Source organism: Siminovitchia thermophila (genome assembly GCF_016909185.1).
Lineage (GTDB): Bacteria > Bacillota > Bacilli > Bacillales > Bacillaceae_C > Siminovitchia > Siminovitchia thermophila.
Window position 1 is genome coordinate 1 of the sequence record NZ_JAFBFH010000022.1, and the last position, 57,671, is coordinate 57,671.

53 protein-coding genes and 2 pseudogenes (1 of these 55 running past the window's edge) are annotated in these 57,671 nt (G+C 40.1%); 43 read left to right on the forward strand and 12 right to left on the reverse strand.

Annotated features, from left to right (window positions below; genetic code table 11):
* Nucleotides 1–381: 381 nt before the first annotated feature.
* The 11 genes and pseudogenes from istA (at nt 382) to JOC94_RS14660 (ending at nt 7,418) form a co-directional block, all read left to right on the forward strand.
* Entirely contained in the window at nt 382–1,677 is a 1,296-nt protein-coding gene (istA, locus tag JOC94_RS14615; protein ID WP_077109587.1) for an IS21 family transposase, read from the forward strand.
* The gene (gene istB, locus JOC94_RS14620; RefSeq protein WP_205179770.1) at nt 1,670–2,437 is read left to right on the forward strand and encodes an IS21-like element helper ATPase IstB; all 768 of its coding nucleotides are present in this window, start codon (nt 1,670–1,672) and stop codon (nt 2,435–2,437) included. Before istA ends, istB begins: the two co-directional genes overlap by 8 nt.
* 268 nt (nt 2,438–2,705) lie before the next feature.
* Nucleotides 2,706–3,143, forward strand: coding sequence for a MarR family winged helix-turn-helix transcriptional regulator (locus tag JOC94_RS14625; RefSeq protein ID WP_077109585.1), 438 nt, complete (start codon nt 2,706–2,708; stop codon nt 3,141–3,143).
* A gap of 22 nt (nt 3,144–3,165) precedes the next feature.
* Complete coding sequence (locus JOC94_RS14630) at nt 3,166–4,326, forward strand: bis-aminopropyl spermidine synthase family protein (protein WP_077109584.1); 1,161 nt, start codon at nt 3,166–3,168, stop codon at nt 4,324–4,326.
* A 58-nt stretch (nt 4,327–4,384) separates the two neighbouring features.
* A complete protein-coding gene (gene speD / locus JOC94_RS14635) occupies nt 4,385–4,801 on the forward strand; it encodes an adenosylmethionine decarboxylase (RefSeq protein ID WP_077109583.1) in 417 nt (138 codons plus the stop codon).
* A 14-nt stretch (nt 4,802–4,815) separates the two neighbouring features.
* A pseudogene (locus JOC94_RS14640) lies at nt 4,816–4,959 on the forward strand (flavin reductase); the annotation flags it as partial.
* Between the two features lie 422 nt (nt 4,960–5,381).
* Nucleotides 5,382–5,552, forward strand: a complete 171-nt coding sequence (locus JOC94_RS23565; protein ID WP_408021924.1) for a hypothetical protein — start codon at nt 5,382–5,384, stop codon at nt 5,550–5,552.
* A 95-nt stretch (nt 5,553–5,647) separates the two neighbouring features.
* Nucleotides 5,648–5,827, forward strand: coding sequence for a hypothetical protein (locus tag JOC94_RS23570; protein WP_408021925.1), 180 nt, complete (start codon nt 5,648–5,650; stop codon nt 5,825–5,827).
* A gap of 609 nt (nt 5,828–6,436) precedes the next feature.
* Complete coding sequence (locus JOC94_RS14650; protein ID WP_077109582.1) at nt 6,437–6,664, forward strand: hypothetical protein; 228 nt, start codon at nt 6,437–6,439, stop codon at nt 6,662–6,664.
* Between the two features lie 102 nt (nt 6,665–6,766).
* A complete protein-coding gene (locus JOC94_RS14655; RefSeq protein WP_077109581.1) occupies nt 6,767–7,042 on the forward strand; it encodes a hypothetical protein in 276 nt (91 codons plus the stop codon).
* Nucleotides 7,043–7,073: 31 nt separating this feature from the next.
* Nucleotides 7,074–7,418, forward strand: coding sequence for a transposase (locus tag JOC94_RS14660; protein ID WP_171973783.1), 345 nt, complete (start codon nt 7,074–7,076; stop codon nt 7,416–7,418).
* A gap of 212 nt (nt 7,419–7,630) precedes the next feature.
* Here JOC94_RS14660 and JOC94_RS14665 read toward each other — a convergent pair whose 3' ends face one another.
* Nucleotides 7,631–9,109: a formylglycine-generating enzyme family protein gene (locus JOC94_RS14665; RefSeq protein ID WP_077109579.1), complete on the reverse strand. Its 1,479-nt coding sequence runs from the start codon at nt 9,107–9,109 to the stop codon at nt 7,631–7,633.
* 620 nt (nt 9,110–9,729) lie between these two features.
* Nucleotides 9,730–10,010 (reverse strand): annotated as a pseudogene (locus JOC94_RS22980) (IS110 family transposase); the annotation flags it as partial.
* 312 nt (nt 10,011–10,322) lie between these two features.
* Between JOC94_RS22980 and JOC94_RS14670 the strand changes: the two are divergent.
* From JOC94_RS14670 to JOC94_RS14690, 5 genes are all read left to right on the forward strand, one after another.
* Nucleotides 10,323–11,078: a phytanoyl-CoA dioxygenase family protein gene (locus tag JOC94_RS14670; RefSeq protein ID WP_077109578.1), complete on the forward strand. Its 756-nt coding sequence runs from the start codon at nt 10,323–10,325 to the stop codon at nt 11,076–11,078.
* Between the two features lie 11 nt (nt 11,079–11,089).
* A complete protein-coding gene (locus tag JOC94_RS14675) occupies nt 11,090–12,391 on the forward strand; it encodes a formylglycine-generating enzyme family protein (RefSeq protein ID WP_077109577.1) in 1,302 nt (433 codons plus the stop codon).
* A 17-nt stretch (nt 12,392–12,408) separates the two neighbouring features.
* Nucleotides 12,409–13,632 carry an MFS transporter gene (locus JOC94_RS14680; RefSeq protein WP_077109576.1) on the forward strand — a complete coding sequence of 408 codons (1,224 nt, stop codon included), beginning with the start codon at nt 12,409–12,411 and terminating at the stop codon, nt 13,630–13,632.
* Nucleotides 13,633–14,447: 815 nt separating this feature from the next.
* Nucleotides 14,448–15,011, forward strand: a complete 564-nt coding sequence (locus tag JOC94_RS14685; protein ID WP_077109575.1) for a TetR/AcrR family transcriptional regulator — start codon at nt 14,448–14,450, stop codon at nt 15,009–15,011.
* 85 nt (nt 15,012–15,096) lie between these two features.
* The gene (locus JOC94_RS14690) at nt 15,097–16,323 is read left to right on the forward strand and encodes an MFS transporter (protein ID WP_077109574.1); all 1,227 of its coding nucleotides are present in this window, start codon (nt 15,097–15,099) and stop codon (nt 16,321–16,323) included.
* Between the two features lie 342 nt (nt 16,324–16,665).
* Here JOC94_RS14690 and JOC94_RS14695 read toward each other — a convergent pair whose 3' ends face one another.
* The 5 genes from JOC94_RS14695 to JOC94_RS14715 all read right to left on the reverse strand — a co-directional run bounded on the left by JOC94_RS14695 (nt 16,666) and on the right by JOC94_RS14715 (nt 19,613).
* A complete protein-coding gene (locus tag JOC94_RS14695; RefSeq protein ID WP_077111982.1) occupies nt 16,666–16,956 on the reverse strand; it encodes a hypothetical protein in 291 nt (96 codons plus the stop codon).
* Between the two features lie 14 nt (nt 16,957–16,970).
* Nucleotides 16,971–17,348 carry a hypothetical protein gene (locus JOC94_RS14700; protein WP_077111981.1) on the reverse strand — a complete coding sequence of 126 codons (378 nt, stop codon included), beginning with the start codon at nt 17,346–17,348 and terminating at the stop codon, nt 16,971–16,973.
* The gene (locus JOC94_RS14705; RefSeq protein ID WP_077111980.1) at nt 17,345–18,241 is read right to left on the reverse strand and encodes an ABC transporter ATP-binding protein; all 897 of its coding nucleotides are present in this window, start codon (nt 18,239–18,241) and stop codon (nt 17,345–17,347) included. The genes JOC94_RS14700 and JOC94_RS14705 overlap by 4 nt, the downstream gene beginning before the upstream one ends.
* A complete protein-coding gene (locus tag JOC94_RS14710) occupies nt 18,241–18,609 on the reverse strand; it encodes a GntR family transcriptional regulator (RefSeq protein ID WP_077111979.1) in 369 nt (122 codons plus the stop codon). Before JOC94_RS14710 ends, JOC94_RS14705 begins: the two co-directional genes overlap by 1 nt.
* Nucleotides 18,610–18,773: 164 nt before the next feature.
* Nucleotides 18,774–19,613: a YheC/YheD family protein gene (locus JOC94_RS14715; RefSeq protein ID WP_205179771.1), complete on the reverse strand. Its 840-nt coding sequence runs from the start codon at nt 19,611–19,613 to the stop codon at nt 18,774–18,776.
* 390 nt (nt 19,614–20,003) lie between these two features.
* Between JOC94_RS14715 and JOC94_RS14720 the strand changes: the two genes are divergently transcribed.
* The 22 genes from JOC94_RS14720 to JOC94_RS14825 all read left to right on the forward strand — a co-directional run bounded on the left by JOC94_RS14720 (nt 20,004) and on the right by JOC94_RS14825 (nt 45,896).
* Nucleotides 20,004–20,993, forward strand: a complete 990-nt coding sequence (locus tag JOC94_RS14720) for a Gfo/Idh/MocA family protein (protein ID WP_205179772.1) — start codon at nt 20,004–20,006, stop codon at nt 20,991–20,993.
* Nucleotides 20,994–21,033: 40 nt separating this feature from the next.
* Entirely contained in the window at nt 21,034–22,056 is a 1,023-nt protein-coding gene (locus tag JOC94_RS14725) for a LacI family DNA-binding transcriptional regulator (RefSeq protein WP_205179773.1), read from the forward strand.
* An 86-nt stretch (nt 22,057–22,142) separates the two neighbouring features.
* On the forward strand, nt 22,143–23,291 hold the full coding sequence (locus tag JOC94_RS14730) for a diphosphate--fructose-6-phosphate 1-phosphotransferase (protein ID WP_205179774.1): 1,149 nt from the start codon (nt 22,143–22,145) through the stop codon (nt 23,289–23,291).
* 124 nt (nt 23,292–23,415) lie between these two features.
* A complete protein-coding gene (gene iolG / locus JOC94_RS14735) occupies nt 23,416–24,420 on the forward strand; it encodes an inositol 2-dehydrogenase (protein ID WP_205179776.1) in 1,005 nt (334 codons plus the stop codon).
* Between the two features lie 19 nt (nt 24,421–24,439).
* The gene (gene iolD, locus JOC94_RS14740; protein WP_205179778.1) at nt 24,440–26,308 is read left to right on the forward strand and encodes a 3D-(3,5/4)-trihydroxycyclohexane-1,2-dione acylhydrolase (decyclizing); all 1,869 of its coding nucleotides are present in this window, start codon (nt 24,440–24,442) and stop codon (nt 26,306–26,308) included.
* A 28-nt stretch (nt 26,309–26,336) separates the two neighbouring features.
* Complete coding sequence (gene iolB / locus JOC94_RS14745) at nt 26,337–27,146, forward strand: 5-deoxy-glucuronate isomerase (protein ID WP_205179780.1); 810 nt, start codon at nt 26,337–26,339, stop codon at nt 27,144–27,146.
* 88 nt (nt 27,147–27,234) lie between these two features.
* Nucleotides 27,235–28,155, forward strand: coding sequence for a myo-inosose-2 dehydratase (gene iolE / locus JOC94_RS14750; RefSeq protein WP_205179783.1), 921 nt, complete (start codon nt 27,235–27,237; stop codon nt 28,153–28,155).
* Nucleotides 28,156–28,170: 15 nt separating this feature from the next.
* Complete coding sequence (locus JOC94_RS14755; protein WP_205179781.1) at nt 28,171–29,211, forward strand: Gfo/Idh/MocA family oxidoreductase; 1,041 nt, start codon at nt 28,171–28,173, stop codon at nt 29,209–29,211.
* The gene (locus JOC94_RS14760) at nt 29,208–30,026 is read left to right on the forward strand and encodes a sugar phosphate isomerase/epimerase family protein (protein WP_077111970.1); all 819 of its coding nucleotides are present in this window, start codon (nt 29,208–29,210) and stop codon (nt 30,024–30,026) included. Before JOC94_RS14755 ends, JOC94_RS14760 begins: the two co-directional genes overlap by 4 nt.
* A gap of 11 nt (nt 30,027–30,037) precedes the next feature.
* Nucleotides 30,038–31,123, forward strand: coding sequence for a sugar ABC transporter substrate-binding protein (locus tag JOC94_RS14765; RefSeq protein WP_077111969.1), 1,086 nt, complete (start codon nt 30,038–30,040; stop codon nt 31,121–31,123).
* 74 nt (nt 31,124–31,197) lie between these two features.
* Nucleotides 31,198–32,712, forward strand: coding sequence for a xylose ABC transporter ATP-binding protein (locus JOC94_RS14770; protein ID WP_077111968.1), 1,515 nt, complete (start codon nt 31,198–31,200; stop codon nt 32,710–32,712).
* A gap of 1 nt (nt 32,713) precedes the next feature.
* Nucleotides 32,714–33,874 carry a sugar ABC transporter permease gene (locus JOC94_RS14775; RefSeq protein ID WP_236017110.1) on the forward strand — a complete coding sequence of 387 codons (1,161 nt, stop codon included), beginning with the start codon at nt 32,714–32,716 and terminating at the stop codon, nt 33,872–33,874.
* A gap of 372 nt (nt 33,875–34,246) precedes the next feature.
* Nucleotides 34,247–35,737, forward strand: coding sequence for a sugar ABC transporter ATP-binding protein (locus tag JOC94_RS14780; protein ID WP_077111966.1), 1,491 nt, complete (start codon nt 34,247–34,249; stop codon nt 35,735–35,737).
* Nucleotides 35,738–35,773: 36 nt separating this feature from the next.
* Nucleotides 35,774–36,745: an ABC transporter permease gene (locus tag JOC94_RS14785; protein WP_077111984.1), complete on the forward strand. Its 972-nt coding sequence runs from the start codon at nt 35,774–35,776 to the stop codon at nt 36,743–36,745.
* Nucleotides 36,746–36,769: 24 nt separating this feature from the next.
* On the forward strand, nt 36,770–37,753 hold the full coding sequence (locus JOC94_RS14790; protein ID WP_077111965.1) for a sugar ABC transporter substrate-binding protein: 984 nt from the start codon (nt 36,770–36,772) through the stop codon (nt 37,751–37,753).
* 35 nt (nt 37,754–37,788) lie between these two features.
* Nucleotides 37,789–38,814, forward strand: a complete 1,026-nt coding sequence (locus tag JOC94_RS14795) for a zinc-dependent alcohol dehydrogenase (RefSeq protein WP_205179782.1) — start codon at nt 37,789–37,791, stop codon at nt 38,812–38,814.
* A gap of 5 nt (nt 38,815–38,819) precedes the next feature.
* Nucleotides 38,820–39,803 carry a sugar ABC transporter substrate-binding protein gene (locus JOC94_RS14800; protein WP_077111963.1) on the forward strand — a complete coding sequence of 328 codons (984 nt, stop codon included), beginning with the start codon at nt 38,820–38,822 and terminating at the stop codon, nt 39,801–39,803.
* A 301-nt stretch (nt 39,804–40,104) separates the two neighbouring features.
* Nucleotides 40,105–41,130, forward strand: coding sequence for an inositol 2-dehydrogenase (gene iolG, locus JOC94_RS14805; RefSeq protein ID WP_077111962.1), 1,026 nt, complete (start codon nt 40,105–40,107; stop codon nt 41,128–41,130).
* Nucleotides 41,131–41,615: 485 nt separating this feature from the next.
* Nucleotides 41,616–42,452 (forward strand): transketolase, encoded by an 837-nt coding sequence (locus JOC94_RS14810; protein ID WP_077111961.1) that lies wholly within the window; start codon nt 41,616–41,618, stop codon nt 42,450–42,452.
* A gap of 3 nt (nt 42,453–42,455) precedes the next feature.
* Nucleotides 42,456–43,424 carry a transketolase family protein gene (locus tag JOC94_RS14815; RefSeq protein ID WP_077111960.1) on the forward strand — a complete coding sequence of 323 codons (969 nt, stop codon included), beginning with the start codon at nt 42,456–42,458 and terminating at the stop codon, nt 43,422–43,424.
* Nucleotides 43,425–43,669: 245 nt separating this feature from the next.
* Entirely contained in the window at nt 43,670–44,863 is a 1,194-nt protein-coding gene (locus JOC94_RS14820; protein ID WP_083717545.1) for an MFS transporter, read from the forward strand.
* Nucleotides 44,864–45,089: 226 nt separating this feature from the next.
* On the forward strand, nt 45,090–45,896 hold the full coding sequence (locus JOC94_RS14825; RefSeq protein WP_077111958.1) for a cytochrome c oxidase assembly protein: 807 nt from the start codon (nt 45,090–45,092) through the stop codon (nt 45,894–45,896).
* 661 nt (nt 45,897–46,557) lie between these two features.
* Here the strand turns inward: JOC94_RS14825 and JOC94_RS14830 are convergent.
* The 4 genes from JOC94_RS14830 to JOC94_RS14845 all read right to left on the reverse strand — a co-directional run bounded on the left by JOC94_RS14830 (nt 46,558) and on the right by JOC94_RS14845 (nt 51,191).
* Nucleotides 46,558–48,621, reverse strand: a complete 2,064-nt coding sequence (locus tag JOC94_RS14830) for an MMPL family transporter (RefSeq protein ID WP_253191905.1) — start codon at nt 48,619–48,621, stop codon at nt 46,558–46,560.
* Nucleotides 48,622–48,661: 40 nt separating this feature from the next.
* Nucleotides 48,662–49,069: a hypothetical protein gene (locus JOC94_RS14835; RefSeq protein WP_077112952.1), complete on the reverse strand. Its 408-nt coding sequence runs from the start codon at nt 49,067–49,069 to the stop codon at nt 48,662–48,664.
* A gap of 74 nt (nt 49,070–49,143) precedes the next feature.
* The gene (locus JOC94_RS14840; RefSeq protein WP_077112951.1) at nt 49,144–50,520 is read right to left on the reverse strand and encodes a sensor histidine kinase; all 1,377 of its coding nucleotides are present in this window, start codon (nt 50,518–50,520) and stop codon (nt 49,144–49,146) included.
* A complete protein-coding gene (locus tag JOC94_RS14845; protein WP_077112950.1) occupies nt 50,517–51,191 on the reverse strand; it encodes a response regulator transcription factor in 675 nt (224 codons plus the stop codon). Before JOC94_RS14845 ends, JOC94_RS14840 begins: the two co-directional genes overlap by 4 nt.
* Nucleotides 51,192–51,502: 311 nt before the next feature.
* On the opposite strand from JOC94_RS14845, the gene JOC94_RS14850 reads away from it, so the two are divergent.
* The 5 genes from JOC94_RS14850 to JOC94_RS14870 all read left to right on the forward strand — a co-directional run bounded on the left by JOC94_RS14850 (nt 51,503) and on the right by JOC94_RS14870 (nt 57,029).
* A complete protein-coding gene (locus JOC94_RS14850; RefSeq protein ID WP_077112949.1) occupies nt 51,503–52,729 on the forward strand; it encodes an efflux RND transporter periplasmic adaptor subunit in 1,227 nt (408 codons plus the stop codon).
* Nucleotides 52,713–53,393 carry an ABC transporter ATP-binding protein gene (locus JOC94_RS14855; RefSeq protein ID WP_171973955.1) on the forward strand — a complete coding sequence of 227 codons (681 nt, stop codon included), beginning with the start codon at nt 52,713–52,715 and terminating at the stop codon, nt 53,391–53,393. The genes JOC94_RS14850 and JOC94_RS14855 overlap by 17 nt, the downstream gene beginning before the upstream one ends.
* A complete protein-coding gene (locus JOC94_RS14860) occupies nt 53,390–54,604 on the forward strand; it encodes an ABC transporter permease (RefSeq protein WP_077112948.1) in 1,215 nt (404 codons plus the stop codon). The genes JOC94_RS14855 and JOC94_RS14860 overlap by 4 nt, the downstream gene beginning before the upstream one ends.
* A gap of 510 nt (nt 54,605–55,114) precedes the next feature.
* The gene (locus JOC94_RS14865) at nt 55,115–56,416 is read left to right on the forward strand and encodes a hypothetical protein (protein WP_077112946.1); all 1,302 of its coding nucleotides are present in this window, start codon (nt 55,115–55,117) and stop codon (nt 56,414–56,416) included.
* Nucleotides 56,417–56,564: 148 nt separating this feature from the next.
* The gene (locus tag JOC94_RS14870; protein ID WP_077112945.1) at nt 56,565–57,029 is read left to right on the forward strand and encodes a DUF2628 domain-containing protein; all 465 of its coding nucleotides are present in this window, start codon (nt 56,565–56,567) and stop codon (nt 57,027–57,029) included.
* 373 nt (nt 57,030–57,402) lie between these two features.
* Here the strand turns inward: JOC94_RS14870 and JOC94_RS14875 are convergent, their stop codons facing one another.
* A protein-coding gene (locus JOC94_RS14875) for a (2Fe-2S)-binding protein (RefSeq protein ID WP_077112954.1) crosses the window boundary here: on the reverse strand, nt 57,403–57,671 show its 3' portion. The gene runs 160 nt beyond the window's last position; only the last 269 of its 429 coding nucleotides appear in the window; its start codon lies off the right edge, out of view; it ends in the stop codon at nt 57,403–57,405.

The following is a 57,671-nucleotide window of genomic DNA, read 5'->3' on the forward strand; positions in this document are numbered from 1 at the left end:
CAAAATAAAAAACTCCTACAAAGTAGGAGGGGAATCAAACAGTTGGGTCAAGAGATCCTTTGACCCATCTAACTCGGCGAATGCCGAGAGTCTATTAAGGTCTCCGGAGGAAAAGAAGTAGTTGCACTCTATATGAGTGAGTGGATTGAAATTTCCAATTGTATATGAACTGGATAAGCGGTATGAGTGTTGCACTCTATATGGAGTGAGTGGATTGAAATTTGCCGGGGAAGAAGGGGGGACTTGGACGACGTCGCACTCTATATGAGAAAAAGCACATCTTGGTCATCTATAAATGCTACTCTAAGAATGTACAAAGTTGATTGTTTAATAATGTACAGTTTCGACCAATAACCGCATAATATTCTTGAGGTGAATATTATGTACATAACATTGGACGTCAACACAAATATAGAGATTAACCATCTTACGGATTTGCCAAAATTAAATACACTAATGGAGAGCTTAAAGATGAAAATAAATAAAAGTAGATTGGCGCGAGATATGGGTGTGGATCGAAGGACGGTGGATAAATATTTCAAGGGTTATATGCCTAAAAGCTTCAGGAAGCGAACATCAAAAATAGACGAGTATTACGACGTGATCTCCCTGCTTTTATCCAAAGAATCAAAACAGGTCTTTTATTATAAAAGGGTCCTTTGGCAGTATTTAAAAGATAATCACGGCTTGGAATGCTCCCAGTCAACATTTAGGGCCTACATATCAAAAAAGCCGGAATTTCAAAGATATTTTGAATCCGGAAAGCGAAAGAGTGCGGCGAGTGAAGTGGTCCGTTTCGAAACTCCGCCGGCAGAACAGGCCCAGCTCGATTGGAAAGAGAATATCCGTTACATCACGAAGGATGGCGAAATGATCTATGTGAATGTTTGTGTGCTATTACTTTCCTATTCAAGGTTCCGGACCTACTATTTATCCATTTCAAAATCCCAAAGTGTATTGTTATCTTTCCTAACAGAGAGTTTTGAAGCCATTGGAGGGGTTCCCAAGGAGATTTTGACAGATAATATGAAAACCGTCATGGACACTCCCCGGACGGAGTATCAGAAAGGAAAGGTGAATGAACGTTTCTATCAATTCGCGAAAGATATGGGGTTTGAGGTAAGGCCTTGTATTACGGGGAAACCGAGAACGAAAGCCAAGGTGGAAGCCCCAATGAAGTTTATTGATGAGGTCCATGCTTATCAGGGGCAGTTCAGTTACGAGGAGCTCCATCAATTTATCCAAAAACTCTGTAACCGGATCAATAACAGCTATCATCAGGGGACTGGGAAAATACCAATACTCGCTTTGAAAAAAGAAAAGAACCTCCTACGCCCACTGCCAAATGAACGAATAAGAGATTCTTATAAGATTGATCATAAACCGGTGAAAGTAAACACCTCGAATATGATCACCTACAAGTCCAACCAGTATTCAGTCCCCGCTGGATACATAGGAAGAACTGTAGGTCTGCAAATATATGACAACTATATTTACGTTTATTATAACACAGAATTAATCGTCCAACACCGTATCAGCCAGCAACGGATGAATTATAAGCCGGAACATTATAACGAGATTTTAGCCAGAGGCCTGCCGTCTACCGATGATCTTGATATTGAGGAACTGGCCAGGAAGAATTTAGAGGCGATTAATGAGGTGTATAAAAATGAATAGCCATTATACAAAGCTGGTTAAAAACCTGGAGTATCTGAAGTTAAACCAGATGGCTCTGCATTTGGATGAAACCGTTGATTTTATGATGAAGAACCAGCTATCTTTTACAGAAACATTAATCAAGCTGACGGATTATGAAATTGATATAAAAGAAATCAATATGATGAAATCGATGGTCAAGGTGGCGGCGTTTCCGCATTTAAAGGAAGTGAAAGACTTTGACTTTGATTTTCAGCCATCGGTGAATAAACAGCAGATATTGGATTTTACCACTTTGCGGTTTATAGAATTGCAGGAGAATATTGTGTTCCTGGGGCCCAGCGGAGTCGGTAAAACACATTTGGCCACGGCTATCGGCATCGCAGCCGCAAAGAAAAGGACAAGCACGTATTTCATCAAGTGCAATGATCTGATCCTAAACCTGAAAAAGGCAAACGTTGAAAACAGACTGGAAACCAGGCTGAAACATTACGCCAAATATAAGCTACTTATTATTGATGAACTTGGCTATTTACCTATCGATGCGGAAGATGCCAAACTGTTTTTCCAACTGATTGACATGCGATATGAAAAGAAAAGCACTATCCTAACTACAAACGTAAGCTTCAAGTTATGGGGAGAGGTATTCCAAGATACTAAAATCGCCAATGCCATTTTGGACCGAATCCTTCATCATGCCACAGTGGTGAGCATAGCCGGGGACTCCTACCGTCTGAAAAACCACCTTGTGAAAGAGAATAAAGAAAGCAATGGCCAGTAATGGTATGTGATCATGGGTGACGAACTGTTTGATCACGTGAAGATGATCTGTATATAGTTAGGGTTCCTGTAGCCATTGTCTTTTATCAAAATCGTACATATTAAAACAGTCAAAAGTGTACATATCATCGTTGACATTTATAGTCATCTTGAAAAAATAGAACCTTCGAGCGGGCAGATGCGGAATAATGTCTTGACTTATTATGATAAAACCATATAATTAAGTATACTAAACACTTTAGGTGACTAACAGGAGATTTTTAAACGAAATGTTAAATGAATACATTCGACATGTCAAAGAACTGCATCAGGCAGAAGAAAATTGTAATTTGGCCATTGTGAATGAATATCGACCGCTCATGAAATATGATTTAACCTCGAAGCAGGAAATGCTATTGAAATTGGTGAGAAAATATAATGTTTTAACAGTGAGTGAGCTGGCCAAGCATATGAAGGTAACTTCCAGTGCAGTTAGCCAGATTATGTCAAAGCTGGAAAAAGATCATTATATTAAAAGGTCCATCAATCCTGCCAACAGGAGAGAAATCATTGTGTCCCTCGCCCAAAAAGGAAAAGAGTACTTTGCGGAGAGGGACCATATTGAAATCAAGATCATTCAAAAATACTATTCAAAGCTCAGTTTGGAAGAAATCATTACATTGAAAAACATTACTATTAAGCTCGAGAAGCTAATGAGCGGGAATTGATCAAAAAGGTGGGAAAAATCCGATGAATTATATTGATAGGGCCTGCCAAAAGGTCCAAGTGGAGGAAGGCAGGCAAGCAGTTGAACGATTGCTGATTGAGTGCTATGTAAAGCCCGGAATTTCAACAAAAGAACTTTCCCGCTCTTTACAGATTCCTGTTCCGATCACGGTTGCTATTAGGAATGAATTGGTAAAAGCGGGAGCGCTGACATGCCAACGAGGAACTCGCTGTACTTTCCATGGCAAAAGATTTGTTGAAACGGAGTTGGGATATACCAGTTTTCATAGGGAGTCATGGAACAAAATCAGCAGCAGCCCTTCATTCCCAACAGATCGCTTTGTAAAAAAATATCGACATATATATGATTCCAGACCACAGATCAACGCTGTAATTGATCAATCAAAATCTACGCCCGAAACAAGTTTTAAGCGGGCCATACATGCTATACGTTCCCACTCCGTGATCGGTAAAAAAGTACTTTGTGTCGGAGATGATGATTTAGTCAGTGTTTCACTTGCACTCATTTTGAAAAAGCTTTTACCAAACAGGAATATACACACAAACATACAGGTCATAGATATCGACAATAAGATGTTGGAACATATCGAAAATATCTCGCGGCAATACAACTTAGAGATTGACTGCCTGCAATGGGATGTAAGAAATCCACTGCCTAAAGAATGGGCGGATCAGTTTGATTGTGTTTTTACAGACCCGCCATATACATCATCTGGCCTTTCATTGTTTCTTTCCAGGGGAATTGAAGCCCTAAAAAACCAAATAGGATTGAAAATATATTTATCCTATGCGCATAAACACCCAAATTTCATGTTACGTATTCAAGAAGAGATAACCAAATTAGGTTTGTCTGCAACAGAAATCATGCCGAATTTTAATGAATATGAAGGAGCGCAAATTCTCGGTGGCAGCGGGCAACTAATGACATTGACAACAACTTGCAAAACAACTCCGCTGTACACAGACACATTTGAAAAACCTTTATATACAGGGGAAATCAAACAAACGCTTCGTCAGTACAGTTGCAAAAAATGCCGAACAACTTATCATGTTGGTTTCGATCAACATTATAAAACAATCGAACAACTGAAAAAGACAGGGTGCAGTGCCTGCTATCATAAAACTTTTGACCTCATCAAACGTGAGGTAAAAAATGTCGAGTGATTGTTTAGATATCTAAATAATAAAGGTGATTAAAATTAAGGGAGGTTTGAGTGCCTATATGAAATATACAACAGAAGGAATCCATATAACCGCCGATTTATGGTCCATTGACCCATCCATTATCAAAAACAATGTATTGTTGGCCGCTTTGGCGAAAAATGCAGCCAAGATGTCCGGAGCCACGATCGTATCCGCTCAATGTAAAGAGTTTCAACCGTATGGAATGACTGCTGTTATTCTGTTGTCGGAAAGTCATTTATCCATTCATAGCTATCCGGAAAAATCGTTCATTGCCATTGATTGTTATACGTGTGGAGAAAAAACCGATCCAGAACTTGCCATTCACCATTTCATTTCCAGCCTGAAACCGCTAAAAGCATATGTGCGAAAACTGAAAAGAGGAGCAGGTATGATTCGTGATATGCCTATCAAGATGAAATTAGACCCCGCGGGTTGTATTAAAAGCCTTACATGAAAAATCAGCAAAAAGAACATGGGCTCCCGATTGTAGCAGGAGATCATACGATTTTAATTGGAAAAGTCATTGATATACGTGTAGAGAAGCGGGACCCCATGTTATATCACCGAAGAAATTTTGGTTCAATTCCGGCTGAGTTTTATATAAATCCTTAATCCGTGACTAAATTAATCTATAATCACCCAAAAGCTAGTGAAATTAAGTATAATATGCCAAAAATGTGAATTTAGTAACTTCACCCAGCAGGTGATATGATGAAAAAATTTATTTATTGAACTACTAGCGAATGAATTACAGCTCATACCGGGTTAGCCATTATCGGCGACCTTTTGTATCACACCAATTTGCCGCAGCGATTAAATCAAGCCAAACCCGAAAAGCCGATCGGAACTCGAAAATTTCTAACGGAAATGCTGGTGCTTCTTACATTGGTTTACTTTGCCAAGGCAAGAGGTGCTTCGACCATATTGAAGCTTTCCGAGAAGACGAATTTTTCCATTATGTACTGAATCTCGACAAAGTCCCTTCCAGCCCGACTCTTAGTCAACGGTTAGACCAAGCTGCTTTGATGGAGGGCTTGAAAAAGATTCTGATTGAAGAGTCAGTCAGACTTATACGTCGTTTGGATGTACCCATTTCTCCAGTCCATGTAGGCGGCAAGCCGAACCTTCCCCTAGATATGAATGTCTCTCCTTTTGACAACTCTAACACCTTTAAAGAAGGCGTTTCGAGAACTTATTTTCTTTAGAAGACAATTGAACTGCAAAATGTATGACAGACCAAGCGCTTCTTCTTCGAATGGATTCTGCATGTGACAGTGCTGACAATATAAAAGTCTGTACGATGAACAGTGTGGACTTTGTCATCAAGCGGAATTCCCGGAAAGAAACAGCGAAGATTGGCTGGCTATCCCCCAAGCCGAGGGCACTTGCCTTGAAGAGCGCCCAGGGAAAAAGGTATATACAGGCGTCCGCCTCTCCAGCATTAAAGGGGATGGGAGTTCCCGTCCGTATTGCCTTTTAAGTCATAGAGCGGACGATCGATAAAGACGGACAGATTCTGTAGAAGTCGAATTCTAAACCTACTATACGTCACTGCCTGCGCCGGTTCCCACTATAATCGCCCTGGAACCAGCGAATAGTTTCACAGTGAATTAAAGACAGAACTGGATATGGAGCGCCTTCCTTCGGGAAAGCTTGCGACGAATGACCTCGTTCTTCACTTCGGCCTGTTCGCACATACAATCTGCTACGTATCATCGGACAGGAAAGCCTGAGAACCGATGACGCCCCATTAAGAAAAAATGTGAAAAGACGCCGTATACGAACTGTCATTCAAAATATAATTGTCTTGGCCTCGAAGCTTGTCTATCACTGCAAGCAGTGGAAATTAAAAATCCACAGGCACAATCGCTGGTTTCGGTATTTTTGAAAGGCTCTTGTACGCTTTTTATTGAACCTAATCGTTAAAACAAATAGCCTTAAAAAATAAAAAAAATCCCTAGGCTTATTTAGGGTCTACTGAATAACTAAAAAAATGATATGAACAAGGATTTTTCCCTTTTTTGTCGAATTGATATGCAAGGATAAGAGCGAAATCCATTAAAAAGCCTTGCACTTGGAGCGAGAAACCATGTACGAACGCAATACTGATCAATTAATCCTGCCGGATGAATTTTTTCTCCCGTTTAGCGGCCGCTTAAACCCAGATAACCGCTGGGTAGTTCTGGCCAACCTGATTCCTTGGTCGAAATCTGAAAAAGAATATATCAAGTCATTGGGAGATGTGACTCAAGAAAATAGGGCTTTTTCCGTCCGGCTAGCTCTTGGAGCGCTGATCATTCAGGAACGTCTGATGTAAGTGATGAAGAGACCGGAAAACCCATATCTTCAATTCTTCATTGGCTTGCCTTATTTTCGGATAAAGAGCCTTTCCATCCTTCTTCCATGACGCACTTCCGGAATGGTTGGGTCCTATGCCCATTTTGACAAAGGCTTTGCCGGGGAAGAATTTTATTCTTATTGGGAAGGAAAGCAAATTAATTATGTTGGCAAAATCAGATGGACGAGCCGGCTGGCTAAAGCCGTTTATATAGACTCAAGCCCATGTATCCGTTTCGTTGATGAAGATATCGTTCAGGCAACTTCCTGGGCCAAGCCAAGAAGCGTTTCGGTTATCCGCAAAGCCGACCTGTTTGATATGGATCAAATGCAGTTCATTGATTATCTGGGAACATGAAACTATGTTTCATACGATGGATTGGCCCCCGATGGACACTTGGCAATTCTACAACAACAGGGCCTGCATGGAAAACTACATCAAGGAAGCAAAACACGGGTTTTCCACCAACCGGATTCCAACCTACTCGTTTAAAGCCAGCGAACTTGATCTTCTACTGAAATTATTTACATACAACCTGTTTGAACTTTTTAAGATGTATCATTGCTCTGCCCCCATCAAAAGCTGTACCAACCAAAGATTTCGCGGGGAAATCGTTCAAGCTGTAGGCGTATTTGTGTCTCATATCAGGAAAATTATGTTAAATATTCAGGAAGGTTACCTTCATAAACAGGTTTTTAGATTAATGGTTCAAGGTGTACAACAACTTGAATGACCAACTGTAACTGATTAAATTGGAAATTCTTGGCCCCCTCATTTTAGGGAGGCAGTTTTCATAAATTTAGTACCCGGATTTGTATTTTCCAAAAGACCGCTAAATTAGTATTCAGCAAAACTACTAATTTGGGTTAATTCCCGGATTTGTAAATTGTTCCCAAGAGGAAACTAAATTAGTATTAAGTGAATTTACTTTTTCGTAATTTGGTTTTAGTATACTGCTTTATTGGTTAGTGGTCTTCCAATAGCTCTTCTAATTTTGTTAATGGGAATGTTCCTAACGCATCTAAAGCCCATTTCATTGTGACGACAAAAGGGGATATCTTTTCCTCTATAGGAAGGATACATCAATCCCGGCATTGAAAAGAATGAACCACCTTTAAGAACTGCAAAGGCATGTCGTTTCGAATCCTTACCCATCTTATCATTAAAAATAGGATGGAATTCCCTTCTTGTTTCGAGGTCGCTGCGTGTCCATTCCCAGTGGTTACCTATCATTCCTACAATTCCATAGGGGCTCGATGTGTTTTCAAAGGTTTGAGCTTTCTTTATAGGTTCTAAGGGGATTTTTTCGTTAAATTTTGTAATTCCTTCTCTCCAGTCTTTTAAATTTAAAGGTTCTTCTTCTAACCAACGCCCAGCCCAGTTAACTTTTTTTCCTTCAAACGAATTTCCCCATGGCCAAATTAATCCGTCCGTACCTCTTGCAGCTTTTTCCCATTGAAACTCTGTAGGTAATTCTTTTCCTTTCCAACGGGCATAGGCAAAAGCATCATACCAATCAATTCCTGTTACGGGGTGGTCGGGTTTAAATCTTTTATCCCAATATGTATTTCTTTGGTGCTCTTTTTCTTCAGGTTCATTTGGATGACAAAAGATATGGCCATCAGTTTTTATACTATATACAAATTCATCATATTCTTTATTAGTCGTTGGATATTTATCAATGAAAAATGGTGGTAGCCAAACCTTTTGGGAAGGACTTGCATCTTCCCATCCAAAAGTCTTATCGGGAATTTGATGTGGATCTAAGCCATAAATGAAAAAACCACCTGGAATCAAAACCATCCCTTCTTCTTCTTTATTGCAAAACTCTTCTAATAAATCAATAGGGATTTTTTCTTCGAAATCATATTTATTAAACAAATGTCCTTTGTTTAGATAGAATTTTTCAATAATCTCAAGTTCTTCTGGATCTTCTGTACCCAATAAATCAACGAGAGAAGTTAGAACCTTTTGGGCACCTAGCCCTACGGGCTTATTTGGTGTGTGAACTTTTATGCTAGCTTCACCAATAATGGTAGAAAGAAATTTATAGCTTTCTTCAATTCTCTCCTTTCCACATATTTCTATTGCTCTAAATGAAACTAAATCATCAGGATCATGCGTTAACCTAACTATGGTTTCTATTGCTGAAAAATAAGGAAGCCACCTTTCCACGAAATCAACTAATCTATATCTTGTATAAGTGTGGGGATGACCTAGAGCCATACCGAAAATATATTCCGCTGCGACAGGATGTTCAATAGAGTGAATAATTGGCATAATAGTAAAATCAAATTCATGCTTTAATTCATCAACACCTAGTCCATCCAAATGATCCTGTTCAAACTTATCCTCAATTTTCAGTAATTTGTTAATATCCTTTTCATATAAACTTTTATGTGAATTACTAATATATAGTTTCATTTTAAATACACTCTCCCTTTATAAAGATAGTGTTTCTCTTAAATGCTCGCACACCTGTACACCTGTCGAAGGGTTTTTGAAAGCTTAAATGCAAAACTTCTCAGTTCGGCAATATTCAAACATATCCAAACCCATTCTAACGACCAAATTGGTTATATTTGATGAAAAGCTTGGTATAACCGTGCGTGTTTTCCCAAAGTTACTTATGGTCGCTTACCTTGCCACATCCTACGGGATCTCATCCATACATTCCTTCGTCCTGCGTATCCACAAGGTTAAGGCCAGATTTGCTCCTCAGCCGGGTCTATTGCCCGTATGGAATAAATAAGCTCAGGTTCTGCACTGTTGGTGTTTGCCATAAGCACATTATAATTTATCTCCATCAAATTCACACTGTCTTTGCCCAAACAATACACGCAGCAGTTTGGCGTATATGGCAACCAGGGACTACAATTTCTTCAAGGGAATGTTTGGCCTGTGTGCATAATAATGGTGCAGGGTACCTGAAGATCGGATTTTTTCCCACCAACGTCCTAACAGCTAGAAACAGGGTTTTTCTCATCCGTTTCCGGCTGCGTTTGGTGAGTTGTCATCCAATTCCTTGCTTTATTTGACATGAGGGCAGCGCTTTTCCAAAAATTGCTGGTTGGCTTTGCACCAAACATGACATGTGTTTTTTGATGTTCTTTTTGAAGCCGCAGAACTCAGTTAATCAGCTTTAAAAGCCATGTATTTGGTTTTCAAAGACCAGTCTTTTACCAAATTCGAACTCTCGGTCATTCTGCGCTCGGGCTACATGTTTGTCTTTGGCAATATCAACGCCAACAATTAATGTAGACGGTGTAATTTGCGAGATTTTATCGTATAATTCATTTCGAGTCCTCCATTGGTATTTTTTAATTCGGGGTCAAAACATTGACACCCTGTACTATACCAATGAGGCTATTTTTTATTCAACCTTCAAATTTCCTTAAATACAGGAATGTTCCTAAATTAAGCAAGTGCAGAAAAATTTTTCTGCACTTGCTTTTTGTTACCACTTCTCATGCGTAAAAATAGGCATTGAAATAGCTAAACGATTACGCCAGTTCTTCTTCATTTTCTTCAACCTAACCAACCCCCTTTCCAATTTCATATATGTAGTGTACAATAAAAATTCAAATAATACAAATTTGCCAGTTAATTATTAATATTAAATAAAGGAGGTTTATCGATGCACAAGTTTATATTTAATGGACAAGTAACAGATATCCAAAGGGATTATTTTGAATTATGGGGTTTGATCATCTATCAGGATTTGCTAAATGAAGAAGAGAGGAATATCATTATTCAAGAATCAAAGCAACTAACAGAAGCCACATTGAATGGGGATATCCCGCAGGATGAAATTGATGATTTAACACCACCCGGAATAGATGACAATGGTAATATTTTATTGCATCGCTTGCCTTACTTCACCAAGTATTGCCCACAAACAAAAAACATCATAGACTCAAAAAATCTTCTAGCATTGGGAAGATCCTTACTAAATAGACAAGAAGCTTGGTTCCTGGAAGATACTATGCATGGTTCAATATTTCAAACAAAGACCTTCAATGATGGAAGCAAATACAAAAAAATAGACTGGCATATAGATTTTAACGACGATCACGTGTTATCCCCCGTGGTTTCTCTTGGTATCTATATGGACGATTCGGTTGTTGAAAATGGCTGTCTTCAAGTAATACCAGGAAGTCATAACCGGCCTATGACCAAATTCGTTCCACCTCCCGTAACAGTAGAAGTAAAAGCCGGAGATATGATCTGTCATATTGGTAGTATATTTCATTCATCGACCACTCCGATTGTAAACAACGGGATTAGAAGAACATTATATTTGTATTGTTGCGGAGGCGATTACCCTGGTAAAGGTCTCCCGTTTAGCTCGGAAGCTAAAAAACAAAATGTAAAAAAAATATTTCAAGCTTAGGAGGTTTTTTAATGAATCCCTCGGAAAAGGTAAGAAGCAATTTAGTTCAAAAATTTTGCTTACGTTGTGCCGATACGAATGTTAGTAAAGAGGAAATCCTTGAAATTCAAAATCTGCTTGATAGCCATTTTCCTTATTTAACTGAGGATGAGCTTGATGAAGTCCTTTCATCAGTAATAGAAAGTGACAGTGCACAATTAAAAATATGCATTCTAAATCACCTACCTAGGATAAAGGATACTATATCATGGCTACCCCAATTTTTATTAATGCTTATCCGTGATCCAGATGAATCAGTATCGATTAAATCGATGAACATAATCCAACAGTTCGATATTCAGGGATTTGAAGAAAGTCTTTTAACAGAAATCGAAAAAATTATTGGTGGTCGAAAAAATATAATAGGTGATATCCCTATTTATGATAAAAGGGGGCTAACAGCCTTACGATTATGGGAAAAACTACAAAATTTTAAAAAGCCCGTAATGTCTACAACAAGGGAAAAAGTAGATGTCGATTTATACAACATGATATTAATACCTGAGGGAAAGTTTAAAAAAGGAATAGATAAAATAGTTGAGAATCCAATAATAAATTCATTGGAGATCGCATACCCTTCACATGAGATCTTTTTAAAAGAGTACTATATAGACAAATACCCTGTTACGAACAAGGAGTATGATCAATTTTGTGAAGCTATTGAGAAAAATGGACACATTTGGTGTCATCCAGATGAAGAATGCAATAAAACTCATAGAAGAGCTTCATTTTATAGCGAAAGTGCCGCACCTGATCATCCAGTCACCGGAGTAGATTGGTATGATGCTTATGCATTTGCTGCATGGAAGGGAAAGAAATTGCCTACTGCTGATCAATGGGAGAAAGCTGCAAGAGGGGAAAATGGTTATGATTACCGAAACGAGCAAACCTTAATTAATGATTTTATTCAGGCCTTCAATATTAAAGATTTTCCATTAGATATGTGGAGGAATACTTTAATTATGCAAAGCCATATCATTAAAACTCAAACTGTTTTTAAAAAGAATTGTAATCAATCTCCTTTTGGTATTGTCGGAATGATAGGAAACATTTGGGAATGGACAAGAACAAGATATTTGGATCAGAAAGAGCAAGAACCCTCTTTTAGAGGTATGGATAAGTCTCAAGTTTGGGATGATTGGTCCGGATGGACCATTGTAAAGGGTGGATCGTTCACAAGTATAGGTGAATTATTACACCCAGCTTTTTATGAAAAAAGATTATTAATTGAAAGGAACATTGATGTTGGGTTCAGATGTGTTTATGAAGTTTAGAAACGAGGAATAAAAAAGTGAATAAATCTTTTTATTATCTTTGGGTCAGTATCTCTTTTGGAAAGCTTGCCTTATCAATATATACAATGACCATTACTTTAACTATCTACTCGTTTACTCATTCTGCCACTCTCGCCTCAGTAGTTATGCTAATTCATGTAATTGGGAAAGTCCTAAGTTCCTTTGTATTCCCTTTGACTACTGAAAATACACCATTGAAGAAAATCCTAAGTTTATCACTATTTACTCAAATGCTTATTATTGCGTTTTTACTAGGTGTATTAATCATGGAAATCAATCAGGTTTTGCAATTAACGTTTATTTACTCTTTAATCTGCCTAGCAGGATTTATGGATGGATTTGTCTCACCGTCCCGGATGTCACTAATACCTGAATTAGTGGAAGACACAAAAATAGGAAAAGCAAATAGTCTAATTAGTACCACTGATCAAACATTTGCTTTGCTCGGTTGGTCCGTCGGAACAATAGCTATTAGTTATTATGGAAGCAGTTGGGTTTTACTAGCAAGCTTCACTCTGTTGATGCTTTCTTTTTTCTCATCATTAAAATTAAAAACCACAAAAGTTAAAGAAGCAAAAAAACGGCCGAAATGGGAGACTATCAAAGCTGGATGGTTCATTCTTTTTAGCAAAAAAAACCATATGAGAACCATTACGACGATGGATATATTAGAAGGAATTGCTTCCGGAATTTGGATAGGTGGTATAAGCCTGGTATTTGTAAAGGAAGTACTGAAAAAAGGAGAGCAATGGTGGGGCTTTATTAATACGAGTTATTTTGCAGGAAGTATTATAGGCGGGATCCTTATAACTTTATTCTCCATCAAGCTTCAAAAGCATTTAATAAAAGGAATAATCACAGGGTCGTTTATGGTTAGTATACTGGTATTTTTCTATGCTGTTAACACTACAGCCTGGATAGCTCTTGCTTTAGTAATCTTAATGGGTCCGTTTTACCAATTAAGGGATATCTCTCAGCAAACCTATATCCAAAAAGTTGCGGTAGATAATACATTATCTAAATTATATGCTGCGAAGGATAACCTTTATTATTTGATATTCGCGCTTTCAGTGTTTATAACAGGCATGATTTCGGACTATATTGGTGTAGTTTACGTCTACTACTTGGCATTTATCCTTTATTTAGCCTCAACGATTTTTGCTATTTTTACATTCCAAAAAGGAAACCGAAGTGCACAAATTCTTGATATAGGTAATTAATGATAACGGGAGAGTTATGAGCTTCGTAACATTTTACTAAATTATGGTTGTAGACTTTTTTAGTACTGAAAGAGTAAAAGCCGGAACGGGTAGAAGCCTTTGCCTATGGGATGATGTTAAGCGTTATGGTTTATTGTCTTTTGGAATACTTGATTTCGCAAAAGCATGGAGGATCAAAAAGGCCTTTAGATTTAAGGGGGGACAATAGGGGAGTCCGTCTTGGAAATTCTAGTTACGGTCGATATCGTGCACTTATGTAGAAGGAAAATCATAAGGGTCCTTCCGGAAAACAGTAGAATGCGAGTGGAGCGAATTTTAGGCTTTTTGGGCTTAGATATGAGTATTTTTTAAACAGCCAAATGGGGAAAAAACTGTCGAAAAAAACAAGAGGATAGGGTACAAAGGCATTGCTTTTCCTTTTTTATGCTAAAATTAAAAAGAATTGACAAAATTAACAAGAAAATGCCACAGAGGCACAGGGAGTCTGTCTTTATGACATTTTCTATTAAGTAAAAAATTCTTACACGAAACACGGGTTATATCACGGATTCAGATAAATGTTAAATAGTGATATTTAGGGGATGTCTAAAAAGTCCAATTTAGAGTAAATGCATTAAAATTTAAAACCCGAGAATGTTGATTTTACAGCATTCTTGGGTTTTGTTTTTTAGTTTTCAAGATGCAATATTACCTTCGGGCATCCCCCTTTTTTTGTTTTTCAGCTTGTGGCTACATTTATTTGCCTGTATAATAAGAAATGTTATTAAACCATTAAAACTATTATAGTTTAAATGGTTTTTGTGGAGGGGTATAGGTTGAAAGAAAGAATCATGCAAGCCTTTGTGGATGAAATGAAGGATAAAGGGATTAAATTTACGATGAACGACTTGGCGGGCCGGTTGGGGATCAGTAAACGGACATTGTATGAACATTTCCCGGCAAAAGCGGATATTTTAGATGCCCTGATAGAGTTGACAATCAGCGAATTTGATGAAAGAACAGAGGCGATTATTCAAGATAACAGCCTAACCCTGCTGGAAAAAATAAAAGCGGCCATTAAGGTTGTTCCGAAATATGATGAATTTTATGATCTGCACATATTGGAACAGATGAAAAAGTACTATCCAAAGCAATGGGAAAGAATGCACAACTCTTTAAATGAGTGGGAGCCTTTAAAAAAGCTGCTTGAACAGGGGATTGAGGACGGGGTCATTAAAGATCAAAATATTGATCTGCTCATGCGACTCGTTATAGATGCAACGAATCTTACGTTGGACCGCCGCTTCATTTGGGAAAACAGGATCACTGTGGAAGAGGCTATGAGTGGTATTGTGAATGTTTTATTGTTTGGAATGGTTGCAGAACAGGGTGAACGTTAATCATCTCTGCAACCATTATGTTATTTTTTTTCGTGAGAAAACTTTAAAAACTAAAATGGTTTTCATATTTTTGTAGAGGTGCTATATGAGTTTTTTGAAACAAATGAGTAGAAGAAAAAAGATCGGCTTAACTTTTGTTGTGATCATTTTATTTTTGGATATGCTGTTATACAGTGTGATTATTCCTTTAACTCCTTATTATGAAGAGACATTTGCCGCTTCACCCACGATGATCGGCGTTTTATTTAGCAGCTATTCTATTACATTACTGATTACGACAACGTATTTTGGAAAGTTGACAGATCGGATCGGCAGGAAAAAGCCGATTGTTGGCGGCTTGATTGGATTAAGTCTCTCTACGATCCTTTTTTCTAACCCGATCCAGTTTGAAGTGTTAATTATTGCCAGGGCATTACAAGGCATTGCTGCTGCGGCAACTTGGACGGCGGCCCTTTCTTTGCTTGCCGATTTATTCGTCAAAAAAGAACGGGCTGTTGCCATGGGGCTGGCGATGACCAGTCTGTCTGCGGGTACATTATTGGGAGCGCCAGTAGGTGGCTTGCTTATTGAAGTTGGCAGTTATCAAACACCCTTTTATACGATATCAGCCATCCTCATCGTAGTTGTCATTCTTGCAGCCATCTATTTAAAAGAGGCGAAGCGGAGCAATGTGCAGGAACCAAAGAAAATAACGGAGCTGTTAAAACAACGTCCTGTCATCTGGATATTGACAATTATGTTCATCAGTGAAGGAACATTGACGATGTTAGAACCTATTCTGCCGATGTATTTATCCAGTACATTCAGCGGTAATTCCCTCTTTATCGGCTTAATGTTTGGGGTGTTAACATTGGCTTATGGCGTTATGGCGCCCATTTCCGGCTTGCTAATAAACAAATACACACCGAGCCGTGTCGTTTTATTTGGCTTGCTTCTTGTTGGGGTATTTTTGCCGTTCATTGTCTTTGCTAAATCCGGCTTGCAAATGGTCATTGCTTTGTTGCTTGTGGGGGCGAGCATGGGATTGGCGGTTTCACCGACTTTGACAATGCTGGGCAATACCCAAGGCGAAAGTGAACAAAATTCTTATGGGGCTCTATATGGTTTATTTAATATCTTTTTCGCCGTATCGGCCATCGTTGGTCCTTTTTTGGGCGGCGTTCTCGCGGACGCATTTACTTCAAAAATAACGATACTCATCGCAAGCGGGGCTGTTTTCATTTCCACTCTTGGGCTCGCATTATTAAGGAAAAAAAGTATGTGTGACAACGAATATGCGCCCTCGGCAAGCGCTGTTCGAAGAGTGGATTAAAAGGGAAAATATAGATGATAAAAAAGCTTGCTCTTGAATAAAAATTGGGAGCAAGCTTTTTATCCCGCATGTAAGGTGCCGTATACACTACATCAAGACCTGAGTTGATACAAAAGGAGAAAACGGCACCTAAATGCCTGATTGGTTCAACTAACATTCAGTGGAGCCCTACTGAATGAAGTTTCACTTTATCCCGCATGTAAGGTGCCGTAAGACTCCCACTTCAAGATCTAAGTTGATACAAAAGGTCTAAGTGGGAGAAAACGGCACCTAAATGCCCGATTGGTTCAACTAACATTCAGTAGGAGCCTTACTGAATGAAGTTTCACTTTATAAACGGTATTAAACGGGCGCTTTTCGAAGCAAGAAAAATGAGCTGGCCATACTGAATAAAATCAGTGGCAAAAGCCAATAGGAAACCCCGGCCGCCGTTTGGGACAAAAACCAGTGAAAGATATCGGACCACAATCGGAAATGATGGGATAAAAATACCGCGATACTACTGGCCAATAACAGGGACAACAATAACAGCAGCAATCCTTTTCCACCGAAACGCTTGGCAAAGCTCGTAATCAGAAATCCAAGAAAAAATAAAAAGGTGAACAGAATCGTGTACATCACCAATTGTTCCATAAAAATCCCTTCATTTAAATAAGGAAAATGGAAAAGTGAAATCTGTTTCCCCAGCCGTTTAACATGTTTTCAAGGGAGGCAAACATACTCATGAAAAGGGCGATGATAAAGTTTGCCGTAAGACCCATCAAAGCAGTGCCCCAGAAATAATCTTTGCGCGTGACAGACATCACGATTGCAAATGGAAAAGACTGTGCAACGACGATCATCCCCAATGTAAGCACATAGGCAAAGATGGAAATGACGCCGCCCGTGTAAAATTTTTCATCATTATTGATCAATAAGCTGACAATCAGATTGACAATAAAGCTTGAAAAGAGAATGATTAACGGGATATAGAGCCAAATCCATTTATCTTTCCGGTGAATGCTGAAAACAGCTTTCATGTTCATTTGGTCATCGCTCCTTTTTGTTCACGGCTCTTTGTTGTCAGATATATGCTTAACTGTTGCAGTGAAACAGGGGTTATTTCCAGGCCGATTGTTTCTGCTTGTTTTAGCTCATGTCCATGATGATCCCGAATAATCGTAACTGATAGCAATCCTCCGAACGGTTCTCGATGAATCACTTCTTTCCCGGAAATGAAAGCTTCAACTTCAGGCGCCCGGCCGGTGAGCGTAAAGGCCATTCCCCTGAGGTTCTCAGCATCTTGATCAAGGATCAGCTCACCGTCTGCCATCACGAATATATGCTCAAGCAAATTACTCACTTCATCAATCAAATGTGTAGAAAGAATCACTGTACGTGGATGTTCCCCATAATCATCCATCAGCCGATCGTAAAAAACATTTCGGGATACGGCATCAAGACCCAAATAGGGTTCATCAAATATCGTTATGGAAGCCCGGCTCGCCAGTCCAATGACAATTCCAACCGCTGAATGCATGCCGCGCGAGAGCTTTTTAATCCGACGCTTGGAAGGGAGGCGAAATTCATCCATTAATGAAAGGGCAAATTCTTCATCCCAATTCGGGAGAATAGATTTAGCAACGGCCATTGCATCCCGGATGGTATAATGGTCCGGGTATTTTTGACTCTCTTTTATAAAACAAATTTGGGTCAACACCTCCCTGTTTTCATACGGATCTTCACCGAATACCTTAATGTTGCCGCCAGTTGGAAAAATTTGCGCAGTAATCAGTTTCATTAATGTCGTTTTGCCGGCTCCATTTCTCCCGAGCAAGCCATATATTTTGTCTTTTTCTATGGAAAAGTTAACATCATTTACAGCTTTAAAGCTGCCAAACGCTTTTTCCAATCCACTTACTTCGATGGCATATTCCATTACTTTTCAGCTCCTTCCCGAATAAGTTCAATCAACTGTTCCGACGTAATTCCAAGCTTCTTTGCCTCTCGGATCACCGTTGCGACATGTTGTTCATAAAATAACTTTTTCCGTTTTTCTTTTAGCTTCGAACGTGCGCCTTCCGCCACAAACATTCCAATCCCCCGCTTTTTATAAAGAATTCCATCATCTACCAACAAGTTGACACCTTTAGCGGCAGTAGCAGGATTGATCTTGTAAAAGGCCGCAAATTGATTGGTTGACGGGACCTGAGATTCTTCCAACAAACTGCCTGAAATAATGTCATCCTCGATTCGCTCGGCAATTTGTATAAAAATGGGGCGTCCGTCATCTACTAAATGTTTCACCGCTTCACCACCACATTGGTTAGTTACTTATGTAATTAACCATATAACGAAAAGGTATTCAAGTCAACATTTTTTAGATTTGTAGCATCTAAAATAAAAAAAGACTTGCTTCGCCATGATGGTCAGCAAGTCTTTCTTCATGAAGGGGCACTGGGAAAGGAGGGCTATACCCGTTCATTTTTATTCTTTTTAACGTATTCCTCGAAGTACGTAAAAAGGTCTTTAACTAATTGCTCATTTACTCTTGTTAGTCTGGTCATAATATCGTTATAGTATGTCTGGTCGGGCAGTCTCTTAAACAATGCCCTGTCAGGAGCTCCTTGTGAGTCGTTTGTGTTCACTTCAATCAACCACAATTCTCCTTTGTCATCAACACCGAAATCGATTCCAGCTTCCATGAAAATATCATGTTCATCTAGCAAATGACAAATGTGCATGGCTGATTTGGCGACATTTTCCATAATTTGGGCAGCTCGCTCTTCGCTTTTAAATAAGGTAGATAATACTTTCTTTGTAGGTTCAACAGTTCCATTGCTTTCAAAGTTTGACACAATCGACTCGGGTCCTCCTACACGGACTAAATCTCCGGCATAAACCCATTTCTCATCAAGATCCCGCTGTAAATGGGCCCGAATGTCGATGGGACGATCTTTGTACATCAACAAAGGTGCCCCTTCCTGTACAATACAAAGCTCATCATTATAAACGGCGGACAGTTCAGCAAACAGTGGTTCGATTTGATCAAAGCCCTTGCCAGGATGTCCCTGCAGTTTCCAAACGAGCTGCCCGTTCTCCTTCGTAATTTTGCTGATTTTTTCACCGCCAAAAGTAAAAACGGATTTTATAAAAATGCATTCATACTCACTTATAAACTGTTCAAAAGATTGCCGAGAAAAAACATCTGTATGAGGTATGCGAAAGTACGGTGCGGGCTTTTCTTTCACAATTTTGTACATTTCCCATTTATTAAAAAAACCACGGACTGGATCCAACTTCGGCTTCACTATTTATCCCACCTTTAGATACTTTATGAGTTTTTCGACCCATTATAAAAATATGCGGAAACCACAAAAATGGTTATATTCAAAAAAACATTTGCTTTTCTTACCTGTACAAAAAATGAGTTACACCCTTAAAGTGAATCCAGCTTGAGGTGTTATGACAGTAAAAAAAATCATCAGCATTCATTTTTACACTGGCAGAGAAAAGAAGAGTGGTGATGATAGCCGTCTCGATGTGTGCATGTATCGATATTTTCCTTGCATTTACGACAAAATCTTACTAAACTTCATATTTTTTTAAAAATTATGTTGCGGACTATTCAAAAATAATATATAATTCGGTTTAAAGTAAAGCGCTTTACTTTTGAATCAAGTGAGGAGATTGAAAAGTCTATGAACAGAGTAAAATGGGGAATACTCGGAGCCGCCAATATTGCATACGATCAAGTTGTACCGGCCATTCGCCGTTCTGGTATGGGGGACGTAATTGCTGTTGCTTCTAAAAGCAAAGAAAAAGCTAAGCGCTTTCATGTCTCCAATGTATATGACTCATATGAGGAATTGCTGCGGGACGACCAAGTCGATGCCGTATACATTCCCTTGCCGAACGCACTCCATAAAGAGTGGGCCGTGAAAGCCATGTCGGCACAAAAACATGTATTAGTGGAAAAGCCTGCGACCATTTCTGAGGATGATATGCAAGAAATGTGCGAAGCGGCGCAACAGAATCATGTAATCTTTATGGAAGCCTTTATGTATCAATTCCACTCTCAGCATCAGTATGTCAAGGAGCTGATGGGTTCAGGGGTAATCGGTGATTATCGATATGTAAAAGCACACTTTTCATTTTTTCTGGAAGATCGAGAGGATATCCGGTTTAACAGAGAACTTGGCGGGGGAGCGTTATGGGATGTCGGATGTTATGGCATACATGCAGTTACCCAGATTGTGGGAATGCAGCCGACACATATTTCCATGATTGGAAAAGTGGATCCCGAGCATCAGGTGGACACGACCTCTGTTTGTTTTTTACAGGATGATTCCAATCGTTGCGCGGAAGTCAGCGCCTCTTTTGAAGGATCATTTATTGATCGCTATGAAATTTTTGGCGAAAAAGGCGCGATTATCGTTGAGTCGGCCTTTAGGCCGGATGTTTCAAAAGATGGAAGCGGTATCGTAAAATTGTTAGATCTCAATGGTCATGAAATACAGAGAAAGTCATTTGAGGATGATCAATATGTAAAACAAGTTAACCACTTTCAAGAGTGTGTCATCCACAATAAAACTCCGATTTATAATGAAAGCGATTCACTAAAAATCGTAAAATATTTAGAAAGTGCCTACAAATCAATGCGGAATGCTTCCAAAGTGATAGAAATATAATACAATATACATATACTTTGGAAAAACATGGTGATAAAAATTGAAAGTAACTATTTATGATGTAGCAAAGGCCGCCAATGTTTCAATTGCGACCGTTTCAAAAGTGATCAATAATACCGGGAACATCAGTGACAAGACGAGACAAAAAGTAAAACGAATTATGAAAGAGTTGGATTATTACCCCAATATGTTGGCTTCCGCATTAATGGGCAAGCAAACGAAAACAATAGGATTGCTCATTCCCGATTTAGTCAACCCGTTTTTTTCTGAATTAGCTAGAAGGATTGAAGATAGAGGGCATGAATTAGGTTATAACATTGTCATTTGCAACACGGATTATGATAGTGCCAAAGAAAACAAATATCTATTGTTATTGAAGCAAAAAAGGGTAGACGGTTTTATACTGGCTTCAGGTTTCGAAGATCTCAAGAAAGTGGAAGAATTAATAAAAGAAGAAATTCCCGTAGTGATCGTCGCCCGCGACTTTCCCATGTTTTCGGTGAATGCCGTAGCAATAGATGACTTTATGGGCGGCTATGTGGCGGCGAATCATCTAATAGAATTAGGGCATCAAAATATGGGAGTCGTTGCCAGAGATTTATGGAGTAACCGGGAAAGGCTAAGAGGCTTTCATTATGCCTTGGAAAGTCATGGTTTGCAGATCAATAAAAACTTTGATTTTATAAAGGACATTAACGACCATATTAAAGCTGGAAGACATATGACTGAAAAGTATCTTACAGGAGATAACCGGCCTACAGCCATATTTGCCTGCAATGATTTGTTGGCCGCCGGTGTCATTCAAATGGCAAAAGAATGGGGCTTACAAATTCCGGAAGATTTATCGGTTATTGGCTTTGACAACACATCTATTGCCACAGTCATAGACCCGCCGCTAACGACTGTTGCGCAGCCAATTGAAAGTATGGGTCGGGAAGTAATGGATTTGATGGTGTCTATTATCAATGGTGAAAAAGAAGAAAAGAGCCGAGTGACTCTTCTCCCTTCATTGGTCACCAGAAAATCAACCCAAGCTTTGAATGTAGCTTGTAAAACGAATTAAACTTTTAAATTTGAAAGCCGTGCTGCTTGAATGCGTTTTTTGTATAAGTAAAGCGCTTAATCCAATCAATAAGGAAGTGTTCAACGTTGGCAGGGAACTGTCTGATTGTCCAATCGGGCGGACCGACCGCGGTCATTAATAATTCTATGGTAGGACTGCTTGATCAAATGAAACTGACAGGCACGAAAGGGAAGGTGTATGGATCAATTGGCGGCATACATGGTTTAATCAATGAATCGTTTATTGATTTAAGTACGCTGTCAGACAATGATTGCCATCGGTTGCGCTGGACACCGGGAGCTGCTCTTGGCACTTGTCGGCATAAATTGACCGGTGATGAAGTAGATCAGATCGTTAATTTATTGAAGAGAAAGGAAATTCGATATTTCTTTTATATTGGTGGGAATGGTTCTATGAATGTGGCTAAGCTGATAGACGACAGGGCAAAGACGATGGGGTTTGATCTAGTTGTAGTTGGAGTGCCGAAGTCAATCGACAATGACGTAATGGGAACGGATCATTCACCTGGATATGGAAGTGCTGCTAAGTTTCTGGCGACTTCCATATTGGATATGAAGATGGATGTGGCGAGTTTCCCTTATAGTGAGCGAATTACCATTATTGAAACGATGGGGAGGCATACTGGTTGGCTGGCTGCGGCATGTTCATTGGCCACTTGCCAAACGGATGCCAGTCAAAATCTGGTATACATTCCGGAAGTTCCATTTCATCTGGAGGAATGCCTGATGAAAGTGATGCAGGCGCACGAAGAAAAAAGAGATACTTTTGTGATTGTCGCGGAAGGAATTAAAAATGATAAAGGCCAGTTGATAAATGAAAAGGATGTGGAATTTGACGCGCTGGGCCGACCGAAACTAGGAGGAGTATCAACTTATTTACAAGCTGTCATTGGGTCTGAAACCGGAATAGAGACCAGATCCATTGCCCCGAGTATTTGGCAAAGAAGCAGCATGTTTCTTTCTTCCAAAACAGATGTCCAAGAAGCGTATGAGCTCGGAAAACAGTCATGGATGTATGCGGAAAAAGGATATTCAAGCATCATGGTCGGCTTGGACAGGGAGGAGAACATTCAACATGATTATGTCATTGCTTATCGTCCCAAACCATTAGCGAGCGCGGCCGGAAAAGAAAAATTTGTGCCAATCGACTGGTACGATGAAAAAGGCAATACCATGACTGCTGAATTTATCAAATACGCAGAGCCGTTAATTTAAGGAGAAGTTTCCCTCCCGATGGAAAGGGGTCTGCCCATCTATCAACATGTAATTTAAGGATTGTTTTTAAGCATTAGTTAAGCGCTATACTGAAAACGATAATCTGTTTAAGGGAAGTGGAATCGTGAGAAAGAAAGTGAGATGCGCAGTCATAGGAGTTGGACGCCTGGGCATGATCCATGCGGCAAATCTCGTTTATCATATACCGAATGCCGAAGTTGCCACAATTGTCGCTTCGCGAATGGAGAGCGCTGAAAAAGCTGCCCGAAAGTTGGGGATTGACAAATTTACAAACAACCTTCGGGAAGTATTAGAAGACGATGCCATTGAAGCGGTTATCATCGTCACACCAACAAATACACATGCTGAAATCATTATACAGGCTGCCAAACATAAGAAGCATATTTTTGTGGATAAGCCCATCACCGAAACGAGTGAAGAGGCGGACTCGGTGATTGAAGAATTGAAAAAATATCAGATCATTTGTCAGGTCGGATTTATGAGAAGGTTTGATCCCTCTTATTTGGAGGCCAAAAAAAGGATTGCGCAAGGCGATATTGGTGAACCTCTTCATTTTAAAGGAGTGAGCAGAGATCCCGGGTCGCCGCCTGAGGCATATATAAAAACAAGTGGCGGAATATTCTTGGATTTGTGTATACATGATTTTGATATAGTGAGATTTTTACTTGGAAGTGAAGTGAAATCTATTCAATCCTTCGGCAAAGTACTCGTTCATCCGTTCATGAAAAAATACGATGATGCGGATCAGGCCTTGTCATATCTTGAATTTGAAAGTGGCGTGACAGCTGATATAGAAGGAAGCAGGAATTCTACCTTTGGCTATGATATTAGGGGAGAAGTGTTAGGAACTGAGGGCATGATACAAATTGGCTCGCTGCAACAACATAACAATATTATTTTTACAAAAAATAAGTCTTATTATGATACGATTCCCGACTTTCCCACTTATTTTAAAGATGCCTTTTTAATAGAAATGGAACACTTTATTGAATGTATACAAACCAATACGCAACCGAGTGTGAATGCAATGGATGGAAAGATGGCATTGCAGATTTCTGAAGCGGCCACAAAATCGTATAAAACGAATAAAAAAATATATGTGCGTTAAATAAGGGGAGTTGAAAGTGATGAAAACGATTCGACTAACGATGGCACAAGCATTGGTCAAGTTTTTAGACAATCAATATGTTCATTTTGATGGAGAAGAAAGAAAATTTGTAAAAGGTGTATTTGGAATATTCGGACACGGGAATGTGACGGGAATAGGTGAAGCATTGGAGAATCACAAAGGCGAGCTGACATATATTCAAGGTAAAAATGAACAGGGGATGGTCCATGCCGCCACTGCCTTTGCTAAACAGAAAAACCGGCTGGAGATTTATGCTTGCACCACATCGATTGGACCGGGGGCATTGAACATGGTGACTGCCGCAGCCACTGCGACAGTCAATAGAATACCCGTCTTGTTGTTGCCGGGTGATATTTTTGCCAGTCGTCAGCCCGATCCCGTTTTACAGCAAATAGAAGACCCGCGTGACTATACCGTTTCCTCTAACGATGCGTTTAAACCGGTCAGCAAATACTGGGACTGTATTTCTCGCCCTGAACAGTTGATGACCGCGGCTTTAAACGCGATGCGGGTGCTGACCGATCCAGTGGAAACAGGGGCAGTGACACTTTCCATGCCGCAAGATGTTCAGGCGGAGGCATACGATTATCCAGTCGAGTTTTTTAAAAAGAGAGTTCACTATATTGAAAGGAAAATACCATCAGATGAAGCAGTTGAGCGCGCTGTTCAACTTATCTCGAGAAAGAAATATCCGGTAATCATCGCGGGTGGAGGAGTACATTACTCATTTGCGGAAAAAGAACTGGCCCAGTTTGCCGAAGAGTTCCAAATTCCGGTAGGCGAAACCCAAGCCGGAAAAAGCGCTTTATCATGGAAGCATCCATTTAACATGGGCGGTATGGGAGCAAACGGTTCCCTGGCATCGAATGTTTTGGCGAAAAAAGCTGATTTGGTGATCGCAATTGGAACAAGGTTAACCGATTTTTCCACCTCTTCCAAATGGGCCTTTGAAAATCCGGAAGTCGAGTTTTTAAGCATAAATGTAAGCGGATTCGATGCGATGAAAATGGAATCTCAAATGCTTGTGGCTGACGCTAAAATAGCTCTTGAGAAATTAACAGAAGAGTTGAAAAACAAAAGTTATCAAAGCGATTATGACCTGAATAGATTAAAAGATTTGAAAGATGAATGGACAAAAGAAGTGGATCATTATTATTCTCAAACGCTTGAAAGCGGTTTATCGCAAACCCGGGTAATTGGCGAGATTAATAGATTTATTGGTGAAAAAGATATTATCACTTGCGCGGCTGGAAGCATGCCCGGCGACCTTTTGCGATTATGGAGAACGACGGAGCCAAAAACATACAATATGGAATACGGTTTTTCCTGTATGGGTTATGAAGTGGCGGGGGCTCTGGGGGCCAAAATGGCCGCGGATGATGATCAAGAAGTATATGCTTTCGTTGGCGATGGGAGTTATCTGATGCTTCATTCAGAACTCGTGACAAGCATTCAAGAAAAGAAGAAAATAACGGTGCTTTTATTGGATAATAATGGGTTTCAATGTATACATGGCTTGCAGGTCGGTCAAGGAAGTGAAGGGTTTGGCAATGAGTTTCGCTATCGTTCGGAGGAAGACAACCGGTTAAGCGGTCCATATTTGGATATCGACTTTGCGGCCAATGCCAGGAGTATGGGGGCAAAAGGTTATACAGCCCGCACAATAGATGAATTGAAAAAGGCATTGGAAATGGCTAAGCAAGAAACAGTCACTACATTGATTGATATAAAGGTTTTACCTGGCACAGGTTCTGGCACTTATGAGTCTTGGTGGCATTTGGGGGTTGCGGAAGTGTCTGAAAGCCCGAAGGTCGAACAAGCACATACGGTGATGGAAGCACATAAAAGCAAAGCAAGAAAATATTAAAACGATTAACAAATAGGAGGAATGCGCCTTGTCTACATTATTAGTAAAACCAAAAGAACAGCCTGCTGAAGATGGAAATATTCTTCGTGTCACACCGGAATCCGCCAATTGGGAATATGTGGGTTTTGAAGTATACACATTGCGATCTGGAGAAACGTTTGCAAAAGAGACTGGGGATAGGGAGATGGCCATCGTCCTTTTATCCGGCCGCGCCAATGCAGCAACGAAATCCCAATCGTGGGCCAACATTGGAGAAAGAATGAGTGTGTTTGACGAGACCCCGGCATATACCGTGTATATTCCAAATGATGACCAAGTAAAATTGGAAGCTTTGACTGATCTGGAAATCGCTGTTTGCACGGCTCCTGGAAAAGGGACTTACGAAGCACGGCTAATTCGGCCGGAAGATGTCGATGTGGCACAACGCGGCTCTGGTTATATGGAAAGGGAGATTAATGGAATTATTCCAGAGGACAAGCCGGCCGACAGCCTTTTCGTATTTGAAGTCTATACCCCGGCCGGAAATTGGTCCAGCTATCCGCCGCATAAGCATGATACGGATAACTATCCGGACGAAACGTATTTGGAAGAGACTTACTATCATAAAATCGACCCGGCAGAAGGAGGGTTTGCCATCCAGCGAGTTTATACGGATGATCGCACTCTTGATGAAACGATCATCGTCAACGACGGCGATGTTGTCCTCGTGCCCAAGGGGCACCATCCTTGTTCGGCACCTCCAGGTTATCGACTATATTATCTAAATGTCATGGCCGGCCCCATCCGAAAATGGAGATTTACCAATGACAAAGACCATGAGTGGTTAACAAAGCTATGATGAGGAAAATAAAGTCCATATCAGGCTTGGCTATAGGTTTTTCTATAGCCAAACCTGCAAATTCAATATAGGGGGAAGAGCTATGCCGATTGATCATCTTCCATTTAAACTGGGCATTCATCCGATTAATTGGGTTGGCGAGGATGTTTTGGAGCATGGTGACTTTTTTACATATGAGCAGGTGATGCGAGACATATCTACATTGGGATTTAGAGGGACAGAAGTCAGTAGAAAATTCCCAAAAGATCCAATTGCTTTAAAAAACGCCTTGAACAAATACAATCTTGTTTTAACAACGCAATGGAAATCTGTCTTTTTCACGGACCCAACAAGACATGAAGCCGAATTACAGGCTTATCGGGATCATGTGAAATTTCTGGCATATTTCGGGTGTAAGGTTGTGAGCACAGCCGAAATTGGCGGCTCGATGCTTAATCAAGATCCCCGCCGTAAACAGGACGAAACGTTCGTTGAGCGATTGGATGATGATGGTTGGAAGTATTTAGTAGAAGGACTGCATAAAGCTGGAGAAATATGCAAGGAACATGGAATGGATTTAGTGTACCACCACCATGCGGGCACCGTGGTGGAGCAGCCGGATGAAATTGCCAGGTTGATGGAGATGACGGAACCTCATCTCGTTTCATTACTATATGATACGGGGCATGGTTATTATGGCTCCAATGATCCCGTGACATTATTGGATACGTATTTTGACAGAATAAAATATATTCATTTAAAAGATGTCCGGGAAAATATTCTGCAACGCGCTAGAGAAGAATCTTTTAGTATTCGTCAATCAATCCGCAGTGGTATTTTCACAGTCCCGGGAGAAGGTTGTTTAGATTTTGAACCGATTATCACAACGTTAATAAAAAGAGGGTATACTGGCTGGGCGTTAATAGAAGGAGAGCAAGACCCGACAATTTATCAGCCAGTTGAATATGCGAAGCGATCGTTATCATTTTTACAAAAAATGGTCATCCATTCGTTTAAAGCGGAAAAATAGTCTGGAGGGGAATTCATGAAAGAGTTCATCAGGTGTGCGGTTTTGGGACTTGGCCGCCTTGGTTACTGGCACGCTGAAAATCTTGCCACCAAAATCGAGGGCGCCAAATTGGTAAAAGTTGTAGATCCGTTACAAGGAAGAGCTGAGCAGGTCGCGCGGGAGTTGAACGTGGACAAGTGGTCACATGATCCGATGACCGCTTTTGAAGATGAACATATCGATGCTGTCATTATCGTTACACCAACCAGTACACATGCCGAAATGATAAAACTGGCTGCGCGACATGGGAAACATGTCTTCGTAGAAAAGCCATTGACTCAAAAATTGGAAGAAGCAGATGAAGTATTGCAAGTCATCGCGGAAAACAAAATTACTTGCCAAGTGGGCTTTATGCGCAGGTTCGACCCTGCGTATGTAGAAGCCAAAAGAAGGATAGAAGCCGGAGACATTGGAACACCTCTTTACTTTAAAGCGGTCAGCCGAGATGGCAACGTGCCCCCGGAAGAGTTCATCAAATACAGTGGAGGCATCTTTTTGGATGTAGCGATTCATGATTATGATATTGCGCGCTTTCTGATGAACGATGAAATTTACTCCGTTCAATCAAGCGGGAACATCTTAATGGAGTCCAATCGGTTGATGGAGAAATATAAAGATATAGATCAGGGCTTGTCACAAATCAGATTCAAATCAGGCGCTGCAGGAGACATTGAAACGATGAGAATCTCTTCATATGGCTATGATATCAGAGGTGAAGTGGTCGGCACCGATGGAGCCATTCAAATAGGGTCCATGAGAAATAATGATGTCAGGATCTTTAAAAAGAATGAGAGCAGTCATGATCTGGTTCAAGATTTTCCAACAAGGTTTAAAAACGCGTATTTATTGGAAATGATCCATTTTATTACAGCCCTGCGCAAGGGAGAGCAGCCATTGTGTACGGCTTTAGATGGAAAAAGGGCTCTTGAAATTGCCATTGCGGCTACAAGATCATTTAATAATGGTTGCCCCGTGTTACTAAGAAATCAAGAAAAGTATAAAGAAGTGATGTTATGAGTGTTCATATTGGAATATGTCATTGGTCATTACCGATTGAAGGTCCTTACGCAATCAAATTGGTTTCTGAATTAGGCCTCCAAGGTATACAACTGGATATCGGAAGTTATGAAAGAGGATTTTCACTTTCATATCCGGTTGTCCAAAAAGCTTATGTAGATATGGCTAAACAATACGATGTAACGATAACATCTCTAGCAGTCCGAGAACTGGATCATTACGGTATGACTAGGGAAAACGGGACAAAAGAAAAAGATATAGCTGTTGAAGCAGTCATGACAGGGATAGATATTGCCGAATCAATGGGAATAAACAAAGTGATGTTGCCGAGTTTTGAAGATGGTGAAATCAAAACAGAAGAAGATTTTAACCGAGTCGTGGAATGTTTACAACAAGCTTGCGATAAAGCACTTAACAAAAACATTATGATTGCAACGGAAAACTTATTATCTATTACAGAAAATGAAGAGCTATTTAAGAGAGTAGACAGGCCGAATCTTACATTATATTTTGACACTCAAAACTATTATTTACGCAAAAAATACAATGTAGCTGAAATGGCCGATAAACTATTTCCTCTGATTTGTGAAGTTCATGTCAAAGATGGGAAAAATAATGATTTAAGCGGAGCTCTCTTGGGAGAAGGAGATTCAAATTTTTTTGAAACAATTAATGTTTTCAAGCAAAAAGACTATTACGGATGGATGATGTTAGAGAATTATTATGATCAAAAGCCTCTATCACTCACTCATTCTGATCCAATCGATTTACTAAAAAAAGACATTTCCATTTTAAAAAAGACACTTGATGTGTAGGAGGCTTATCCATGAGACGACGTTTTAATTGGCTGGCTGTTATTTTTTTAAGTTGTTTGCTCGTTCTCGCTGGTTGTATACAAACCGAAAGCACTTCTAATCAACCAAAAGCAAAATCGAAAGATGATAAAATCGTCATTGGTTTATCCCTTGGTACTATGAAAGAGGAAAGATGGCAACGAGAAATTGATATGGCGAAAGCATACGCAAAAGAACATGGATTTGAAATATTAGTCCAATCAGCTGATGATGATGCTTCTAAGCAAGTGAAACAAGTAGAAGATATGGTTACAAAAGGGATTGATGTGTTATTAATTTCTGCGAAAGATTCAGAATCGGCGGGAGCAGTAGTGGATATCGCCCATGAAGAAGGCGTGCCAGTTGTGGCTTATGATAGATTGGTCCGTAATGGAGAACTAGATTATTTTGTCACTTTTGACACAGTGAAAGTAGGAAAGCTGCAGGCGCAAGCACTAGTTGATGCATATCCAAAAGGAAGTTATATCTGGCTGCTAGGAGGTCCGGAGGATTTTAATGCCACCTTATTAAAAGAAGGACATGAACAAATATTACAACCATTGATTGATCAAGGCGATATTAAAATTGTTACACAACAATGGACAAAGGGTTGGAGCCCTGAAGAAGCATTAAAACATACAGAAAATGGATTAACTGCTGCCAACAATGACGTTGTTGCGGTTTTAGCTTCAAATGATACTACTGCCGGTGGTGCTGTGCAAGCTTTAGAGGCACAAGGACTAGCGGGTAAAGTCGGGGTATCCGGCCAAGATGCCGCACTGGAAGGCGTACAAAGAATTGTAGAAGGAAAACAAACAAGTACTGTATATAAACCAACAAAACAATTAAATCAAAAAGCAATGGAGCTTGTCCATGCTTTAGCACTAGGCGACCAAGAAAAAGCAGACAGCCTCGTAAATGGGAAAACAGATAACGGGGTAAAAGAAGTTCCCAGTATTTTAGTCGATGTAACGAATGTCACGAAAGAAAATATGGTGGAGACGATCCTTAAAGATGGATTTCACTCCATTGAAGAAGTATATAAAAATGTTCCGAAAGATGAATGGCCCGAACAATAATGATAATGAGCACTTGTCTATATATTAAATGGCAAGTTCACTCTTTATAAACTGCTAAAGGGCGGGTGAATCGAATGAGTGCTTATATTTTGGAAATGGTCAATATTCATAAAAGTTTCCCGGGGGTAAAAGCACTGGACAATATCAATATGAAAGTGAAGAAGGGAGAAATTCACTCTTTATGCGGTGAAAATGGCGCCGGGAAATCAACATTAATTAAAATATTAAGCGGTGTTTATCCCTCTGGGCAATTCGAAGGAAAGATCAAAATAAATGGTGAAGTCAAAGAATTTCACAATATACGAGATGCGGAAATGAATGGCATCGTCTGTATTCATCAAGAGCTTGCACTTGTTCCTGAATTGTCGATCCAAGAAAATATATTTTTAGGTAATGAGCCGCATTATTTTGGCGTCGTTCACCAGAGCGATATGTACAATCGCACGAAGAAATTATTAAACGACTTGGGACTCAACATCAGCCCGAATGAAAAAGTGAAAAATCTTGGCATAGGACATCAACAATTAGTGGAAATTGCCAAAGCTTTATCTAAAAATGCGAAAATCCTTATTCTTGATGAACCTACTTCGGCATTAACGGAAAAAGAAAGTGAAGTTCTGTTAAATATCCTTAAAAAGTTGAAATCACAAGGAGTTACATCTATCTACATTTCCCATAAGTTAGATGAAGTTTTAGCGATTTCCGACTCTGTATCAGCCATAAGAGATGGTCAGTTTATTGGAACTAGATCCATTGGCAACATCAATAAAGACGATTTAATCTATATGATGGTCGGCAGAAAATTAGAAAAATTATATCCGCGTAAAAAAAGAATAAGTCAAGAATGTCGATTTGAAGTAAAGAACCTAACGGTCTACGATACAGAAAATCCATCACGAAAAGTGGTTAACAATATTAACTTTAAAGCATATAAGGGAGAAATTTTAGGAATAGCGGGATTGATGGGTGCGGGAAGGACAGAAATGGCAACTAGTATATTTGGCGTATATCCCGGTAAAAGTTCTGGAGAAGTATATGTCGACGGACAAAAGAGACGTATTCGCCACGCAGCTGATGCAATCGAACAAGGAATCGCCCTTGTTTCAGAAGATAGAAAATCCTCTGGCTTGGTGCTTGAAATGACTGTTAAAGAAAATATTTCATTGGCTAGTCTTGATCGTGGATCACGCCTCGTTCTGGACCATGATAAAGAAATAACGGCTGCTACCCAGTATGTAAAAGAATTAAATGTGAAAACACCCAGTGTTCATTCTATTGTGAATCATTTGAGTGGCGGGAATCAGCAAAAAGTAGTACTAGGAAAGTGGTTGCTGACAAACCCAAAAGTGTTAATCTTGGACGAACCAACTCGGGGAATAGATATTGGAGCTAAATTTGAAATTTATCAAATAATGAATAAATTAGTTGATCAAGGTGTTATTGTGATTATGATTTCATCAGAATTAGAAGAAGTCCTTGGCATAAGTGATCGTGTTCTCGTCATCTCGGAAGGAGAATTAAGGGCAGATTTAAAAATAGAGGAAGCGACTCAAGAAAAAATACTTTATTATGCTACTGGAGGTTCTTGACTTGGAAAGAACAATAGAAACAACTGAGAAGAAAAGCTTTTTTAATAAAGAAATGGTAAAAAATATTGATGTTCGGGCTTATACGATGATAGTTGGCTTGGTGATCATCTGGATCATGTTTACGATTTTAACTGATGGCACCTTTTTAACAGCGCGAAACATCTCGAATTTAACCATGCAAATGGCTGTTGTTGCGATACTGGGAACAGGAATGGTTTTAGTCATTGTCACAGGTCATATAGACCTTTCCGTGGGTTCACTAGTAGGGTTAGTTGGAGGATGTGCCGCCGCCCTAATGGTTTGGGGTGGATGGAGCACTTGGACAACAGTTCTTGCGGTACTTTTACTTGGCTTCATTGCAGGATTTATCCAAGGGTTTGCCACTGTATTTTTAAATGTGCCAGCCTTTATTGTCACATTGGGCGGGATGATGGCATTTAAGGGATTGCTGCTCGGAATAACGAAGGGGGCTTCCATTGCCCCAATGAATGATGCATATAAGCTGTTTGGGCAGGCATATGTAACAAATGCCACAACCTTTGGTTTCGCGGCAATCGTTATTCTAGTACTGTTTTATACCACATTTAAAAATAGTAAAAGGTATGAAATCGCCCAACCATCCGGATCTCTATATATGAAACCAATCATTTACAGTTTGCTTATTATCGGGTTTGTTTATGTAATGACCGCTTATAAAGGGATGCCTGTACCAGTTTTTATCATGTTGCTCCTCGTCATTTTATTTACATTTTTAGCAGATAGAACAAAGTTTGGCAGAAGTGTCTATGCAATAGGAGGAAACCTGCAGGCCGCCATTTTTTCCGGGATTCAAGTGAAAAAGGTAGTATTAATCGTATTTATGTTAAATGGTTTAATGGCCGCCATCGCAGGCATCATTTTATCGGCCAGGCTCAATACGGGTTCCCCATCAGCGGGCATGATGATGGAGTTGGATGCGATTGCGGCGGCAGTGATAGGTGGTACAAGCCTCATGGGCGGAAGAGGAAAGATTTACGGTGCGATCCTTGGCGCATTAATTATGGCAAGTTTAGATAATGGAATGAGTTTATTAAATGTAGAGGCATATTGGCAATACATTGTAAAGGGGCTCATATTAGTCCTTGCTGTTTGGTTTGATGTGTATACGAAGAAAAAATCTTAATGAATGATTGGCATGATCGGTATGGAGCCTTTCTTTTCGGGAAGCAAGTCAAGCGCTTACTTGAAAACAAAAAAAGAGAGAGGAAGTGGTTGACGGCAAAGAAAGGATGTCAGGATTTTTAAAAAGAATGAGAGGTTTAGGATTTCCATTGAGATGTTGAAAAGGCGTATTAATTGGAAATGAACCATTACAGCCCTCCGTTGGATGGAAAAATGACTCTTGAAATTGTAATGGCAGATACGGGTATCCGGTGTTGTGAAATGTTCATTTTTAGTGCGAATAAAAAGAATTTGTATGCGTTTTCATAAGGGGCAAATGATGAATACAGGGGAGTCTATTGCATTACTTTTGACAAGATAGGGGTGATTTCATATGTTGCTGGAACTAAAAAACATTAGTAAAGCTTTTTCCGGTGTTCAAGTGCTGCATGATATGAATATTGACATCAAAAAAGGTGAAGTCCATGTTCTTTTGGGAGAGAATGGAGCGGGAAAATCAACCATTATTAAAATCATCACTGGTGCATATCAAAAAGATACGGGAGAACTAAAATGGAAGGGTGAAAATCTTGTCATCAATAAACCAAGCGATGCGATTAATGCTGGAATCGGAACCATTTATCAGGAACTGAACCTTATTCCGGAGCTTTCCATAGCGGAAAATATTTTCTTGGGGCATGAAAAAAAGCGAAGTGGCAAGTTTTCATTATTAGACCGTTCGACAATGAAAAATGAAGCAAAGCAACTGATGGAGCGTTTAGGTCAAGATGTTGACCCGGACGAACTGATCCAGAACCTGGGCGTTGGTCAACAACAATTAGTAGAAATTGCGAAAGCCCTTTCTTTAAATTGTGAACTCATTATTATGGATGAACCAACATCAAGTTTAAGTGAACGGGAAGCCGAGCAACTATTAGTAACGATAGAAAGATTAAAAAAGCAAGGAATGACGATTATATATATTTCTCATCGACTGGAAGAAATCAAAAGAATCAGTGACAGAATAACGATTTTACGAGATGGCAGCAAAATTAGGACTGTTGATACCGCCGCAACATCAATAGATGAAATGATTGCGCTGATGGTTGGCCGTTCGCTTGACAATAAATTTCCCAAAATCCAGTTTGAAAAAGGCAAAGAAGTATTTAGTGTAAAAAACGTTAAACTAACGCCGGATGCGCCAGAAATTAACTTCTCCGCATATCAAGGTGAAATTTTGGGGATTTCTGGATTAGTGGGGGCGGGACGTACTGAATTGGCCAGAGCGTTATTTGGCGCAGACCCCATTTATTCGGGAGAGGTATTTGTTTTTGGAGAAAAGCAACATATTAGAAATCCGATTGATGCCATTAAAGCCGGTTTAGCCTTTATATCTGAAAACAGAAAAGAAGAAGGATTGTTTCTCGACCAATCCCTCACCTTTAATAAGACAATCACAAAGTTAAATAAAGTAAAAAGCAAAGGACTTATTAATGTAAGGAAACAAAAAGAAGTAGCGGAAAAATATATAAAAGATCTGAGCATTAGACCCAATAATATCAACTTGTTTGTAAAGTATTTTAGCGGAGGAAACCAACAAAAAGTCGTCATTGCCAAGTGGCTCTTTACGGATGCCAAAGTGTTTATCTTTGATGAACCGACAAGAGGAATTGATGTCGGCGCAAAAGTGGAAGTATATAAATTAATGAATTCATTGGTTGAAGAGGGTGCCGGGGTAATTGTTATTTCCTCTGAGTTGCCAGAGATCCTTGGCATTTCAGATAGAATCATTGTGATGCACGAGGGAAAAATCACAGCAAATTTAAATAGAGATGAAGCAAATCAGGAAGTAATCATGAAAGCCGCGACAGGAGGTTGTTCATAAATGAAAGATCAATCAGAAGTGATCCAACAAAGCGAAATGCGTATAAAGGATCAAAACAAGTTTCGGGATATGAAATATATGGTGAATAAGTTTGGCGCATTATTTGGATTGGTCATTCTATCGGCTGTATTTGCGATCCTTTCACCGAGCTTTATGAAATTGGACAATATTATGAATATAGCGAGGCAATTATCTATCAATGCGTTGTTGTCAATTGGCATGTTATTGCCCATCTTAACAGCGGGCATTGACTTGTCGGTAGGTTCTATTCTCGCATTTTCCATTGTGATCACCGGTGTTGTAACGGTCATGTGGGGCATGCCCCCGATTCTGGGAATATTTGTTTGTCTCTTAGTTGGAGCGTTAGCCGGTTTACTCAATGGATTGCTGTTAACCAAATTAAAATTGCCGCACCCCTTTATTTCCACTCTGGGCACAATGAATGTGTTTCGGGGGTTGGCATTAATTATTACTGGCGCGTCTCCCATTTTTGGATTTTCCTACTTAATCAACTTTGCAGGACAAGCCGATGTTGGATTTATCCCTTTTAGTTTTATTTTAGTACTTTTTGTCTGTCTCCTTTTCCATATCTTTTTAACCCGAACCGCAACAGGAAGATATATTTATGCGATAGGAGGTAATAAAGAAGCAGCTCGCTTGTCGGGTATTCCTGTTGATCGCGTATTGGTGATCGTATATACCATTAGTGGTTTAATGGCAGCACTAGGTGGATTGGTTTTGATTGGAAGAACGAATGCCGCATCCCCAATTGCCGGATTAACATATGAATTGGATGCCATTGCCGCAGTCATTATTGGCGGGGCAAGCTTTTTTGGCGGGGTCGGCACCGTATGGGGAACTTTGATAGGAGCAATGATTATTGCGGTGCTTCGCAACGGGCTTAATCTATTAGGCACTTCAACAGATGTTCAAACCGTCGTAATAGGAGTAGTGATCATACTGGCCGTTTTTGTGGATGTATTGCGCAGACGTTCCAAAAATAAGTAAATGATTTAGCAGGGGAGGATTGAAATGAAAAAAAGACTCATCATCATTATGGTTGTATCTGCTTTATTCATGATAAGTGCTTGTTCCTCGAACAATAAAGCAGGCTCAAAAGGCGATTCCGACAAGAGTCGAGACAGTGGACAGGTGAAAATTGGCGTTGTTCTAATGGCGTTAAATTCCGAATATTGGAAACTCCATATGGCCGGAGCTAAAGAGGCGGCTAAAGAATTGGGTGTGGAAATTGAAATACTGGGACCGGCTGAAGAAACGTTATATGAAGAACAAGTAAAAATGGTAGAGGATTTAATTTCCGCTAATGTAAATGGGCTGGTCATTGCGCCAAGTTTACCCGAAGCGATTTTGCCGGCGCTAGAAAAAGCAAATAGCGAAAACATACCTGTTGTTTTAGCTGACGCGAATGTAGACGCGTTTGATAACCGTGTTACTTTTATTGGAACAGAGAACTATGAGGCTGCCTTCAAAGGTGGAGAATTTATACGTGATCAGTTGGATAAGGGTGATAAAGTCTTGATTGTTCGCGGACAAATGGGGGCGAAAGTTCATGATGAAAGGACCCAAGGCTTCCAGGATGCTTTAAAGGACAAAAATATTACTTTTATTGTACAAGATGCCCAAAGTGATCGTGTGAAAGCAGTCAATATTGTTGAAAATGCTTTAACGGTTGACTCGAATATAAAAGCGATATTTGCTACTTCCGACGAAATGGCTCTAGGTTCTTTTAAAGGATTGGAAAATAAAGATAGTCAAGACATTCCTTTAATCGGCTTTGACGGCACCCCGGACGGGCTGCAAGCTGTTGCGGATGGAAAATTGATCGCAAATATCGCACAGGACCCTTACCAAATGGGTTACCTGGGAGTAGAATCCGCCTACAAAGCGATAAAGGGAGAAAAAGTAGAGAAAAGGATTGATTCTGGTACTGAAGTGTACACAAAAGATAATGTTGAAAAAAGAATCGCGGAAGTTGATCAGTATTTAAATAAATAGTTACTTCTGATTTTTTTCAGTAAGGAGTTGAATATATGTTAGCGGCAGTATTTGAAGACATAGGAAAATTGACATTACAAGAAATAGAGGAGCCTGAAATCACAAGAGATGATGAAGTAAAAATAAAAGTTGAAGTGGCAAGTATTTGCGGGTCAGATATTCATATATTGGCAAATCCTCCCTATCATCCCGCAACGAAAGGCATTATTCAAGGTCATGAATATGTCGGGGAAGTAATCAAGATTGGAAAAAATGTCAGGAATGTTTCTGTAGGAGACCGGGTTGTTGTTGATCCAACGACTGTATGTGGCCATTGTTATTATTGTCAAACGGGCATTCAAAATGTATGTGAAAACTTCTCAACCATTGGGATTTTTCAAAATGGAGGTTGGGCTGAATATAGTGTGGTTCCTTCCAAAAATGTATGTAACATTTCAAAGGATGTGCCAGTCGAATCAGCCGTTTTAGCTGAACCCCTCTCATGTGTCATAAATGGCTGTGAAAAAATTCGGATCAACCCTGGCGATCGTGTAGTCATACTAGGCGCCGGCCCAATGGGACAGCTATTTACACAAGTACTAAAGGCGTCTGGAGCCGGACAGATTATCGTAAGTGATCTATCTGATTACCGTCTGGAACAGGCGAAGCGATCAGGCGCAACCCATATGTTAAATCCAGCAAATAACGATATAGGGGAGGTAGTAAAAGAGATAACGGGCGTAGGGGCCGACATCGTTATTGATTGTGTTGGCGTTCTATTTGACCAAGCGTTACATGTAGTTCGAAAAGGCGGTAAAGTTTTATTAGTAGGGATGAATGAAAGTGCCAATCGTCCCATCAAACAATGTGAAATAACAAAAAAGGAAATAACCGTTTACGGTACGATTATTCAAAACAATCATTTTCCTAAAGTGATCAAAATATTAGAATCAAATATTTTAAATATTGAAAGCCTTATCACTCATCGGACATCATTGCGAAATATCCATCAAGCAATCGACGCGATGCGAAAAGGAGAGGCAATCAAAATCATGGTATACCCACATCATATGGAGGAGTAAAAAATATGATCAAAAAGTCTTTCCTATCATTTGGTATGTTAATCGCTATATTATCAATAGTTGGTTGCGGCAATCAGGCAAGTGAGGACCATGCCGAATCCGCCAATACAAAAAAGAATGGCGGCGGGAAACCACAAGTCGCTGTTGTGTTAAAAGGATCTGATCAAGAGTATTTTAAATTGGCGGAAGCCGGAGCAAAACAGGCGTTTAAAGATTTTGATGTTGAAGGAAAGTTTCTTGCAGCAACAAAGGAAACACAAGAGCAAGAGTTAATCAATTTACTAGAAGATTTATTGACCAATAGTCCGGACGCGCTGGTTGTCATGCCAAGTACTAGCGCGGTTATTCCAACCCTAAGCAAATATCACGAAAAAGATATTCCGGTTCTATTAATTGATACGGACTTGGAGTGGGAAAATCAATTAACCTATATTGGTACTGATAATTTTACGGCTGGCCAGAAAGCGGCCGAGCATTTAAGCTCCATGTTGTCTGAGGGGGATGAAGTGGCTATTATCGAGGGCGTTTCTGGTGCGGCGCAAAATGAAGCCAGGATTGCTGGTGCAAAGGATTATTTTAAGAAGCATAAAATAAAGGTTGCTTCTGTTCAAGCAGCCGATTTTGACAGAACAAAGGCCGTGAACACGATGGAAAATATGATTACAGCTCATCCGAAAGTGAAAGGAGTATTCGCTGCAAATGATGAAATGGCCTTGGGAGCATCCCAGGCGATTCAAACAAACAAACTCGATATACCTATTATTGGGATTGATGGCACAACAGACGGTTTAGCATCTATTGCGCAAGGCGATGTCACAGCAACAATCGAACAGCAACCTTTTAACATGACGTATCTCGCTGTTGAAAACGCATTAAAAGCAATAAAAGGTGATCCGGTAGAGAAGAACATCAATAGTGGGATTGAACTCATTACCATTGAAAATGCGCAAGATAAATTGGAGAAAGTGAAGCAATTGCTCGGAAAATAAAATCATATGATCTGGCATCATTACATGCATCGGTAGTGCCAGTTTTCGATGCTCCCGAAAATCACTTAATCGCGGAGTAACTATCCATCGAACAACCGCCGGTCAATCCAATCTAACATCATCCAAGCCAGCCAGATAAAAATCATTAAAAGTGAACTTGATGATAAGAAAATAGATAGCGGAATTCCAATAGACAATGATAAAGACATCCAAAAACCGCGGCCCAAAGGGACTACCGTGTAAAAGCTTCCAGAAACGTTTTTACGAAAAAAATTTTACTAAAGAAAGATGGTCGAGAACAATGCCTCATACAATCACGATTGGCATTATCGGTGCAGGGCGAATTGGCAGACTGCACGCTGAAAATATCGTTCATTTTCCCAATGTCAGACTGAAAGCTATTTCCGATTTATTTACAGAACATGTAAAAGACTGGGCAAAAGGAATCGGGATTGAGCAAATAGTAACTCATTATGATGACATTCTTATGGATAAAGAAATTGACGCTATTTTTATTTGCTCCCCAACAGATACTCATGTGCCGATTATTAAACAAGCTGCCGAACTGGGCAAACATATTTTTTGCGAAAAACCAATCAGTTTTTCAGTAGAAGAAACCAAAGACGTTTTAGAGTCTGTCAAAAAGGCAAATGTTACATTTCAAGTCGGCTTCAACCGCAGATTTGACCGGAATTTTTTGAAAATACATGAATCAGTGAAAAACGGTGTCATTGGCACACCACATATCATAAAGATTACATCGCGGGATCCCGAACCGCCATCGGTTGACTATATAAAACAATCAGGAGGCTTGTTTTTCGATATGTCCATACATGATTTTGATATGGCGCGGTATCTTGCCAATAGTGAAGTGGTTGAGGTTTTTGCGACCGGAGCCAATTTGATAGCACCATATATTGAGGATGCTGGAGACATAGATACCGCTATTACTACATTAACATTTGCCAATGGTGCTCTTGGAGTGATAGATAATAGTAGAAAGTCCGTTTATGGTTATGATCAAAGGGTGGAAGTGTTTGGCGAAAAAGGCAACTTAACTTGTGAAAATGATCGGCCAACAACGGTAGAACTAAGTACTTATGGAGGTTGTTACAAAGATACTTTACAGCATTTCTTTTTGGAACGTTATAAAGATGCCTATATAGCTGAGACTCGGGCATTTATAGAGGCGATTCAAAATGATCGTCCGCCAGCTTGTGACGGAAACGATGGTTTACAAGCAGAGCGAATCGCCCAGGCCGCAAAACAATCATATATCGAAAAGCGCCCTATTAAAATGGATTCGTATATTGGTCAGTTAAGCTAACCTAGTGGGATGTTGCCTCCATTGGAAACAAGCGCTTCATTCATGATCCACATCAAAAAGTAGCGATGGTACCGAAGGAACAGTACTATCGCGATCTTTTAAACGATCTGGTTCAAGGTTCTGGATGCGTGTGCTCCATACGCAAAAACGAGCAACTCTACTGAATGTAAAAAGAGAAGATCATGAGACTGTGCAAGCTAGAACACGGATGAAAAGAAAACTTTCACCATCATTCACTAGATGATGCGAATGTACGCTTTTGCTTTCTTTTTTTTAAAAAAGTAAAGCGCTTAACTTTTTGAGGCATGAACAACTTTATTATATCTGTTCCAATGTGGTTTGAATAAACTGCTTAAGTGCGCTATTCAGAATACAAGTCGAGCATGTTCTTTTTTCCATTCGACCTCATTCACGACAATAGTCAATTGGAGATGTATTTTTAAAGAGACACCCAGCAAGTTCAAAATGAAATTGGAGGTATTTACATGACATTATCAACTAGAGAATTAATCTATAAGGCGAAGAAGGCAAGACGTCACGTTATTGAAACAGTCCATTACGCCGGAGCGGGACACATAGGTGGTCCCATGTCAGCGATTGATCTATTAACTTATTTGTATTTTAACGAAATGAATATCGATCCAACAGATCCACGGGCTGAGAACCGCGATAGATTTGTTCTATCGAAAGGACATTCAGCGATTGCTCTTTATGCTGTTATGGCTTTGAGGGGATATATGCCGGTGGAAGAATTGAAGACTTTTGATTCCTTGAACTCCAGATTACAGGCACATCCCGATATGAACACACTTCCCGGTTTAGACATGTCTACGGGATCACTCGGTCAAGGAATATCGGCCGCAGTGGGCATCGCATTGGGAGCCAAATTGCAACATAAAGATTTCCGAACTTACTGCATGATTGGCGATGGCGAGTCACAAGAGGGGCAGGTATGGGAAGCGGCGGATATTGCCTCTAAGTATCGGTTGGATAATGTAGTCGTTATGTTAGACAATAATAGACTTCAACAATTTGGCTGGAATGGCGAAAATGGCTCCAGGGAAATTCCTGTTACGAATCCTCAAAAACGCTGGGAGGCTTTTGGATGGCATGTGATCACTATCGACGGACACGATTTTGCCGAGATGTCAGCAGCCTTTCACGAAGCAAAGAAAGTGAAAGGAAAACCTGTGATGATCGTGGCCAATACAGTAAAAGGAAAAGGTGTCAGTTTTATAGAAAATGCCTATCTTTGGCATTCAAGAGTTCCATCAGATGAAGAACTAAATAACGCGTTAGCGGAATTAAACATAGGGGGATAAACGATGGATCATTTACTAATGGACAAGCAAGAGACAATGAGAGAAATTTTTGGAGAAACATTGCTGCAGTTGTCAATGGAAGATGAAAGAGTTTATGTTGTGGATGGAGATTTGGCAAATTCAACGAAAATAGATGTGGTAGCCGAAAAAAATCCTCAAAAGTTTTTGCAAATGGGTATCGCCGAACAAAATATGCTTAGTGTTTGTTCCGGATTGGCTACAACTGGTTTACAACCTTGGGCTGTCACATTTGCCGCATTTCTGTCCAAACGGGCCATTGATCAAATTCAAGTACAAATTGCCCAACCGAATGTAAACGTAAAGATGATTGGGGGATACAGTGGCTTGCTTACCGGTTTAACCGGAAAAACACATCAATCATTGGAAGATATCGCCATTTTCCGTTCATTGGCGAATGTGATCGTTCTTGCTCCGGCTGATAGTGTGGAAGTGAAAAAGATGATGCGGTTCGCCCATCAATATGATGGACCGGTTTATATTCGTTTGGCGCGAGATCCTTATCCAGTTATATTCTCCGAGGATGATGAATTCCAATTAGGTAAAGCAGTTTCTTTGAAAGAAGGAAATGATTTAACCATCATTTCAACGGGTACTCAAACGAGCCGTTCGATAGAAGCTGCGAGACTATTACAAGAAGGAGGTTTTTCCATTGCTGTCCTCCATATGCCGTCTATCAAGCCGTTGGATAAAGAAGCGATTGTAACGGCCGTTGAGACAACAGGTTTCATCGTTACCGCTGAGGAGCACAGTATTTATGGCGGGCTGGGCAGCGCTGTTGCCGAAGTTCTAGTTGAGGAAAAGCCCGCTCCTATGCTGCGGATTGGTGTGAAGGATCGAAATGCCGAGTCTGCCCCCAATGAGCAGCTTTTAGATAAATATGAGTTATCGGCAAGCTACATGGCAAACGCAATAAGAAACTTTTTAAAAAGAAATAGTCGGCAAGTAAAGTAAAATTGATCAAACATTTGTTGGCAACACTCCATAGATTGTCTGGTTGTATAGTCAAAAGATGCTAAAACGATCTGATCTAAAAAATGCAGGAACAAGCCGGAATTTCCGAAGTAAAAAGCAGGTGGGGAAACCTCACTGGAAACAGTGGAGATTTGTTCAAAACTTTTCAAAAGCGTTATAGAGCTAAAGCGGAAATAGAAACATAGGAATTCGTTCTGTGCCATAACCCAGGTGCTGGAGGTTTTATGATCGAACAAATCAAGGAATTAAACGCACAGCAAAAAATCTCCAGGAGCAATCACCTTCATTTTCATGCAGCGGTTTTTTGCTTCTGGTTTTCTATTTATATTTACGCGCCTTTATTTAGTGTTTATTTAGAATCCATTGGTTTTTCCTATGCCGAAGTGGGCATCATTTTAGGAGGTTACGGGATTTCGCAAATTCTTTTGCGTTTTCCATTAGGTATTTTATCCGATATGTTACTGAGCGTTAGAAAGCATTTGCTGATAGGCGGTTTTGTTTGCGCTTTCGCCAGCTGTCTGATATTGATCTTCTTTAAAGATTTTTGGGCCGTATTGTTCGCTAGATTATTGACTGGCATTACGGCTTCTATGTGGGTGATGGCGACTGTCCTATATTCAAATTATTTCACTCTTGAAAAAGCCACAAAAGCAATGGGAGCCATGCAATGTAACACGGTTGCCACCCAGCTTGTCTGTATGACCACAAGCGGTTATTTTATTCATGTCGGAGGCTGGGATTTTCCTTTTTGGTTAGGAGCCACTTTCTCCATAATGGGGATCTATTTTGCTTGGCATATAAAAGAAGTTGAGGGACAGCCGTTTAGCCGTCCCCATTTACATACCGGAGAGTATATAAAGAAGACATGTAGCATATCCGGCCTAAAAATAGTCACTTTTCTTTCTTTAGTGGCTCATGCGATTTTGTTTATAACCATTTTCGGATTCAGCCCTATTATCGCCGAGTCGATTGGTCTGAAAAATACACACGTTTCTTGGTTAATGGGAGCCTTTTTTATTCCACATGCCTTAACTTCATTAGGGCTCACCTTCTTACATTTAAACAGGAAAAATCATAAAGTGATTTTAATCATCTCTTTTGGATTAACCGCCTTTTTTCTGGCATGTATTCCATTTGCGAAGTCGTTGGTAGCGATCAGTATGTACCATGCAGGCTTGGGGCTTGCGCTCGGTTTTATTTTTCCTTTGTTGCTGGGAGAAGTAGTGAAGATTAGTCCCAGTCATTTAAAAACCTCGGCAATGGGCTTTTATCAGTCGTTTTATGCAATCGGGATATTGATCGGTCCTATGATTGCCGGGATCATTGCCGAAAAATCAGGGGTACATGAAGTGTTCTTTATGACAGCAATCATGTCTCTTTTATCAATAGCCAGTATAGGTTTTTACCAAACAAAATAACCTTTCATCTGTTCATACAGCCCCGTAAAAGCAAGCGATTTATGGAAGCGAAAAAGTTGCGATATCGAAAAAGAGGTTGTGTTTTGCCATCCGAGATTCCAATGGTTCATCATATCCGGGTCTAAAAAGGCGGTCATTCCTTCTTGGGCCCGTACAAAAAACTTAAAAGGATAACCGCTCAACCGAGGCATAAAATGAATCAAGACCATTGATCTGGAGGGTTATCATGAGTATACTCGCAGGAGAACTTACATGGAATATGTTCCTCTTGTCTGTCCTTATCATAACGGCCATTGTGTATGCCACATTCATCCACCGAAAGGAACAAGCAAAATGGCATGACAAGCGGCCCGTTCTTTTTTATACAGGCCTCGGCCTTTTTTTCTTGGCGGGAGGAACTCCTTTCACGCAGTTAAGCCATGTTTCTTTTACTCTCCATATGGTAAACATGAGTATTCTGTATTTCTTAGTCCCGCCGTTATTGCTGCTGGGCATTCCCCGCAAATGGTTCAATCCCAAAACAGGACCTCTCATTTCCGGCATCTTTCTCACTGTATTCGCCGCATTATTTCTTTTATATCACCTGCCCTTTTTGATCCAATACTTGCTTAACCGCCCAACCATCCACTCCCTATTTAAGTTCGGCCTTTTTGTCGCAGCAGCAGGGATGTGGTGGCCGATTATTTTTTCAGTAAAAAAAGAAGAGACGAAACGTTATGCCGTTTTAAGCGGAATATTGTTGATGCCGGCCTGTCTGCTTTTTATTGTAAATGGATTTATGAGCGGGGGAATCGGAGCGAATACGAATCCATTTCTCAAACAACTCTCCGCTCAACTATGTATCGCTCCCGAGCAAATCGACCATATTTTTCCTTATCAATTGAAATACGATCAGGTGATTGGTGGAATCGCCATGCTGGGTCTTCATAAATGCTCGATAATGTTGGTATGTAATCTTAAAGGCCGAGCGATGAGAGGGAACATAGGGAACTCCGAAAAGGATGTGTCCTTTAAAAGGTCAAATTCAAAATAGCAAAGGTCGCTTTCCTGCGGGATCTTCAGCTCGAGCTATTCCCGCAGGAGCCTACCTATTTTGCCGACGCTAAATGCTTGCCTATTATACACTAGGACAATTTATCCCGCATGTAAGGTGCCGTAAGACTCCCACTTCAAAATCTTGAGTGAATACAAAAGGTCCAAGCGGGAGAAAACGGCACCTAAATGCCCGATTGGTTCAACTAACATTCAGTAGGGAAAACGCCTACTGAATGAAGTTTCACTTTATCCCGCATGTAAGGTGCCGTAAAACTCCCACTTCAAAATCTTGGGTGAATACAAAAGGTCCAAGTGTGAGAAAACGGCACCTAAATGCCCGATTGGTTCAACTAACATTCAGTAGGGAAAACGCCTACTGAATGAAGTTTCACTTTATCCCGCATGTAAGGTGCCGTAAAACTCCCACTTCTGAATGAAGTTTCACTTTATTGTTTGTTTTTTAATCAACTGATTTAGTTGTGTCCCAGACTCGCGCCAACCCTTTATAGGAAATCGGGATTATGGCAATGACCCACAACTTCCTGAAAGGCGCGGGCCCCTGCCAGCGCGCATCCTATAGATGTTAAATGGGGACGGAGAAAACGATTTGTTGCCTTTCTCCTGGATTGATGTGCAGGAGATTTTTAGACAGTCTCCTGTCAAATTTTTTGAGGCCAAAAACTCCATTTGCGAAGGAGCGCCAAGGTAGCTGGAATCATGAGTGGCCGGACGATAAAGGTATCCATTAAAATCCCGACGGCCATCATAAATCCAAACAACTTTAGCTCGTAAATGGGCATTGTAGCCAAAACAAGAAATGTCGCAGCCAGGATCAATCCAGCCGAGCTGATGACGCCGCCGGTTTTATCTACGCCTCTTTTAATGGCCTCTTCAAACGGCATTGATTTCAATTCCTCACGAATCCGGGCAATGAGCATGATCGAATAATCGACTCCAAGGGCAACAAGAAATACAAAAACATACAATGGAATTCTGTAATTAATCGCATCAAGCTCCAAAAAAACTTTGAATAACCATATTGAGAGCCCAAGCGTGGCGGCGTAGGAAAGGACAATCGTACCGATCATATATAAAGGCGCAATGATGGAACGAGTCTGCCATCCGAGCATGACTGAAATGAAGATCACCATCAAGACCATTACAACGATTGTATCCCGATCATTGATATCTTGAAGATCCGCATTTACCGCACTTTCACCTGCAACGTACAGTTTTGTCTCGGATAATCCTGCGTCTTTTACAATGGCCTCACTGTTCTCACGTATTATGTTTACTGTTTCGAAGGCTTCGGTTTCATATGGATTTCCTTCTACAATAAACGAGAACTTGGCGCTTTTTCCATCTTTGGAAAGCGGATTTCCCTGAGCCGTTATTTGTTCAACGCCTTTTATATCGCCAACTTCTTTCAGGACAGATTGGAGTTGTTGCATGTCAAGTTTTTCCTCGGAAACGAGTAACAATGTTCCTGGAGCAAGACTTCCTTCCGAAAAGTCTTTGCTTAGCTGTTCGTAGCCCACGCGGGATGACAAATCTTCCGGGAATGACGCAATCAAATCATAAGATTCCTTTAAATGGGTTGTATTCCAGGCGCCAATCCCCATGACCACAATCAGAGGCAAAAGAAAGAACAGCGGGCGCTTTACCACAACTTCTGCTATTTTTCCCCATATCGATTTTTGATCAGTATTCTCTTCCCCAAATTTCGGAATAGACGGCCAGAATGCTCTTCTTCCAATCACGGCAAACAGGGCGGGCAGCAATGTCAATCCGGCAATTAGCATGGCGCCAGCCGCGATCGCAAAGGCAGGGGCGAAATTCCGATACGGTTCGTATAAGGTGAAAAATAAGGTGGCCACTCCGAGCAAAATCGTGCTGCCACTGAAAAATATCGGCTCTTTTACGTGACGCATCGTTTCGCGCATTGCCGCGTCTTTTAATTCATGTTTCCGAAGCTCCTCCCGGTAACGGGAGAAAATCAGCAATGAATAGTCCGTGACGACCGCAAACAGCAAAATCGTCATGATCGATACCGCCTGGCTGTCGATGGCAAAAAGTCCGGCTTTTGAAGCCAACCCTATGACTCTGTCCACGACTGCATAAACAATAGCTGCACCGATAAGCGGAATAAAAGTGAGCAAAGGAGAGCGATAAATAAACAATAATAACACAACAATCAAGCCTACCGTTGACAACAACAAAATGATATCAGCGCGGCTGAACAATTCCACTGCATCCGCGGCGATACCGGCCGGACCGGTCCATGATAATGTCACATTCTCAGGTACAGAGATTTGCTTTTTAACTTTCCGAACCGCTTCGTACAGATCATTTCCTTCCAACTCTTCTGAAAGTGTAATCGGGATGAAAAAGGTTTTGCCATTTTCTGAAACAAAAGATTGCACTACTTCTGGCGGCATGTTGGATAATGGCAACAGTCCGACTTCTCCATACTGATCATCCAACTTGATTGCTTCCACTTTTTTTGAAAATCCAATGACTTCCTCGTCGGAAAAACCTTCTTTCTTGGAAAAAACAGCAAAAAGCGGTAATCCTTTGTCTTGAGGAAAGTGTTTTTCCAGCTGCCGGTCTGCAATGATGGATTTTGCATCAGCTGGCAATCCTGCGTTTTTATTCGCCGCGACAAACTCTTTTGCCCCGGGAGCAAAGCTTGATAAAATACCCGCGACCAACAGCCAGAGCACCAAGAAGAACCACCAGCGGCGATTATTTTGTATCGGCTTGTTAACCAATCTGCTTCACGTCTTTCTCAATCATAAATGTGATGAAGATAAACAAGGCAAAGCTGATAAGCAGGATAGCTCCGCCGCAAATATAAAAAACCAAAGAGAAAACTTCATTGATCCCAAAAGGCTTAATAAATTGGAGCCACATGCCGGCTGTTAAACCAATAGATCCCAAAATGGCCGTCCATCCATGAGCAGTGAGTAATTTTTTTGCACGCACCTTGTAGATTTTGTAAAATGCTCCCCAGGCAAACATCGATAACCATCCTACCAATAAAATATGCGCATGGATAGGGCGGAATGCATATGATTCGGCTCCCGCCATATGGGAACCTATTAACGCCCCAATCAACCCAAAAATAGCCGCAATTCGAATAAAGCGAAGGCTCCATTTTTCTTGTTCCATGTAAAATTCCTCCATCCAGTTCATATGTTAGCCTAATGATAAGCTCCCAACATAAACGGAACATGAACGGATCATTACAATTTCGGTAATGAGATGATAAAAGTCATGCCTTGCTGTCCGTTTCTCTTTGCTGTAATATTGCCGCCATGCAGTTCGACGACCTGCCGGACGATGGCCAAACCAAGCCCGCTTCCTCCAATTTCTTTTGTCCTTGAATCATCCACCCGATAAAAACGTTCAAAAATGCGCCCTATTTTTTCTTCTGGAATACCGATCCCTGTATCACAAAACGTTGCTATAACGGTATTGTCCTGTTCCGTCAAAGTAATTTCGATGGAGCCGCCTGTCTCGGTATACTTAATGGCATTGGAAAGGAGATTGGCCCACACTTTTTCCAAAAAAGCCGGATCTCCTTGCAATTCAATCTCATCCAGCTCCAACGATAATGACATTTCTTTCTCTTCGAGTGCCCACCTGTAACGGCGAATCGTTTCTTTTAATTGCTCGTCCAGCCTGAATGTTTTGAGTTGAAGAGGTGATAAAAGCTGGTCAAGTGAGGTCAAGAGCATAAGCTGTTTCGTCAGTGCGGAAAGCCGTTCTGTTTCAGCTTGAATGACCTTGGCGTAATTTTTTCGTTCAACTGCTGGCGGGTCATTTTCGATCAGGTTGGCATATCCTTTTATATTTAACAGCGGTGTTTGAAAATCATGAGATACATTATTGATAAATTCCTTTCGGATCCGGTCATTTTCCCCAAGCCGCTCCGTCATTAATTGAAAGCTTTGTGCAAGCTGGCCAATTTCATCTTTCCGATCAATTTGCAGCGGGTCGGTGAATTTCTCTTCGCCAACCCTTTTCGTTGCTTCAGTCAACTTTACAATCGGTTCAATCAGTTTTTTCGCCATAAACAGCATCGCCAGCAAACTGAGTATCGCCATCGTTACGATCATTCCCGCAAGCAGGAAGTGAACTTCTGTAAACAGGAACTTAATGTCCGGTCGCAGAAATAGTGCGTAATTCATCCCGTTATAGGTGAAGGAGGTCCCAACCGTATTGGCCGACTCATCGGCAAAAAAGCCGGTCATAAACGTTTCTGTTGGAAAGTGTTTCATTCCATGATAGTCTTCGCCTTTCAGAACACGGTCAATGTTTTGCGGGGACAGATTATCGACACGAAAAGGAGTGCCATACGTTTCTTTTTCCCGTTTTTCATTGATAGCGATCAATTTATAACCGGCATCCGCTTGTGTTTGAAGAAATTGTTTCAAGTCATTCTCCTTCGTGCTTTCAACATAAGAAACGAATGATTTCACAATCTCCATATTTTTTTCATCATTGGCCGCTTTTAATGTTTGGTGGTAAAAAGTGTTGACTGCCAGAAAAGCAACCAAGGCACTTGTGAGCATGATAACGAGTGTAAAAATGAGAAATTTGCTATATAGTGACTTCATTTATCCAGGACCTCTAGTTTATATCCGACACCCCGGACTGTTGAAATGACAACATTCTTTGCCAACTTTTCCAGTTTATCGCGAAGTCTTTTAATATGGACATTCAATGTTTGTTCATCACCTTCATAATCAAACCCCCATACTCTCTCGAGCAGCATTTCCCGTGTAAGCACCTGGTTGGGACGGGAGGCAAGTATGGAAAGAAGTTCAAACTCTTTTAAAGGAAAGAGATAAATCTTTTTTCCAGCGGATACTTCATAACTTTTCCTGTTGATTGTCAGAGGACCGGCTTCAATCAGCATATCGATCGCTTTTTCGTACCGCCGTAAAATCGCATTCACACGAAAAAGCAGTTCTTTCGGCTCAAAGGGTTTTACGACATAATCATCCGAGCCGGCGAGAAATCCTTTTTCTTTATCTTCCAACTCGCCTTTGGCAGTCAGCAACAATACGGGGATATCGGCTCTGGCTCTTAATGTTTTCGTCAATTCATAGCCATCCATTCCGGGCATCATCACATCGACAATCGCCAAGTCGGGTATGTCGTTTTCAATCAGTTCAAGTGCTTGATAACCGTTTGCCGCTTTTTCAACCGCATAGCCCGCTTGGGACAAGTGAATATTCACAAGCTCCAAAATATATGGATCATCATCTACAACAAGGATTTTCATATTTCGCCAGCTCCTTCCCCTTTTTTCTGAAAATGATATTTATGCTTGTTTCATTATAAAAGATTGGCGGCGGGGAAGCGAGTGTATGGAAGATCATTCTAATTCAGGCCCATATAGGAAAAAGAATTTTTTGTATTTTGTAGTATTTTTGCTTCCGGAATCGTCTAATTAGGAGGAAAGGAGGAAAGTTTTATAAAAAAAGTTGAAACCTTTTCTGTTATCGTACGTAGAAGGAGCGACAATCTTTTTTTCTTTCAAAGGTAATAGAATAAACAGAAGAAAGCATGATTAGTAAAATCGGGGGGAATATCGTGAAGAAAAAAGTATGGATCTGGATTTTGTCTATTGTCGTAGGACTGGGGATCATAGCGGCCATTGTCTTTTTTTTCATTCAAAACAGAATCGCAAGTGTCTCGGAAGAAATGTCGGAGGAAACATTCACCGTTCAGAAGGCAGCGGAACGGGAATTGTCTGAAACGATACTTGTTACGGGAAAAATCGTTCCTGAAAGTGAACAGAAAGTCTTTATTGAGCCGGATAAAGGGAGCATCATAGAATATTCCGTAGCGGAAAACCAAAAAGTGAAAGCGGGAGATCCTCTATTTAAATATGATGCTTCCAAACTGCAAAGCGAGTTAAATAAAGCTGTTAGGGAAAGAGATTTAATTCAAAAAAGAGCGAAAGCAGAAGAAAAGCAAATAGCGGACATGAATAAGCGAATAAAGAATGCAAAGGCGAATTCCGGGTCTGCGTCTGCATCAAGTGAACAGGAAGCAGAAGTTCCTATAGAAAGCGTCGATGACCTGACGAAAGAAAAAACGGAAATAGAAATCCAACATGAAACCACAAAGGCAGAAATTGTTGCTGCCCAAGAACAAATTAATGATTTGGACAAGCAAATCAAAGAGATGACTGTCGTCAGCAAAATAGACGGAATGGTCGTTAAGGTAGACAAAAATGCTGTAAGTACAGAAAACGCATCACCTGAGCCTGTCGTACATATCATTTCGAACCAACCGTTTAAGGTCATTGGAACGATGAGTGAATTTGATGCGGTTAAAATTAAAGAAAAACAATCCGTTATTATCCGTCCAAAAGTTTATAAAGATAGGGAATGGAAAGGGGAAATAGAATCTGTCTCACAATTTCCAAATGAGGAAGGAAGCGGCGGCGGTGAGGACTTCTCCGGCGGTGGAGGAAGCGGCGGCAGTGTAACGATGTATCCGTTCAAGGTAAAGATAACGGACGATACATCTGAATTAAGGCAAGGATTTCACGTCTCTCTGGAGATTAATGTTGCCGCTGAAGGAAAGTCTCTTGCTATTCCACATGCCGCGTTGCACGAAGAAGACGGCGCGGATGTCGTATATGTATTAAAAGACGACAAACTTGAAAGGCGCGAGGTTCAAAAGGGCGCGATGAATGATGAGTTTGTTGAAATAAAAGAAGGCGTCAAAAAGGATGAACTAGTCGTCATTGAGCCAACGGAAGGATTGCATGATGGAATGGAAGTGACCTCTTTTGATGAAGTTGAGTAATATTACAAAAGTGTATGGAAACGGGTCACTGAAAGTTCCTGTTTTGCATGATATTAATATAACCATTGAAGATGGCGAATTTATTTCGATCATGGGCCCGTCGGGTTCGGGAAAATCCACATTAATGAATATTATTGGATTTTTGGATTATCCGACAACAGGCACGTTTGAATTAAATGGTGAAAAAATCAGTTCCGCCAGTGAAAAAAAACTGGCGGAATTAAGAAACAAGCATATTGGATTCGTGTTTCAGCAGTTTTTTTTACTGCCGAGATTAAATGCTTTGAAAAATGTCGAGACGCCGTTAATCTATGCGGGTGTTTCAAAAAGAGAAAGATCGGACAGGGCAATGCAAATGCTGACGAAAGTCGGGCTGAAAGACCGGGTAAAGCATTTGCCGAGCGAACTTTCGGGAGGTCAAAAGCAGCGTGTCGCCATTGCCCGTGCTTTGGTGAATAATCCTTCGATCATATTGGCAGACGAGCCGACGGGAGCGCTTGATTCCACAACGAGCAAACAAATTATGGAACTGCTCGTCCAACTGAATAATGAAGGAAAAACAGTCATTATTGTTACCCACGAAGATGAAATTGCAGAATATACGAACCGAAGGATTATATTAAAAGACGGCAGGATTACAGATGACCGGAGGAGAACGCCATGAGTATATGGGAAAGCTTTAAAATTGCGTTATCCTCAATTTGGAACCATAAGATACGCTCACTGTTAACGATGCTCGGCATTATTATCGGGGTGGCGGCCGTTATCATCATCGTGGCCATTGGACAAGGTGCCAAGACAGAAATGACAGACGAGTTATTCAGCATGGATAAAAATATTGTGGAACTGTATTATGAGGAGGATATGTCAGAAGATGGAATGGCCATGATGACGGGGGAACAGCCGGAATTATCTACGGCCGATATAGAAACTCTTGCCGAAGTTCCGGGGGTAGAAGCCGTTTTGGCAACAAACATGGCTTCGGGAAGCCTGTTGGTGGATGATGAGCAGGTTGACCTGGAGATTACGGGTGTTGGAAGCGAGTTTTTTTCGGCAAGAGATATTCAAGTTGTTGAAGGGCGGCCCCTGAACCAACTGGATAATGACGGGATGAACCGGGTACTCATGATTGATACCGTAGCCAAGAAAAAGCTTTTTAAAGACAGCGATGAAGTCGTCGGAGAAGTGGTTGATGTAAACGATAATCCATATAAAATTGTCGGTGTTTATGAGTCCCCGGTCCCGGAGCAATTCCGATTTTCAGAAAATGGGGAAGCGTTAATGCCGAGGTCGGTTGTTTCCATGATGTTTGGAACGATGGAAATAGAAAGTCTGGCGGTTATAGCCAATAATCCCGAGAGAATATCGGAAATAGGACAGGAAGCGGCAGACACACTGACAGAAGCGAAAGGATTGGAAGAAGACCAAGGCCGGTACGCTATCTTCGATTTCTCCGAATATGAAAAAGAGTTTAATACGGTTATTACGGTAATGACATTGTTTATCGGCAGTATCGCGGCCATATCCTTGCTCGTTGGCGGGATTGGTGTCATGAATATTATGCTCGTATCCGTGACGGAACGAACGAGGGAAATTGGTTTGAGAAAGGCGCTTGGAGCCACACGCGGGAAAATACTTCTACAGTTTTTAATTGAGTCGATTACGCTAACCTCGTTGGGCGGCTTGTTGGGAATTAGTTTGGCTTTCTTTGTCTCAATGCTGATTTCCATTTTTGCGCCGATAAACGCCATTGTGAGTCCGCTCGTCGTCCTAATCGGAGTTGGATTTTCTGCATTCATCGGGGTTATCTTTGGAATTCTTCCAGCTAATAAAGCTTCCAAATTGAGCCCGATCGACGCATTGCGTTATGAGTAACAACTAAATATACGAACATGAGTAGCACAGACCAAGACCAAGGTTTGTGCTACTTTTTGTTAAAGCAGAAGTGAAAAAAGGCAAAACAGCTCATGAACAGTTTATATCTCTATTTAAAAGAGACGGCCTCTAACGTCTCAGATGCGGAACTGGCAATACCTGCTCTTGGAAAATGTTTAAATTGGCTAACCATACAAGAAGCTTTTCGGGAAGAACTATTGTACTTAATCCTAAATTGTCATAAAAATACAAAAATATCAAACGTGGGAAAATATAGAAAATTAAAGCGATTTATGTTATTATATATGCTGTTAGATGTAAGCGTGTTATCGGTAAATTTTATAAAAAGGGGACGCATTTTATAGAGCAGCATAATCTTAAGTACCATAATAAATATTAGTTGTTAAGCTTTGAAACCAAATAGGCGCAAAATAATATCTATAGTGATAACGCTGGTGAAGAGTGAGATATTAAACTTCGCAAGCAAGTTAAAAAGAGGAGAAATGAAAATTGAAAAAAATAAATTTTTGTTTTTTTACTGTGCCTTGTTTTTTAACAGTAATATTGCTCTTTCCCAATTTAATCATTGCTGAAAATAAAGACCAAGAGAGGGATATCCTTTTCTTAGGAAAATATTCTAAAGACGAAATACACCAAATCACGGAAACTAGAAATTCAATAAAAAAAGTAGAAGGTGCGGATATAATTCCTAGTTTTAGTGATGATATTAGTTCAGAAAATATAAACAAATATGATTCTATAGCTGTTTCATATGAAGTAGTTAAAAACAACAAATCACTATCAAAAAAGTTAAAAGAGAATCTGGAGAATGGAAAGAAAGTATATTTATATGGGGATCTTACTTTTGAGGATTATAGTAAAGTTTTAGAAGTTGATATATCGTTAGACACAAAGACTAGAAATAATGAAGTGAAGAAATTGGTATTTGGAAATAATAATAACAATGGCAACGATAGTAAAACTTTGGAAATAGAGGCTATTGATAAGTTGCAAATAATTGGGTATTCCCTAAACAAAGAAGATAATATTAAAGTTCTTGGTTTAAATATAAGTCACCATGATGAGAATGGAAAAACAGAAATTATACCGGACTCACTTTACTTAAAAGGAATATTAAGATATGAACAAAAAGATATAGAAAATGACTCAGTTACACTAAATAATGTTCCTGGTGAGCCAGTTTTACGAAATGATGTGTTACTTGTTGGAGAAGCATTTTATATAACAGATATAGTAGGAGAAATTCAGTCGAATTGGTATTTGTATAAATTACTTGACGAACAAGACCCTGATTGGGATTATTTTTTACTTGATAATGCTGTAAAACCAAAAATCATGAAACATAATGGGAGTTTTTTTGGATCCACATGGAGAGCAACCTTTATGCGTATAAATCATATCTTACCATCTCACCTAAAAAGTAGATTGATAGAATCTACTCCAAAAGATACTGAAGGAGATGATTATGGAAATTACTCTCTATCAATTTCTTTTCCCTGGCAGATTTCATTTACAATACCTTACAGAAGTAAGCCCACTATACAATTAGATGAAGATTTGAAACTGAATCAATCTGATTGGTATGTTGAAGCACAAATGTTTGGTAAATACAGAGGGCTTGAATCGAGTAGAGAGCAGTATAGATTTATTACTGCATGGACAGCTGGAACTGACCATCCTGTAGGTAATAATATAACAGAAATGATAGTTAGAAACTATGTTGAATTTACATCAGGAATAGATGCTTCAACAGATACGGGAAATCAGTTTTTAGTTAGGTATAGGCACTAAAATTAGAATTAACTAAATTTTAAATATATATTTTTTTCTGCGCTTGAACCTTTTTCAAGTTCGTTGTTGGCTTGTTGAAGGTTTTTTCTTTTTTGCGAACTGGAGATGAAGAAGCATTTATGGTAAAAAGCAAAGGAGGACAAACCAATTGAAAACTGCTTTAGAAGCTTTTGTGGGAAGAAACATAGAGTACTATGAAGAAAAATGGAAAAATGAATACAGTTGGAATTGGGCAGCTTTCTTTTTAACATTTTTATGGTTAGGTTATAGAAAAATGTATGGGGTTATCTTTGGTTTCGTGGGGTTAAACTTATTGATTGATTTTATATTATACTTTGTTACACACGAGATTTATTCGACTACTAGTAGTACCATAATGAGCATTATATTTTTCATAATTCCCTCAACTGTTTTAGGCTATACAGGTAACTATTTTTATAAAAGACAAGCTGAAAAAAATATAATCTATCTAAATAAGTTGAATTATGATACAAGTGAAAGCATGAGCGAACTAAGAAAAAAGGGAGGGGTGAGTTCAATTGGATTAATGTTAGCCATTAAAATAATGATGATGTATTATTTTCTCTCACAGATTATGTATGTGATACTATGAGATTTGAGCGCTTATCATAGTAATGCAATGGTAGAAATGAATGATTGTAATCTAAAGGAAGTCGATGTTCCCTAAGGATAGAAAGTGCATCGATTTTTTTGGATAGTAATGAATGTAGTATCCTGTCTCATATCCCGAATGGGGAAAATAAGTTACTGACCATTCATGTAAAGCTGGATGGCAAAAACCTATAACCTCGCATATATTTCAAGAGGCGGGGCGACGTAGAGGATGCACAAAGTGCAAGCGAAGTGTCAGACAAGGAAAGCACGGACTACATCGCCTACGCCCAAAGATAAAGCGCGCAAGCTTTCTTGGAGGACGTTTGCTGGCTGGCTTGTAAACAGAGTTGCGGATTCGTTGTTCCATTCCGTCATTTGATCGTTGATATGACGGCTTTTTCGATTTCCTGGTAACTTGTACATCGGCATATATTGGATGACAGCCAGTTTTTCATCACATCTTTTGACGGGTTGCCATTATGTTGAAGGAGCGAATGGCAATTGAGGATGAAGCCCGGTGTACAGTAGCCGCATTGGAATGCGAAATGCTCGACAAAAGCCCGCTGTATGGGGGCATCCCGCAAACCTTCGATTGTTGTGATGGTATGGCCGGAAGCTTCGACAGCAAGCATAATACATG

Excerpts from the sequence above, each read along its gene's own strand:
- istA (WP_077109587.1), top strand. The coding sequence starts at position 382 with ATGTACATAACATTGGACGTCAACACAAATATAGAGATTAACCATCTT.
- istB (WP_205179770.1), top strand. The coding sequence starts at position 1,670 with ATGAATAGCCATTATACAAAGCTGGTTAAAAACCTGGAGTATCTGAAG.
- JOC94_RS14625 (WP_077109585.1), top strand. The coding sequence starts at position 2,706 with ATGTTAAATGAATACATTCGACATGTCAAAGAACTGCATCAGGCAGAA.
- JOC94_RS14630 (WP_077109584.1), top strand. The coding sequence starts at position 3,166 with ATGAATTATATTGATAGGGCCTGCCAAAAGGTCCAAGTGGAGGAAGGC.
- speD (WP_077109583.1), top strand. The coding sequence starts at position 4,385 with ATGAAATATACAACAGAAGGAATCCATATAACCGCCGATTTATGGTCC.
- JOC94_RS23570 (WP_408021925.1), top strand. The coding sequence starts at position 5,648 with ATGAACAGTGTGGACTTTGTCATCAAGCGGAATTCCCGGAAAGAAACA.
- JOC94_RS14650 (WP_077109582.1), top strand. The coding sequence starts at position 6,437 with ATGTACGAACGCAATACTGATCAATTAATCCTGCCGGATGAATTTTTT.
- JOC94_RS14655 (WP_077109581.1), top strand. The coding sequence starts at position 6,767 with ATGGTTGGGTCCTATGCCCATTTTGACAAAGGCTTTGCCGGGGAAGAA.
- JOC94_RS14660 (WP_171973783.1), top strand. The coding sequence starts at position 7,074 with ATGGACACTTGGCAATTCTACAACAACAGGGCCTGCATGGAAAACTAC.
- JOC94_RS14665 (WP_077109579.1), bottom strand. The coding sequence starts at position 9,109 with ATGAAACTATATATTAGTAATTCACATAAAAGTTTATATGAAAAGGAT.
- JOC94_RS14670 (WP_077109578.1), top strand. The coding sequence starts at position 10,323 with ATGCACAAGTTTATATTTAATGGACAAGTAACAGATATCCAAAGGGAT.
- JOC94_RS14675 (WP_077109577.1), top strand. The coding sequence starts at position 11,090 with ATGAATCCCTCGGAAAAGGTAAGAAGCAATTTAGTTCAAAAATTTTGC.
- JOC94_RS14690 (WP_077109574.1), top strand. The coding sequence starts at position 15,097 with ATGAGTTTTTTGAAACAAATGAGTAGAAGAAAAAAGATCGGCTTAACT.
- JOC94_RS14695 (WP_077111982.1), bottom strand. The coding sequence starts at position 16,956 with ATGGAACAATTGGTGATGTACACGATTCTGTTCACCTTTTTATTTTTT.
- JOC94_RS14700 (WP_077111981.1), bottom strand. The coding sequence starts at position 17,348 with ATGAACATGAAAGCTGTTTTCAGCATTCACCGGAAAGATAAATGGATT.
- JOC94_RS14705 (WP_077111980.1), bottom strand. The coding sequence starts at position 18,241 with ATGGAATATGCCATCGAAGTAAGTGGATTGGAAAAAGCGTTTGGCAGC.
- JOC94_RS14720 (WP_205179772.1), top strand. The coding sequence starts at position 20,004 with ATGAACAGAGTAAAATGGGGAATACTCGGAGCCGCCAATATTGCATAC.
- iolD (WP_205179778.1), top strand. The coding sequence starts at position 24,440 with ATGAAAACGATTCGACTAACGATGGCACAAGCATTGGTCAAGTTTTTA.
- JOC94_RS14755 (WP_205179781.1), top strand. The coding sequence starts at position 28,171 with ATGAAAGAGTTCATCAGGTGTGCGGTTTTGGGACTTGGCCGCCTTGGT.
- JOC94_RS14760 (WP_077111970.1), top strand. The coding sequence starts at position 29,208 with ATGAGTGTTCATATTGGAATATGTCATTGGTCATTACCGATTGAAGGT.
- JOC94_RS14765 (WP_077111969.1), top strand. The coding sequence starts at position 30,038 with ATGAGACGACGTTTTAATTGGCTGGCTGTTATTTTTTTAAGTTGTTTG.
- JOC94_RS14770 (WP_077111968.1), top strand. The coding sequence starts at position 31,198 with ATGAGTGCTTATATTTTGGAAATGGTCAATATTCATAAAAGTTTCCCG.
- JOC94_RS14780 (WP_077111966.1), top strand. The coding sequence starts at position 34,247 with ATGTTGCTGGAACTAAAAAACATTAGTAAAGCTTTTTCCGGTGTTCAA.
- JOC94_RS14785 (WP_077111984.1), top strand. The coding sequence starts at position 35,774 with ATGCGTATAAAGGATCAAAACAAGTTTCGGGATATGAAATATATGGTG.
- JOC94_RS14790 (WP_077111965.1), top strand. The coding sequence starts at position 36,770 with ATGAAAAAAAGACTCATCATCATTATGGTTGTATCTGCTTTATTCATG.
- JOC94_RS14795 (WP_205179782.1), top strand. The coding sequence starts at position 37,789 with ATGTTAGCGGCAGTATTTGAAGACATAGGAAAATTGACATTACAAGAA.
- JOC94_RS14800 (WP_077111963.1), top strand. The coding sequence starts at position 38,820 with ATGATCAAAAAGTCTTTCCTATCATTTGGTATGTTAATCGCTATATTA.
- iolG (WP_077111962.1), top strand. The coding sequence starts at position 40,105 with ATGCCTCATACAATCACGATTGGCATTATCGGTGCAGGGCGAATTGGC.
- JOC94_RS14810 (WP_077111961.1), top strand. The coding sequence starts at position 41,616 with ATGACATTATCAACTAGAGAATTAATCTATAAGGCGAAGAAGGCAAGA.
- JOC94_RS14815 (WP_077111960.1), top strand. The coding sequence starts at position 42,456 with ATGGATCATTTACTAATGGACAAGCAAGAGACAATGAGAGAAATTTTT.
- JOC94_RS14820 (WP_083717545.1), top strand. The coding sequence starts at position 43,670 with ATGATCGAACAAATCAAGGAATTAAACGCACAGCAAAAAATCTCCAGG.
- JOC94_RS14825 (WP_077111958.1), top strand. The coding sequence starts at position 45,090 with ATGAGTATACTCGCAGGAGAACTTACATGGAATATGTTCCTCTTGTCT.
- JOC94_RS14835 (WP_077112952.1), bottom strand. The coding sequence starts at position 49,069 with ATGGAACAAGAAAAATGGAGCCTTCGCTTTATTCGAATTGCGGCTATT.
- JOC94_RS14840 (WP_077112951.1), bottom strand. The coding sequence starts at position 50,520 with ATGAAGTCACTATATAGCAAATTTCTCATTTTTACACTCGTTATCATG.
- JOC94_RS14845 (WP_077112950.1), bottom strand. The coding sequence starts at position 51,191 with ATGAAAATCCTTGTTGTAGATGATGATCCATATATTTTGGAGCTTGTG.
- JOC94_RS14860 (WP_077112948.1), top strand. The coding sequence starts at position 53,390 with ATGAGTATATGGGAAAGCTTTAAAATTGCGTTATCCTCAATTTGGAAC.